A 56,125-nucleotide genomic window follows, 5' to 3' on the forward strand; every position below is an offset into this window, starting at 1 on the left:
TCGTCGGTTTGTCGGGGGATGGCGCGCGAAGCGTCCTTGCCGCGTATTCACCTCCGCAAGACCCTTGGAAAAACAGGGCTGTAGGGCTACCCGCGCCGCTGTCGGCCATTACAATGGCCGTCTTTCCACTGTCGAGCGCGCCATGGCCCTGCACCCGTACGATCTCTACGACGTCCGCTCCCTGCTCACTGAAGAGGAGCGCGCCGTACAGGACACGGTGGCGCGTTTCACCAACGAGCGCGTGATCCCGATCATCGGTGATGCGTTCGACCAGGCCCGTTTCCCGAAGGAGCTGGTGGGTGAGATCGCCGAACTGGGCCTGCTCGGTTCGTCGCTGCCGGAGAAGTACGGTTGCGCCGGCCTCAATGCGGTCAGCTACGGTCTGATCTGCCAGGAGCTCGAGCGTGGCGACAGCGGCATCCGCAGCTTCGTCAGCGTGCAGTCCTCGCTGTGCATGTACCCGATCTATGCCTACGGTTCGGAAGAGCAGCGCATGCGCTGGCTGCCGGACATGGCGGCGGGCAAGGTCATCGGCTGCTTCGGCCTGACCGAGCCGCACGGTGGTTCGGACCCGGCCAACATGAAGACCCATGCCAAGCGCGACGGCGACGACTGGGTCCTCAACGGTTCGAAGATGTGGATCACCAACGGCAACGTCGCCGACATCGCGATCGTCTGGGCGCAGACCGACGAGGGCATCCAGGGCTTCATCGTCGAGAAGGGCATGCCCGGTTTCGCCGCGCAGGAAATCAAGCACAAGATGAGCCTGCGCGCGTCGGTGACCAGCTCGCTGTTCTTCGACAACGTGCGCGTGCCCGACGGCAACCGCCTGCCCAACGTGAAGGGCCTCAAGGGTCCGCTGGGCTGCCTGACCCAGGCCCGCTACGGCATTACCTGGGGCCCGATCGGCGCGGCCATCGCCTGCCTCGACGAAGTGCTGAAGTACACCAAGGAACGCATCCTGTTCGACCGCCCGGTGGCGGCGACGCAGAGTGCGCAGATCAAGATGGCCGAGATGGCGCGCCGCATCACCCTGGCGCAGTTGCTGGTGGTGCAGCTCGGTCGCCTCAAGGACGCCGGTGCCATGCAGCCGGCGCAGGTGTCGCTGGCGAAGTGGAACAACTGCCGCATGGCCATCGACATCGCGCGCGAGTGCCGCGACCTCCTCGGCGGCGCCGGCATCACCACCGAGCATGCGGCGATCCGCCACGCGCTCAACCTGGAGTCGGTGATCACCTACGAGGGCACCGAAACCGTGCACCAGCTGGTGATCGGACGCGAGCTGACGGGCATCAGCGCGTTCTGAGCCAACGGTCGGAGAAGTCCACGTGTCTGTCTTCGACATCTCTGTCTTCGACGTCCGACTCGAAACCCCGCGCCTGATCCTGCGTCCGCCGCAGGCAGGCGACTTCGAGGCATGGGCGGCATTCCGTGCCGACGAGGAGGCGACGCGCCATATCGGCGGCGTCGAGGCGCGGCCGGTGGCGTGGCGCAGCTTCGCGGCGATGATCGGCGTGTGGCACCTCAAGGGCTTTGCCATGTTCTCGGTGATCGACAAGGCCAGCGGCGAGTGGGTAGGGCGCGTCGGGCCGTGGCAGCCGGAAGGCTGGCCAGGTACCGAGGTCGGCTGGAGCATCGTCCGCAAGCACTGGGGCAAGGGCTTCGCCCCCGAGGCCGCGGCCGCGAGCATCGACTGGGCCGTCGATCACCTGGGCTGGAGCGAGGTGATCCACACCATCGATCCACAGAATGCCAATTCCAGGGCGGTTGCTGCCAAGCTCGGCTCACGCTACCTGCGCATGGGCCGGCTGCCGGTGCCATACGATGGCAACGAGATCGAAATCTGGGGACAGTCGCGCGAGCAGTGGCTCGCCCGGCGCACACGCGAGGAGCGCACATGATCACCGTCTATGGCTATTCCTGTTCCGGCAACTGCCACAAGCTGAAGTTGCTGCTCACCCAGCTGGGCCGCGAGTTCAAGTGGGTCGAGATCGACAGCACCTGCGGCGAGACGCGCACGCCCGAATACCTGGGCAAGAATCCCAACGGCAAGGTGCCGATGGTCGAGCTCGAGGATGGCCGCATCCTCACCGAGTCGAACGCGATCCTGTGCTGGCTGGCCGACGGCACGCCGTTCTGGGCGGGCGACGCCTGGCAGCGTGCGCAGGTGCTGAGCTGGATGTTCTTCGAGCAGTACAGCCATGAGCCGTATATAGCGGTCGCCCGCTTCATTCGCGGCTGGACGACGCTGGACTCGCCGCGTCGCGCCACGCTGGCGCAGTTGCGTGAGCGCGGTCACCAGGCGCTGGCGGTGATGGAACAGCACCTTGCCGCCGGGCACGAGTGGTTCAGCGGTGAGGCCTATGGCATCGCCGACATCGCCCTGTTCGCCTACACCGTTGTCGCCGATGAAGGCGGCTTCGACGTTTCGCGTTATCCGCAGATCCGCGAATGGCTGACCCGCGTGATGAAGACGCCGGGTTTCGTCGCCATGCCGGCGCCTCCGGTCGAGGTCGCCTCGCGCCTGGCGCTGCCGGACTGATCCTGCCGCACCAACGTTCGCAAAGACATGCCTGGTCCCGCGCCCTGCGCAGGACGAAATCCGAGAACCCGAAAAAATGTCCGTACTGCCCAACCCGATCCCCGCACGCATGAAAGGCCTGAACCGGGCCGAGATCTGCGACGTCAACTTCAGCGAGTTCGTCAAAGCGTGGAGCGGCCGCGCCGAAGCTCGTCCGGCCGCGGGTGAGGCGATCCTGGAGGGCAGCGCGCTCGATGCGCGCGGATTCCGCGAACTGTTCGAGTCGCAGCTGGTCAGCCGCCACCTCGATCTGATGGCGCGCGTGCTGCGCGTGCAGAATAAGGTCTTCTACACGATCGGTTCCAGCGGCCACGAAGGCAACGCGATGGTGGCGCGCCTGACGCGCCATACCGATCCGGCGTTCCTGCATTACCGCTCCGGCGGCTTCATGGCCGAGCGCTTCCGCAAGCTGCCCGGCATGGATCCGGTGATGGATTCGGCGCTGTCGTTCGCCGCCAGCAAGGACGACCCGGCCAGCGGCGGCCGCCACAAGGTCTGGGGCAGCAAGCCGTTGTGGGTATTGCCGCAGACCTCGACCATTGCCTCGCACCTGCCCAAGGCACTGGGCACGGCAGTGGCCATTGAAGCCGGCAAGCGCCTCGGGCACGCACTGCCGATCCCGGACGACAGCATCACGATCTGCTCCTTCGGCGACGCCTCGGCCAACCACGCCACCGCGCAGACCGCGTTCAACGCCGCCGCCTGGACCGCGTACCAGAAGCTGCCGGCGCCGGTGCTGTTCGTCTGCGAGGACAACGGCATCGGCATCTCGGTGAAGACCCCGGGCGGCTGGATCGGCAACCGCTTCCGCAACATGGACGGCCTGGATTACTTCACCGCCGACGGCCTCGACCTGGCCGCCGGTTATGGCGACGTGCAGCGTGCCGTCGAGCATTGCCGCACTACGCGCCGCCCGACCTTCCTGCACCTCAAGACGACCCGCATCATGGGTCACGCCGGCACCGACTTCGAGATCGAATGGCGTTCGATCGAGGAACTGTGCGCGGTCGAGGCCACCGACCCGCTGCTGCGCTCGGCGGCCATCGCGCTGGAATCGGGCCTGATGTCGAAGGACGAAGTGCTCGACCTCTACGAGCAAACGCGTAAGAAGTGCTTCGCTGCCGCCGACGAGGCCGATCGCCGGCCCAAGCTCGACAACCTGGCCGACGTCGTCGCACCGCTGGCGCCGTACACGCCGGCCAAGGTTGCCGCCGAAGCCAAGCGCGCCGATTACGACGCGCGCCGCCTGGAAGTGTTCGGCAGCCAGGCCAAGCTGCCGGAGAACCAGCCGCCGCGTCACCTCGCGATCCAGATCAACAACGCGCTGCACGACATCTTCGCCAAGTACCCGGAGACGCTGCTGTTCGGCGAGGACGTGGCGCAGAAGGGCGGCGTCTACACGGTCACCAAGGGCCTGCAGAAGGCCTTCGGCCCGCGCCGCGTGTTCAACACGCTGCTCGACGAGACGATGATCCTGGGCATGGCCCAGGGCTTCGCCAACGTCGGCATGCTGCCGATCCCGGAGATCCAGTACCTGGCGTACTTCCACAACGCCTGCGACCAGATCCGCGGCGAAGCGGCGAGCCTGCAGTTCTTCAGCAACAACCAGTACGCCAACCCGATGGTGGTGCGCATCGCCGGCCTGGGCTACCAGCGCGGTTTCGGCGGCCACTTCCACAACGACAATTCGATCACCGCGCTGCGCGACATCCCGGGACTGGTGGTGGGGTGCCCGTCGCGCGGCGACGACGCCGCGACGATGCTGCGCACGCTGACGGCGCTGGCCAAGGTCGACGGACGCGTGAGCGTGTTCCTGGAACCGATCGCGCTGTACATGACCAAGGACCTGTACGAAGCCGGCGACGGCGCCTGGCTGACGACCTATCCCAAGCCCGATGAAGCGATGACGCTGGGCGAGGGTCGCATTTACGGCGAGGGCAACGACGACCTGGTGATCTTCAGCTACGGCAACGGCGTGCCGATGAGCCTGCGCGCGGCGCGGACCATCGAGGCGAAACACGGCTGGAAAGCACGCGTGGTCGACCTGCGCTGGCTGGTGCCGCTCAACGAGCAGTTCATCCGCGAGCAGGCGCGCAGTGCCAAGCGCCTGCTGATCGTCGACGAAGGCCGCCACAGTGCCGGCGTGGGCGAGGGCGTGCTGACGGCGATTGCCGAAGGTGGCTACGGTGCGCGTCCGTTCCAGCGCGTCGTCGGCGTCGACACCTACACGCCGCTCGCAGGTGCCGCCTTCCTGGTGATTCCGGGCGAGGACGACATCGTCGCTGCAGCGGACCGGCTCGCCTGAATGTGCGGTCTCGCCGGACTGTTGCGCGCGACTCCCGACGCCAGCGATGAGCGGCTGACCGCGCTCGCCGGCGCGATGGGCGATGCGCTGGTCCACCGCGGCCCCGACGATCGGGGTGTCTGGACCGATGCCGAGTCCGGCATCGCCCTGGCGCATCGCCGCCTGAGCATCCTCGACCTGTCGCCGCTGGGTCACCAGCCGATGGCGTCGAGCGATCATCGCTTCGTCATCGCCTACAACGGCGAGGTATACAACTTCGCCGAGCTGCGCGAGGTGCTGGTCGCGCGCGGCCATGCCTTCCGCGGCCATTCCGACACCGAGGTGCTGCTGGCCGCGGTGGTGGAGTGGGGCGTGGAGGACGCGATCGCCCGCTGCAACGGCATGTTCGCGGTGGCCTTGTGGGATCGCCAGGAGCGCTGCCTGTGGCTGGCCCGCGACCGCGTCGGCAAGAAGCCGTTGTATTACGGTTGGGCCGGCGACACGTTCGTGTTCGGTTCGGAGCTCAAGGCGCTGTGGCGCCATCCGGACTTCGACAACGGCGTCAGCCGCGATGCCTTGGCACTGTTGCTGCGCCTGGACTATATCCCGGCACCGCATGCCATCCATGAAGGTACCTTCAAGCTGATGCCGGGCACGTTGCTGCGCATCGACGCGGCGACGGTGGCGGCTGGTGCCGGCGCGCACGATCCGCAGCGCGACCAGCGTCGCTACTGGGAGCCGCGCGAGCGCATGGAAGCGGCGCTCAAGGCGCCGTTCAAGGGCGACGAGCGCGAAGCGGAGAACCGCCTCGACGAACTGCTGCGCGAGGCGGTCGGCCTGCGCATGGTTGCCGACGTCCCCGTCGGTGTGTTCCTGTCGGGCGGCACCGACTCATCGATCGTCACCGCGCTGATGCAGGCACAGAGCCGCCATCCCGTGCGCAGCTTCACCATCGGCTTCGAGCGCTCGCACCACGACGAGGCGCACCTCGCGCGCGAGGTCGCCGAGCACCTGCACACCGCGCACACCGAGTTGTACGTCAGCGGCAGCGATGCGCTGGCGGTGGTGCCTACGCTGCCGGCGATGTTCGATGAACCTTTTGCCGATGCCTCGCAGGTGCCGACGGCGCTGGTGGCGCGCTTGGCGCGCAGTGCGGTAACCGTGGCCCTTTCGGGTGACGGCGGCGATGAGCTGTTCTTCGGTTACAAGCGCTACGAGCGTGCATTGCGCAACTGGCGCTGGCAGCGGCGCGTGCCGTCGCCACTGCGCAAGGCAATGGCGCGCAGCGCGACGGGGCATGGCGAGTCCTCGCGCACCGGTGGCTTTGCCGCGCTGGCGGCGGAGATGGGCGCGGGTGGCATCGGCGACGTCTACCGCCAGCGCATCGCCCGCTGGCGCGATCCCACCTGCGCGGTGCCGGGCGCGAAGCTTCCGGCGACCTTGTACGACCAGCCCGATCCGCTGCACGGCGCCGGCACCGCGGCCGACGCGATGATGCTGGCCGACTTCAGCGTCTACCTGCCCGAGGACCTGCTGTGCAAGGTCGACCGCACCAGCATGGCGGTGAGCCTGGAGGCGAGGGCGCCGCTGTTGGACTGGCACGTGGCCGAATTCGCCTGGTCGTTGCCGCTGGCGTTCAAGCGCCACGCCAAGGGCAACAAGTACCTGCTCAAGCAGGTGCTGCGACGGTATCTGCCGGACGAAATGGTCGACCGCGGCAAGCGCGGCTTCGGTGCGCCGGTCAGCGACTGGCTGCGCGGCGACCTGCGCGAATGGGCCTCGGCGCTGCTGGACGAGCAGCGCCTGCGCGAAGAGGGCTACTTCGACGCCGCGGCCGTACATGGCATCTGGCGCAAGTTCCTCGACGGCGAGCGCAAATGGCACACGCACCTGTGGAACGTGCTGATGTTCCAGGCGTGGCACGAGCACTGGCGCGAGCAGCGGCGCGCGGTCTAGGTCCGCCGTCCCGGCCATCACCGTCATCCCGGCGAACGCCGGGATCCAGGCCGTCACCCTTCCAGTTCCGTCATCCCGGCGAAAGCCGGGATCCATCTTGCTGTTGCCTTTCCGTCAATCGCGAACGAGCAACGTCGACGTGGATCCCGGCTTTCGCCGGGATGACGGTGAAGTGGCTGATGTGGTGAGGGCCTGGGTCCCGGCGTTCGCCGGGACGACGGGTGCGTCAGCGCCCGAGGCCGCCGCGCAGCGGTAGTTCGCGCAAGACGACGTCGCCGGCTGTCATTTCAAGCGCCTCTCGTTCCAGCGGCAGCACCGCCAGCGCGACATGCCGGTCGGCGGCATCGACCGCCGAAACCAGCTTGCCCAGCGCTGAAGGGCCCGCCATCACATCGGTTCCGGCAACGAGCGCCGCGTCGGCTTCAAACAACGCCAGCCCCCGCTTGGCCTGCCCAAGGAAATGCGTGCGCGCGACGATCTCCTGGCCCGGATAGCACCCCTTCTTCACGCTGAAGGCCTGCAGGCGTTCCAGGGACAGCTGCTGCGGCGTCCAGTGGCCCGCCTCGGAGGCGGAGAGGCGTGGCAGGCCGTGTTCGAGGTCGTAGGCCTGCCAGCGCGCCACCGCCTGGCCATCGGCCGTGGCATTGGCACTGCCGGAAATGCGCAGGCTGCGCGGCCCGCCATCGCCGCCCAGGTCCATTTCCACCGTCTCGACCCCGTCGTCACCGCCGAGGGCGGAGCCTTGGGCTGTCGCCGGTGCCGCAAAGGAACCACTGACGTGCACATCCGGGCGAACTTCGATCTTCACCTTGCTGCGAAACACGAAGCGCTGCAGTGCGGCGGCCAGCTCGCCGGGATCGGCATCGGGCAGCAGCAGCCAGAGCAGCTCATCGGACAGTTTCAGCAAAGCGAACAGCGCCACCACGCGCCCTTTGGGCGTCAGCCAGCCATTCCACTGCCAGCTGCGCGGCTCCAGCAGGCCGACGTCGTTCATGAACTGTGCCTGCGCAAAAGCGACCGCATCACGCCCGCTGAGCGCGATCAGGCGATGGTCGGGCAGGGCGAAGGCGAGGCCGGCGGTGGCCTGCGGGTTGTCATGCATGGGGGGCGGGAATTAACATTCAGCGCCGTGATGATAGGCCAAACCCCACCCGTTGAAGCGCCCGAGGCAGATTCGACTCCGCAGCCCGCGCCATTGACGGATCCCAACAGGCCAAAGGAGCACGGCGGGCGCGAAGGCCCCGAACCGACCCGCTACGGCGACTGGGAAAAAAACGGCCGCTGCATCGATTTCTGACGCGTCACCACGCTTCCCCGCCACGCGGCACCTGCCGCCCAGCTCAGAGAACGCCATAGCCCATGGCTAACGATCCACGCGTCCGCGAACGCCCCCTGTCACCGCACATGCAGATTTACAGCTGGCAGGTGCAGATGGTGACCTCGATCCTGCACCGTGGCACAGGCATCGTCCTGACCCTGGGCAGCCTGCTCGTTGTGTGGGCGCTGGTGGCACTGGCTGCCGGTCCCGAATCCTGGAGCACCTTCACCGCCTGCGCGCGGTCGCCGCTGGGCTTCCTGGTCCTGTTCGGCTGGAGCTGGTCGCTGGCGTACCACCTGCTCAACGGCATCCGCCACCTGGTGCAGGACGCCGGTTACGGCTACCGCATCGAAGCGTTCGTGCGCAGCAGCTGGATCTCGGTCTTCGGCAGCCTGGTGCTGACGGTGATCATCTGGGTCCTGGCGATGATGGCCCAGCGGGGTGGCGCATGAGCATCAACAACAACCGCCTGCGCAATCCGCTCAAGACCGCGCGCGGCCTGGGCTCGGCCAAGGACGGTACCCACCACTTCGTCGTCCAGCGCGTCACCGCGATCGCGCTGGTGTTCCTGTCGATCTACGTGATCGGCCTGATCCTGTCGCTGATCGGCGACGACTACGCCAGCGTCCGCGCCACCGTCGGCCACCCGTGCAACGCGGTGCTGCTGTCGGCGTTCCTGATCGCCTCGTTCTGGCATGCCAAGCTCGGCATGCAGGTGATCATCGAGGATTACGTCCATACCCCGGGCCTTGCGATGGCATCGCAGCTCGCGGTCGTTTTCGTTTGCGTTCTCGCGGCATTGGCCAGCGTGCTCGCCGTCATCCGCATCGCGCTGGGAGCCTGATACATGGCCGCCGCTTACAAGATCCACGAACACACCTTCGACATGGTCGTCGTCGGCGCCGGTGGCGCCGGTCTGCGCGCGACCTTCGGCCTGGCCCAGAAGGGCCTGAAGACGGCCTGCATCACCAAGGTGTTCCCGACCCGTTCGCACACCGTGGCCGCACAGGGCGGCGTCGCCGCTGCGCTGGCCAACATGGGCGAGGACGACTGGCGCTACCACTTCTTCGATACCGTCAAGGGCTCGGACTGGCTGGGCGACCAGGACGCGATCGAGTACATGTGCAAGGAAGCCATCCCGGCGATCATCGAGCTGGAGCACTACGGCGTTCCGTTCTCGCGCACCGACGACGGCAAGATCTACCAGCGTCCGTTCGGCGGCATGACCACCCGTTACGGCGAAGGCCCGCCGGCGCAGCGCACCTGCGCCGCCGCCGACCGCACCGGCCACGCCATCCTGCACACGCTGTACCAGCAGTCGCTGGCGCATGACGCGCAGTTCTTCATCGAGTACTTCGCGCTCGACCTGATCATGGACGCCAACGGCGCCTGCCGCGGCGTGCTTGCGCTGGACATGGCCGAAGGCACGCTGCACCTGTTCAAGGCGCAGGGCACGGTGCTCGCCACCGGCGGCTACGGCCGCGCCTACTTCTCGGCGACCTCGGCCCACACCTGCACCGGCGACGGCGGCGGCATGGCGCTGCGCGCAGGGCTGTCGCTGCAGGACATGGAGTTCGTGCAGTTCCACCCGACCGGCATCTACGGCGCCGGCTGCCTGATCACCGAGGGTGTCCGCGGTGAAGGCGGCATCCTGCGCAACAGCAACGGCGAGCGCTTCATGGAGCGCTACGCACCGAGCGTGAAGGACCTCGCCCCGCGCGACATGGTCAGCCGCGCGATGACGATGGAAATCCGCGAAGGCCGCGGCGTCGGCGAGTTCAAGGACCACATCCTGCTCGACCTGACCCACCTCGGACCGGAAGTGATCCACGAGAAGCTGCCGGGCATCGCCGAGTCGGCGCGCATCTTCGCCAACGTCGACGTCGAGAAGCAGCCGATCCCGGTGATTCCGACCGTGCACTACAACATGGGCGGCATCCCGACCAACTACCACGGCGAAGTGGTGCAGCTGCGCAACGGCAACCCGGACGAAGTCGTCCCGGGCCTGTACGCGATCGGCGAAGCGGCCTGCGTGTCGGTTCACGGCGCCAACCGCCTGGGCTCGAACTCGCTGCTCGACCTGGTGGTGTTCGGTCGCGCCGTCGCCAACCGCGCCGCCGAGACGGTCAAGGTCGACGGCAAGCAGGCCCGCCTCGCCGGCGATGCCTGCGATTCGGCCCTGGCCCGCCTCGACAAGCTGCGCAACGCGAACGGCGGCACGCCGACGGCGGTCATCCGCGACAAGATGCAGCGCACGATGCAGGCCGACGCCGCCGTGTTCCGCACCGGCGAGACGCTGGCCGACGGCGTGCGCAAGATGCGCGAGATCCATTCGTCCTTCGGCGACGTCAAGGTCGCCGACCGTTCGCTGATCTGGAACTCGGACCTGATCGAGACCTACGAGCTGTCCAACCTGCTCGACCAGGCGCTGGTGACGATTGTTTCCGCCGAGAACCGCACCGAGTCGCGCGGCGCCCACGCCCGCGAGGACTTCCCGGACCGCGACGACGCCCACTGGCAGAAGCACACCCTGTGCTCGGTCACTGAAAGCGGCGAAACCGCCATCGACTATCGCCCGGTGCACATGTACACGTTGAGTGACGACGTGTCCGTGGTCCCGCCGAAGAAGCGCGTCTACTGATCCGGAGCGAGCAACGTGGCTGAATTCTCACTACCCAAGAACTCGCAGATCCAGAAGGGCCGCCACTGGGCGTCACCGGGCGCCAAGCAGCCGCGCACCTTCAAGGTCTACCGCTGGAACCCCGACGACGGCATGAACCCGCGCGTGGACACCTACGAGGTGGACATGGCGACGTGCGGTCCGATGGTTCTGGACGCGCTGATCAAGATCAAGAACGAGATCGACCCGACGCTGACCTTCCGCCGTTCGTGCCGCGAGGGCATCTGCGGTTCGTGCGCGATGAACATCGACGGCACCAACACGCTGGCGTGCACCAAGGCGATTGGCGACTGCGGCAAGGCCGAAGTGCCGATCTACCCCCTGCCGCACATGCCAGTGGTGAAGGACCTGGTCCCGGACCTGACCCACTTCTACGCGCAGTACGCCTCGATCAAGCCGTGGCTGCGCACGCAGAGCCCGGCACCGTCCGACCGCGAGCGCCTGCAGTCGCCGCAGGACCGCAAGAAGCTCGACGGCCTGTACGAGTGCATCCTGTGCGCGTGCTGCTCGACCAGCTGCCCGAGCTACTGGTGGAACGGCGACCGTTACCTCGGCCCGGCGATCCTGCTGCAGGCCTACCGCTGGATCATCGACTCGCGTGACGAGGACACCGGTGCGCGCCTGGACGATCTGGAAGATCCGTTCAAGCTGTACCGCTGCCACACGATCATGAACTGCGCGCGCACCTGCCCGAAGGGCTTGAATCCGGCGCAGGCGATCGGCGAGATCAAGAAGCTGATGCTGGCCCGTCGCGTCTGAGGACGCGGCCTCGTACCCGGGTGCGCTTCGCTTACCCGGGCTACCCGGCCACAGGTTCGTAGCCCGGGTAAGCGCAGCGCACCCGGGAGTTCGACCCGCACACCTCGTAGCCCGGGTAAGCGCAGCGCACCCGGGATCGCCGCGCACAGAGACGGAGCCGCGCTTGGAAGGCACCACCGAAGCCGACGAACGCGAGCTGCGCCGCCTGCGGTGGCGTTGCCGGCGTGGCATGCGCGAGCTTGATCAACTGTTCGAACGCTACCTCGATCACGCCTGGCGACAGGCCGACGAGGGCGAGCGCGTCGTTTTCCTACGGTTGCTCGAAACCGAGGACGATAAGCTCTGGCACTGGTTCATGGGCAACGACGCGCCGACCGATGCCGACCTCGCAGCGCTCGTCGCGCGCATCCGCTCCCTGCCACCTTGAGTGGCACCCGTCGCGGCTGCTTGCAGCGGCCCTGATGCTGCTCGGCGTCCTGGCTGGGCTGTCACTGATCGCCAGCGAACTTCCCCTGCCGCTGTCACTGCCATTGGCGCTGCTGGCAGCCGGGGAGGGCGTGCGCCTGGCCAGGCGTGAACGTTCGCGTCCGGTCATTGCTCTGGCCATCGCCGCCAACGGGCTGGCCACGATCGACGGCGAGACCGTCTCCGATCTGTGCATCGAATGGCGCGGCCCCTTGGCTTTCATGCGTTTTCGCGATTCCCGGGGCCGGCCGAAGCGGCTGGCTTGGTGGCCGGACACCCTGCCGGCGGCGAGCCGCCGTGAACTCAGGCTGGCCGCCCCGGTCAAAGCGGCTGCGCAGAACGCGCCTTCGATGGCACCATAGTCCGATATGTTCAAACCCATCCCCGTGGCCATCGGCCTGCGCTACCTCCGGGCCAAGCGCCGCAACGGCTTCATCTCCTTCATTTCCCTGGCCTCCATCGCCGGCATTGCGCTGGGCGTGACGGCGCTGATCACCACCCTGGCGGTGATGAGCGGCTTCCAGCGCGAAATCCGCGATCGCATGCTGCAGATGGCGGCACACGCCACGGTCAGTGCCTACGGCGAACCGCTGAGCGACTGGCAGCAGGCCGTCAAAACGGCCGTGGCCGATGCGCGCGTGGCCGGCGCAGCTCCCTACATCGAGAAGGAAGCGCTGCTGTCGGGCCTGCGCAACCAGCCGGCGATGATCCGCGCCGTGCTCCCCGAGCAGGAGGGCAAAGTCTCGGTGCTGGCCGAGAAGATGGTGCAGGGCAAGCTCGACTCGCTGCAGCGCGGCAGTTTCAACATCGTGCTGGGCAAGGAGTTGGCGCTCTGGCTAGGCGTCGGCGTCGGCGACAGCGTGGTGATGACCACCAGCGATTTCCGCAGCACGCCACTGGGCGCGGTGCCGCAGCTCAAGCGGTTCACCGTCAGCGGCATCTTCGAGGCCGGCTACAACGAGTTCGACAAGGGCCTGGCCGTCGTCAACATGCAGGACATGCAGCGCCTGCTGCGCATGGGCGACGGCGTCACCGGCGTGCGCTTGCGCCTGCACGACATGGACAAGGCCTGGGACGTGGCACGCGACCTCGCCGTGAATCTGGGCGGCCCGTACCGGGTGAGCGACTGGACCAGCGAGAACGCCAACATGTTCCGGGCGCTGAAGATGGAAAAAACCATCATGGCGATCCTGCTGTCGCTCATCATCGCGATGGGCGCCTTCAACCTGGTCAGCTCGCAGGTGATGCTGGTGACCGACAAGCAGGCCGACATCGCGATCCTGCGCACGCTCGGCCTGACGCCGCGCGGGGTGATGCACGTGTTCGTGGTGCAGGGAACGCTGATTGGCGTGATCGGTACCGTGATCGGCGTGATCGGCGGCATCGTGCTGACGCTCAACCTCGAACACATCCTCAAGGCGATTGAAGCCGTGCTCGGCGTGCAGCTGCTGCCGGAGGACGTCTACTACATCACCGGCCTGCCAACCGACCTGCAGAGCAGCGACGTGGTGATCATCGCCGCGGTCGCACTGGCGATGGCCTTCATCGCCACCATCTATCCCGCCTGGCGCGCCGCGCGCACGGCTCCGGCGGAGGCGCTGCGCTATGAGTGAGGCCATCAACCACAAGAAGCACACCGGTGAGTCGGTCCGGGCCGAGGGCCTAGCGATGACCTATGCCGAGGGCAAGATGCGCACGCCGGTGTTCGAGGGCCTGCAGCTGTCGGTGCAGTCGGGCGAGACGGTGGCGATCCTCGGCGCGTCCGGCGCCGGCAAGAGCACGCTGCTTCACCTGCTTGGCGGGCTGGACACGCCCACGGCCGGCGAAGTGTTCGTAGCCGGGCAGAAGATGAGCACGCTGTCGGATGCGGCACGCGGTGCGCTGCGCAATCGCGCGCTTGGCTTCGTCTACCAGTTCCACCACCTCCTGCCGGAATTCACCGCGCTGGAGAACGTCATGCTGCCGGTGCTGCTGGCCGGCGCGCAGGTCGCCGATGCCTCCAAGCGGGCACGTGACCTGCTGGAGTCGGTCGGCCTCGGCCACCGCCTCGAGCACAAGCCTGGCGAGCTCTCCGGCGGCGAGCGCCAGCGCGCGGCCGTCGCGCGTGCACTGGTGAACCGTCCGGCCTGCGTGCTCGGCGACGAGCCCACCGGCAACCTCGACGAGAAGACCGCGCAGACGGTGTTCGAGCTGATGCTCGCGCTCAACCGCGAACAGCGCACCAGCCTGGTGCTGGTGACCCATGACCGCCGCCTCGCGCGGCGCCTGGATCGCGTGCTGGAACTGCACGAAGGCAAGTTGCGGGAGCTCAGCCACGCCGAGGTCTGACGACAGGGAGTAGTCGATGCACGAAGCGGCAAGGACGCCGCCGTTCACCCCCACCACTGCACTGGCACTGCTGGCTGGCGTCTGCGCCTGCCTGTGGATGCCGTGGCTGTTGCCGTGGCCGGCTTCGATCGGGTTGATGCTGGCCGGCATCGCGCTGGGGTGGGATGGGCTGCGACGACGTAGCGCCGCATCGCTGCCGATGGCCTGGGCGCTGCTCGGGTTCGCCCTCGCCGGACTGCATGCGGCGCACTGGCTGGGCGTGCAGCTTCCGGCCGGGTTGGAACGCAGTGACGCGCAGGTCCGCGGCCGCGTCGTCGATCTGCCGGTGCATGAAACCGCACGCACCCGCTTCGTCTTCCGCGTCGACGATGACGCAGCCCAGCCGCTTCCGCTTCGCGGTCGCACGTTGCGCCTCGCGTGGTACGACCGCAATGCCAAGGCACGTGCTGCGCTGAGGGCAGGGCAGCACTGGCAGTTCGACGTGCGCCTGCGCGCACCGCGCGGTTTGCGCAATCCCGGCGGAATCGACAGTGAGCGCCACGCCATGGCGCAACGCATTGCCGCCACGGGTTACCTGCGGCATCCGGATGAGGCGCGACTGCTCGCTCCCGCCACGGGCCTGCAGGCGTGGCGCGAAACGATGTCCGAGCGCATCGGCGCACTCGATCAGCCGCCAGCGCGTTTCCTGCGTGCCCTGGCGCTGGGCGACACGCGTGGGCTTGATGACGTCGACTGGCACGTGCTGCGCGCCAATGGCCTGACCCATCTCATCGCCATCTCCGGGTTCCATGTCGGCCTCGTGGCCGGCTTCTTCGCGCTGCTGGTGCGGGCGTTGTGGTGGCTGTGGCCGACGGCGCTGGCGCGACGACTGCCGGCGCAGATCGCGGCGGCTGCAGCCGGGTTGTGCGGTGCCGTGCTGTACGCGGCCGCCGTCGGATTCGCGTTGCCGACGGTGCGCACTGCGCTGATGATCGCCGTGGTCGCGGGTGTGCGCGTGTTCCGGCGACCGCTGAAGCTGGCCGATTCGCTGGCGCTGGCGGCATTCGCGATGCTGCTGGTGGACCCGCTGGCGGTTCTGGGCGCCGGGTTCTGGTTGAGCTTTGCCGGGGTTGCCTGGCTGTTGTGGTGCCTGCCGCGGGGCAGCAAGCGCCCGGTGCAGGACTTCCTTTCGGCGCAGGGCGTGGCCACCGTCGGCCTGCTGCCGCTGAGTGCGGTGCTGTTCGGCCAGGCATCGCTGGCAGGGCTGCTGGCGAACCTGGTGGCGGTGCCGCTGTGGAGCCTGGTGGTCGTGCCGTTGTCGCTGCTCGGCCTGGCGCTGGAGATGCTCTCGCCCGGGGCCGGCGAATGGACATGGAAGCTGGCGTCGACGACGTTCGACCTGGCCTGGCCCTGGTTCGAGCGCCTGGCGGCGAGCCCGCTGGCGGTGTGGTGGCTGCCCGAGCCGCGCTGGTTCGCGCTGCCACTGGCGCTGGTCGGGGCATTCTGGCTGCTGCTTCCGCACGGAGTGCCGGGCAAGGTGCTGGCGTTGTTGTTGTGGCTGCCATTGCTCTGGCCAGATCGCGATCTGCCGAGCCGTGGCGAAGCCGAGCTGGTCGTCATCGACGTCGGGCAAGGCCTGTCGGTCCTGGTGCGCACGCAGCGGCACGCCCTCCTGTACGACATGGGTCCAGCGGTTCGTGATGGCTTCGATGCCGGCGAGCGGGCGGTGGTGCCGGCGTTGCAGGGGCTGGGAGTCCGCCGGCTCGATCGGCTTGTGGTCAGCCATGCCGACAACGACCACGCCGGCGGGCTGGACGCGGTAGGCCGTGTTTATGGGCTCGACAGGCTTTCGGCGCCCGACGGGGCGGCGCTGGACGGGGCGCGCCCGTGCGTGGCCGGGCAGGCCTGGGACTGGGATGGCGTCCGTTTCCGGTTCCTGCACCCGCCGCCGCACTTCCCCTATCTGCGCAACGAAGCCAGTTGCGTGCTGCGGATCGAGGCGGCTGGCGCCTCGGCTCTGCTGACCGGCGACATTGGGGAGGTGGTAGAGCGGATGCTCCTTCGGCGCGAGCCGGAGGCCCTGCGTGCCGACGTGGTCACGGTGCCCCACCACGGGAGCGACGGCTCTTCCGACCCCGGATTCGTGGCCGCCACCGGCGCACGCCACGCCCTGGTGGCCTCCGGCCACGGCAACCGCTTCGACCATCCCAGGCCCGAAATCGTGGCTCGCTGGGCCCGGGCAGGCGCCCAGGTTCATGACACCGCCCGCGCCGGCGCCCTGCGTGTGCGGCTTCAGCGCGACGGCGCGAGCGTCGAATCGCGACGTCAGGCACAGCCGCGGCTGTGGGATGCAGCACAGCGCTGGGAGAAGGGCGCGGCTGGGCTATCCTATCGACCTGATTAACTCGGCCGAGGGCCGGAGGTTGGCGTGCTGGAACTGGTCAAGGCCGGCGGTTGGCCGATGATTCCCCTGTTGTTGCTGTCGGTACTGGCCCTGACGCTGATCGTCGAGCGCGCCTGGTCGCTGCGTCGGACCGCGGTGCTCCCGCCCAACCTGGGCAAGGAAGTGCGGACCTGGGCGGGCAGCGGCAAGCTCGACCCGGCGCACATCGAGTCCCTGCGCAAGACCTCTCCGCTGGGCGAGCTGCTGGCGGCTGCCCTCGACGTCCGCCTGCGCCCGCGCGACCAGATCCGCGAGCGCATCGAGGACGTCGGCCGCCACCTGGTCCACAAGATGGAGCGCTACCTCAACACCCTCGGCACCATCGCCGCGGCCGGCCCGCTGCTGGGCCTGTTCGGCACCGTCGTGGGCATGATCCAGATGTTCCTGGGCATCCTCGACCACGGTATCGGCGACGTGAACCAGCTCGCCGGTGGCATCGGCAAGGCGCTGGTCTGCACCGCCGCCGGCATGATCGTGGCGATCCCGGCGCTGATCGCGCACCGCTGGTTCCGCGGTCGCATCGGCGAGTACATCGTCTCGATGGAGCACGAGGCCATCGCCCTGATGGACACACTCGAGACGCGCCCGGCTGGCGCCGTGCGCACGCCGCAGGCCGCCTGAGGCTCGCGTCCCGATGCGTATTCGCGACCACCGCGCCTTCGAAGACGGGCTGGAGATCAACCTGGTCCCGTTGATCGACGTGATCCTGGTGCTGATCATTTTCTTCGTCGTGACCGCGACCTTCGATGCACGCTCGGTGCTCAAGCTCGAGTTGCCGCGCGCCACTGGCGAGCCGGCCAGCGACACGTCGAAGTCGCTGATCGTGCTGGTGAATGCCGACGGTCGTTACTTCGTCGATGACCGCGAAGTGCTGCGCAGCGACGTCGAGTCGCTCAAGGCCACCATTGCGGAAGTCGCCGGCAACGACCGCGACCGCCCGGTGATGCTGCGCGCCGATGCCCGCACGCCGTACCAGGCCGTGGTCACCGTCTACGACGCACTCGGCCAGCTCGGTTTCCGCAAGGTCATGAACGCCACCGCGCCGCAGACCAACGCGCCGCACACCGACACGGGCGCCGCGGGGGCGGGCAAGTGAGCGACTCGCCGTCGCCCTGGTCGACCTACCGCCGCCTCCAGCACTTCGTAGCGCCGTACCGCGGCGTGCTGCTGATCGCGCTGCTGGGCATGCTGGTCGAAGCCGCCGCCGCCGGCGCCTTCACCTGGCTGATGAAGCCGGTGGTCGACGAGACCTTCATCAACAACAACCGCAAGCTGAGCCTGTTGTTGCCGTTGGCGATCGTCGGCATCTTCGTCGCCCGCGGCATTGCCGGCTATATCACCGACACCTTCATGGCCCGCGCCGGCCGCAGCATCGCCCGCGACCTGCGCGTGATGGTGCTGGGCAAGTACATGCGGCTGCCAGGCCTGCGTTTCGACACCGAGCCGGTTGCCTCGATGCTCACGCGCCTGGGCTCGGACAGCGACCAGGTCGCGCAGGCCGCGATCGACGCCGCCAAGGTGATGCTGCAGCAATCGCTGCAGGTCGTGGCGATGATGGGCGTGATGCTCTACTACAGCTGGCGCGTGACCCTCGCCATCCTGCTGCTGGGCCCGTTGCTGGCCTGGACGATGGACACCGTCGGCCGTCGCTATCGCCGCATCGGCCATCGCATCCAGGAGAGCGGAGCACAGTTGCTGCAGTCGGCCGACCAGGCCCTGTCGAACCACCAGGAAGTGAAGGTCTACGGTGCCCAGGGCGCCGAGCTGGAGCGTTACTCCGGCCAGGCCAACCATCACCTTCGCCTTAGCCTCAAGGTCGAGTCCACGCGCAGCATCTCTTCGGCGGTGGTGCAGCTGATGGGCGCGGTCGGCCTGGCGCTGCTGCTGTTCTTCGCCGGCCGCGAGGCCGCCAACGGTCGCCTCAGCGCAGGCGATTTCGTCAGCCTGATGACCTCGATGCTGGCGGTGATTCCGGCGTTGAAGCAGCTGACCAACGTGCAGGGCATGCTGCAACGTGGCGTGGCTTCGGCCGAACGCCTGTTCGACGTGCTCGACACGCCCGACGAGATCGACACCGGCCGGCGTCCGCTGGAGCGTTCGCAGGGACTGCTCGAGTTCCGCGACGTCACCGCGCGTTATCCGGGCCAGGCACAGCCGGCGCTGTCCGACATCAGTTTCGTCGCACGCCCGGGCACGGTCACCGCAATCGTCGGCCGATCCGGCAGTGGCAAGTCGACGCTGATCAAGCTGATCCCGCGCTTCTACGACATCGAGGCCGGGCAGATCCTGCTCGATGGCCATCCGCTGCAGGAGTACCGCCTGCAGGACTTGCGTCGCCAGATCGCCCTCGTCGGCCAGCAGGTGATGCTGTTCGACGGCACCGTGGCTGCCAACGTCGCCTACGGCGAATTGCAGACGGCTGGAGAACCGGCGCTGGAGCAGGCCGTCCGCGGCGCCAACGCCATGGAGTTCGTCGAACGCCTGCCGCAGGGCATCCACACCGAGATCGGTGCCAAGGGCGGTCGCCTGTCGGGCGGCCAGCGCCAGCGCCTGGCGATCGCGCGCGCGATGCTCAAGGACGCACCGATCCTGATCCTCGACGAAGCCACGGCCGCGCTCGACACCGAGTCCGAACGACTGGTGCAGGACGCGCTCGACCACCTGATGCCCAACCGTACCACGCTGGTCATCGCGCACCGCCTGTCGACGATCGAACATGCCGACCAGGTGCTGGTGCTCGACCAGGGCCGCATCGTCGAGCGTGGCACGCACAGCGAGCTGCTGATGCTCGGCGGCCTCTACGCCCATCTCCACCGCATGCAGTTCCGCGAGGCTGAATGAGCAAACGCTCGTCGCAAACCCCGGCTTTCTGGTACGACGACGTGCGCGTGCCCTTCGGTGCGCGCCTGCTTTCGGCGGTCTACGGTTCACTGAGCGGGTTGCGTCGCAACCTTTACCTGAAGGGTTGGCTCAAGCGCCAGCATCCGGGCGTGCCGGTGATCGTGGTCGGCAACATCACGGCCGGTGGCGCCGGCAAGACGCCGCTCACCATCGCTCTGGTCGAACGCCTGCGCGCAGAAGGCTGGAGCCCCGGCGTCGCCAGTCGCGGCTACGGTCGCGATGACGCCAGCGCGCAGATGTGGGTGGACTTCCGCAGTCCGGCCGATGTCGCCGGTGACGAGCCGGTCCTGATCGCGCAGCGCACGGGCGTGCGCATCCGTGTCGACCGCGACCGCGCCGCCGCCGCCAGGGCGCTGGCCGAGGCTGGCTGCGACCTGGTGATCTGCGATGACGGCCTGCAGCACTACAAGCTCGCGCGCGACATCGAGATCGAGGTGGTCGATGGCCGTCGCCGCTACGGCAATGGCCAGCTGCTGCCGGCCGGGCCGCTGCGCGAGCTGCCCGAGCGCGGCGCCCGTTGCGACTTCCGCGTGGTCAACGTCGGCGCCGGTGGCAATGGCAATGGCGACACCGGTTTTGGCGAATGGCCGATGCGCCTGATCGCCGATCAGGTGCAGCCGATGCTGGGCGGGCGCCCACGCCGCCTGGCGTCATTCTCGGGCCAGCGCGTGCATGCGGTGGCCGGTATCGGCGACCCCGAGCGCTTCTTCTCCATGCTGCGCGGATTCGGCATCGCGGTGGTTCCGCATGCGTTCGCCGACCATCACCGCTACAGCGCCGAGGACTTCGAGTTCGGCAGTCGCGAACTGCCGGTGCTGATGACCGAGAAAGACGCGGTCAAGTGCACCGCGTTCGCCGACGACCGCCATTTCAGCGTGCCGGTGCGTGCCGAATTGCCCGAGGCGTTCTGGGTGTCGTTCCTCGACCGGTTGACGAGCAAGGCGCGCCCGTACCGCGCCAGCGCGAACGAAGGGAAGCAGTCATGAGCGCGTCCGATTTCGTCGTCGCCATTCCGGCCCGATACGCCGCCAGCCGCCTTCCCGGCAAGCCGTTGCGGATGCTCGCCGGCGAACCGCTGGTGCTGCACGTGGCACGGCGCGCGCTGCAGGCCGGTGCGCGCGAGGTCTGGGTCGCCGCCGACGATGAACGTATTGCCGCCGCAGTCGCCGACACGAGCGGCGTACGCGTGGCGATCACCTCGCAGGACCACGCGTCCGGCACCGACCGCCTCGCCGAATGCGCCCGCATCGCCGGCTGGGGCGACGACACAGTCGTGGTCAACCTGCAGGGCGATGAACCGTTCGCGCCGGCCGCAGGCATCCGTGCCGTCGCTGCACTGATGCTGGACGGCGACACAGAAATGGCGACGCTGGCCGCACCGGTGACCGACGTCGAGACGCTGCTCGATCCCAATGCCGTCAAGCTGGTGCGTGCCGGCAACGGCAATGCCCTCTACTTCAGCCGAGCGCCGATTCCGTGGCCGCGCGACGCCTTCGCCCGTGACCGCAGCAGCATGCCGGGGCAGGGCGAGTGGCTGCGCCATATCGGCATCTACGGCTATCGCGCCGGTTTCCTGCAGCGCTTCGCGGCACTGCCGCCGGGGCGGCTGGAGCAGATCGAATCGCTGGAGCAGCTGCGCGTGCTGGAGGCCGGTTATCGCATCGCCGTCGGGATTACTCCCGAGCCGTTCCCGCCGGGCGTCGACACGCCCGAAGACCTGGCCCGTGCCGAGGCCTGGATCGCCGCCGGCCGTGGCTGAGCACTCACCCTCATCCCGGCGAAATCCCGGATCCACGTTGACTGTAATGCCTGGCCAAATCCGGCTGCTCGTCGTCTGCCTGGGCAACATCTGCCGTTCTCCGGTGGCCGAAGGCGTCCTGCGCGCCCGCATCGCGGCATCGACCCTGGCCGGCCGGGTCGAGCTTGATTCGGCCGGTACCGGCGACTGGCACGTTGGTCAACCGCCGGATCGCCGCGCGATTGCCAATGCCGCTGAGCACGGCATCGACATCTCCGGACTTCGCGCGCGCCAGCTTGCCGCCGCGGACTACCAGCGCTTCGACTGGCTGTTGTGTGCGGACCACGCCAACCTGCGCGATGTCGAGGCGCGCGCGCCGCGCGGCTCGCACGCCCGTGCGGCGCTCTTGCTGGACTGGGCGGGAGTGGATGGCGACGGCGAGGTGCCGGACCCGTATACGGGCGGGCCGGCGCAGTTCGAGCATGTCTTCCAGTTGCTGGACCGTGCGGCTGATGGGGCGATTGCGAGGTTGCGGCGCGAGTATCGGCTTTAGGCGCGCGGAACCCGGGTGCGCTTTGCTTACCCGGGCTACAGCTCAACGCGGCGAAGGCTTGTCCTGTCGCATAATTGGCCCAACTCTTGAGCCGATGCTTGTGATCGCAACGCCCGCCCTCGACACCCTTCCCGCCATGGCTCCCGACGGCCTCGCACGGCCGCAACCGGGCCGGGAGGGTGTGCGATGAGCAAAGTCGAAACGACGCCGTTCGATGGCAAGGCCTTCGTCAGGAACCTCAGCACCGCGCCGGGCGTGTACCGGATGATCGCGGCCGACGACAGCGTGCTCTACGTCGGCAAGGCCGGCGTGCTCAGGAACCGCGTTTCCAGCTACTTCAACGCCACGCCCAAGTCGGCGCGGATCATGACCATGCTGGCGCAGACCGCGCGCATGGAAGTGACGGTCACGCGCACCGAGACCGAGGCGCTGATCCTCGAGAACGAACTGATCAAGTCGCTCAAGCCGCGCTACAACGTGCTGCTGCGCGACGACAAGAGCTACCCCTATGTGCTGATGACTCAGGAAGCATGGCCGCGCATCGCCATGCATCGCGGGCCGCGCGCCATCCCCGGGCGCTATTTCGGCCCCTATGCCAGCGTCGGAGCGGTTCGCGATTCGCTCAACCTGATGCACAAGCTGTTCAAGCTGCGCAGTTGCGAGGACAGCGTGTTCCGCAACCGTTCGCGGCCGTGCCTGCAGCACCAGATCGGCCGTTGCAGCGCGCCGTGCGTCGGCATGGTGCCGGCGCGCGACTACGCCGAGAGCGTGCGCCGTGCCAGCCTGTTCCTGGAAGGGCGCAGCGACGAACTCAGCGACGACCTGGTCAAGTCGATGGAAGCGGCGAGCATCCGACTCGACTTCGAGGAGGCTGCGCGCCTGCGCGACCTGGTCGCCTCGATCCGCAGCGTGCAGGCCCGCCAGTACGTGGACGGTCGCGCCGCTGACCTGGACGTGCTGGCGATCGCCATGCAGGGCGTTGCCGCGTGCGTGCTGCTGCTCGCGTTCCGCGACGGCCGGAACCTCGGCACGCGCGCGTTCTTCCCCAAGACCAACGGCAGCGACAACCCCGAGGAAGTGCTGGCGGCCTTCGTCTCGCAGTACTACGGCGAGCAGCAGCCACCGCGCGAGATCGTGCTCGACCGCGATATCCCGGACCGGGAACTGATCGAGCAGGCGCTGTCGAGCGCCGGCGAGCGCAAGGTGCAGATCCGGTGCAACGTGCGCGGCGAACGCGCCGGCTACCTCGACATGGCCAAGCGCAACGCCGAGCTGTCCCTGGCCGGCGAGCGCACCAGCCATGCCGCCCAGCGTGCCCGCGCCGAAGCCCTGCGCGACATGCTCGGCATGGATGAGCTGCCCGTGCGCATCGAGTGCTTCGACATCAGCCACACCATGGGCGAGGCGACAGTGGCGTCCTGCGTCGTCTTCGACGCCGAGGGCCCCGTGCGCGGCCAGTACCGGCGCTACAACATCAGCGGCATCGAGCCCGGGGATGACTACGCGGCGATGCACCAGGCGATCGAACGCCGCTTCCGCCGCGCGGTGGAAGAGGGCGGCCTGATGCCCGACATCCTCCTGATCGACGGTGGCGCCGGCCAGGTCGCGCAGGCGCGCGCGGTCATGGACGAGCTGGGCGTCAAGGGCGTGGCCCTGGTGGGCGTGGCCAAGGGGCCGGCACGGCGCCCGGGCGACGAGGAGCTGCTGCTGCCCGATGGCCGCAGCGTGCACCCGGGTGCCGAGTCCCCGGCGCTGCAGCTGGTCCAGCAGGTCCGCGACGAGGCGCACCGGTTCGCCATCACCGGCCACCGCGGCCGCCGGCAGAAGGCGCGCAATACCAGCCGCCTGGAGGACATCGCCGGCATCGGGCCGCGCAGGCGCGCCAGCCTGCTGCGCCATTTCGGCGGCCTGGGCGGCCTCAAGGCGGCGGGCGTCGAGGAAATCGCGCGGGTGGATGGCATCAACGATGCCCTTGCCGAGCGTATCTATGCGACCCTGCACGGGCTGGACACACCCGACATGAACGACGCTAAGAGCGGCGCGCGGAGCGAAGGATGAAGTTGACGGTACCGACCATGCTGACCCTGCTGCGGATCCTGCTGATCCCGGTACTGGTGCTGGTGTTCTATTTGCCGTTCAAGTGGACGAACTTCGCGGCCGCTTTCATCTTCGCTTTTGCTTCCGTCACCGACTGGCTCGATGGCTGGATCGCGCGACGCTACGACCAGTACTCGGCGTTCGGCGCCTTCCTCGATCCGGTGGCCGACAAGCTGATGGTGGCGGTGGCATTGCTGCTGACGGTGCAGAAGCACCCGACGGTGTGGATGGCGTTGTGGGCGGCAGTGATCATCGGCCGCGAAATTGCGGTCTCCGCGCTGCGCGAATGGATGGCTGAACTCGGCCAGCGCGCCACGGTGAAGGTGGCCGGTATCGGCAAGATCAAGACGATCGTGCAGATGGTCGCGCTGGTGTGCCTGCTGTACCAGGAGCCTTTCGCGGGCATCAATGTGTTCATGGTCGGCGAGTGGCTGCTGGCCGCGGCGGCGTTGCTGACGTTGTGGTCCGGACTTTTGTATCTGCGGGCTGCATGGCCGGTCTTGCGCGAAGACGCGCGTTCATAGAAAATAGCGTCATCGCGAACGGTGCAGTGTTCGCTGATCGACCGGACAGTGGCACGTCCGGTGGGGTGTTGAGAGGCAATGCGGAAGTCCGGCGACAGGGACCTCCGGGGAAGCGAAAAAGTGGTTGACAGATTCGCTTCCATGCCTAAAATGTCGGTTCCTCTGCGGGAATAGCTCAGTTGGTAGAGCACGACCTTGCCAAGGTCGGGGTCGCGAGTTCGAGTCTCGTTTCCCGCTCCAAATTCGAGGGTGGCCTTACATCAGTGCCCTCAACCAAGGCCCCGCGAGCGGGGCCTTGTTGTTTCCGGCCCCCTTGCGTGAACGGGCCTGGAATATGGAAGAATCCGCATTGCGGATTCGAAAGTCACCGGCCTGGTGGCAGAGTGGTTATGCAGCGGCCTGCAAAGCCGCGTACGCCGGTTCAATTCCGACCCAGGCCTCCAAGTTCAAAGCACAAGCCCGACCGGAAGGTTGGGCTTTTTGCTTTTTGGCTTTCGCGTAAGCTAGCGCGCACCACGCATCCCAGCCCGGATGGCGGAACTGGTAGACGCATCGGACTTAAAATCCGCTGGCCGAAAGGCCGTGCCGGTTCGATTCCGGCTCCGGGCACCACCGAATCCTTTTTTGCATTACCCGGCTTGCTAAGCTCAGGCCGGGCCGGGGGGCGGCCCTTCATGAGGGGAGGGGGCAAATGGGGAAGTCAATCGGCTATCTGATCGTCCTGGTGTTCGGCGTGCTGGTGTTGCGCTCGACCGGGCTGTTCGACGGCATGTTCCAGCGCAGCAACCTGGATGAGCGCGAGAAATTCTGGAACGAAACCGTCGCGCGCGAGACGCCGAACGGATCGTCCAAAGGCCTCGTGGATGCGCTGGCGGCGCGCAACGGCATGTCGCTTGAGTGTTTCAGCTCATCCCTTCAGCCGCCCGTTGCGGACTGCATCGCCGATGACCCGGCCTCGAAGGGCGGAACGTCAGGGCATCCGGTAGCCCTGCAGCTTCGTTTCACCTTCCACGGCGAATCGCTGGCGAAATTCGAGACGAATACGCACGTCCTCCAGTAGGACACGCCGGACGGTGGCGCGGCAAATCGCCGCGCCACCGTCGGGATCAGTTCTGGCTTGGGCTGGCGGTGGTGATCTTTTCCATCGCATCGCCCACCGTGAAGCTCGCCGCCTTCGCGCGCGGCGGGAACTCCTTGAAGCTTTCCAGCATCTTGCCGACGATCGCCTGCGCCGGAACCAGCAGGAAGATGCGACGCGCCTGCCAGTCACCGTAGTAGATGCCGTCGCTACCGCCCTCGAAGGGATCCGCACGCAGGTTGTAGATGTTCGGCGCACGCAGGGTGGTGAACTGCCCCTGCCAGACACCGAGCGGCGTCTTGGGTGTGATCTCGGCGTGCTGTTCCAGGAAGCTGATCTTCCAGTGGCGGACGCGGATGGCGAGCAGGTCGCCGTCGTCGCTCCAGTACGGGAAGAACTCGCGCGGCGACTTGTCCACTTCGCCCTTGAACAGCGGCTGCAGGTCGTGTCCGTCCAGATGCACCTTGAACGAGGTGTCGCCGATCTTGCCGCCCTTGCGGACGCGGTCGACCACATCGTTGTCGCCCGCGGCGCCGCCCAGCGTGGGGAGGAAATCCTCGTGCGAGCAGATCTCGTTGATCACCGTGCCGGGCTTGATCGTGCCGGGCCAGCGAATCACGCAGGGCACGCGGAAACCGCCTTCCCAGTTGGTCGCCTTCTCGCCACGGAACGGGGTGGTGCCGCCGTCGGGCCAGGTGAAGCTTTCGGCGCCGTTGTCGGTGGTGTAGACCACGATCGTGTTTTCGGCCACGCCCAGTTCGTCGAGCAACGCCAGCAGTTCACCGACGTGACCGTCGTGCTCGACCATGCCGTCCGGGTACAGGCCATAGCCGGTCTTGCCCTGCGACTCCTTCTTCAGGTGCGTGAAGATGTGCATGCGCGTGGTGTTGAAGTAGCAGAACCACGGCGTCTTGCCGTTGTTGCGCTTGATGAAGGCCTTGGCATCGGTGAGGAATTCCTCGTCGATGGTTTCCATGCGCTTCTTCGTCATCGCGCCGGTGTTCTCGATCGTCTGCCCGCCCTTGCCGTCGGCCTTGCACTTGAGCACGCCGCGCGGACCGAACTTCTCCTTGAACCTCGGGTCCTTCGGGTAGTCCTCGTTCTCCGGCTCTTCCTCGGCATTGAGGTGATAAAGGTTGCCGAAGAATTCATCGAAGCCGTGCATCGTCGGCAGGTGTTCGTCGCGATCGCCGAGGTGGTTCTTGCCGAACTGGCCGGTGGCATAGCCCTGCGCTTTCAGGACCTGGGCGATGCAGGGATCTTTCGGGCCCAGTCCGAGTTCCGCGCCTGGCAAGCCGACCTTGGTGAGGCCGGTGCGGATCGGCGACTGTCCGGTCAGGAATGCCGCGCGTCCTGCCGTGCAGCTCTGCTGGCCGTACCAGTCGGTGAACAGCGCGCCTTCCTTGGCGATGCGGTCGATGTTGGGTGTCTTGTAACCCATCACGCCGAGGTTGTAGGCGCTGACGTTATACCAGCCTATGTCGTCGCCCATGATGAAAAGGATGTTCGGCTTCCCTTGCTCGGCCATCGTCGTCTCCCTTTGTGTCGGAAAGAACGCGCCCGACTCCACGGCGGGGCGCTCGCAAAGAGTAGGACGGCGTCGTGAGTCTCCGGTGAAATGCAACCGGTGAACGTGGGCTCAGCGCTTTCGCACGCTGTCGAGGAACTCACGCAGCAGCGCGCTGCGGTACTTGCGCCGGTGCAACACCAGGCTGAGCTGTCGCTTGAGGCCAAGGAACGGCGTGCGCAGCACGGCCAGGCGTCCCGCGGCCTGCGCATGTGCCACCGCGACCTCCGGCAACAGGGCGAGTCCAAGCCCCGCGATGACGGCCTGCTTGATCGCCTCGCTCTGGTCCAGTTCGAGTACCGTTTCGCCGGCCGGAAGCGCTGCAAGCGCGCGTTCGGTCTGGCCGCGGGTGGCCGATCCGCCTTCGCGCAGGATCCAGCGCGCACCGGCGAAATCTTCCGGGCGCAGGCGCCGCCGTTTGGCCAGCGGATGCGCGGGTGGGGCGCACACGCACAGGTTGTCGTCGCGCCAGCGCAGCAGCTCCAGGTCCGGGTGGGCGGCCGGGCCTTCGATGCAACCGATGTCGAGGCTGTAATCGAGCACGCCGGCGACGATCGCCGCGGAGTTGTCGACGCGCAGCTTCAGCGCGACCTGTGGATGGGCGGTGATGAATCCGCCGAGCAGGTCACCGACGAGATAGTTGCCGACCGTGTTGCTGGCGCCGACGCGCAGTTCGCCGGAAAGCAGGTCGTCCTCGTGCCCCGCGTGCCGGCCCAGTTCGCGCATGCGCTCGAGCAGCTCCTGCGCCAGCGGCAGCAGCTGGCGGCCGCGTGCGTTGATGTGCAAGCGGCGCTGGGTGCGGTCGAACAATGGCGAGCCCAGGACGCGCTCCAGTTCCGCCAGCGCCATGCTGGCTGCGGGCTGGGTCAGGTGCAGCTGCTCCGCCGCGGCGCGGACACTGCCGCCGGTGGCGATGGCCACGAACACTTCCAGCTGCCGGGGGCTGATGCCGATCATCAGGGAAGTTTATGCCAAGGCTAAGGAATCTCAAATTTACTGAATGATCGCCGGCGGTGACCATGACGTCCATGGCCTACGTCGCACCGCAATCCCAAACCCGATCCCGTCCCTGGCTTCCGGGCCGTTTGCCGCCATCCGCTGCGGGCCTCGCCCTGGCGGTCGCCGTCGGCTTGCTGGCCCTGGCGGCAGCGCAATTGCCGCTGCTGCAGCGCTGGCAGCTGAGCGCGCTGACCGTCGCGATCGTGATGGGCATGCTGATCGGCAACCTGGCCGGTGCGCGCCTGCCAGCCGGCATCGCGCCCGGCATCGGCCTGGCCCAGCGCCAGTTGCTGCGCGCCGGCGTGGTGCTCTACGGCCTGCGCCTGAGCTTCCAGGATGTCGCCGCGGTCGGCGTTCATGGCCTGCTGATCGACCTGATCGTCGTGGTGTCGACGCTGGGGCTGGGCACCTGGGTGGGCCGCCGCTGGTTTGGCCTGGACCGCGACACGGCCTTGCTCACCGCCGCCGGCAGCGCGATCTGCGGTGCCGCCGCCGTGTTGGCGGTGGAACGCGTGATCCGGCCCGAGGCCAGCAAGGTGGCCATCGCCGTTGCCAGCGTGGTGCTGTTCGGCACGCTGAACATCTTCCTGTACCCGCAGCTGTACCCGCACCTGGGATTGGATGCGGCGCAGTTCGGCCTGTACGCCGGGGCGACCGTGCACGAGGTGGCGCAAGTCGTGGCGGTCGGCAGCGCCATCAGCCCGGAAACGGCCGATGCCGCGGTCGTCGTCAAGCTCACCCGGGTGCTGATGCTGGTGCCGGTGCTGCTGGTGCTCGGCTGGCGCGAGGCGCGCAACGGCGGGCAGCGGGCGATGGTGATTCCGTGGTTCGCACTTGGCTTCCTCGGCGTGGTGGCCCTGAACTCGGTCGTGACCGTGCCGGCCGTCATGCGTTCGGCACTGCTCACGCTCGACACGCTCTTGCTCGCCACGGCCATGGCCGCCCTTGGCATCGAAACGCGCGTGTCGAAGCTGCGCGCGCTCGGTCCGCGACCGCTGCTGCTGGCGGCGGTGCTGTTCGGCTGGCTGTCGATTGGCGGATATGTGCTGGTGCGCTGGATGGCGTGAGGCCCGCTGGCCCTAGAATGGCCACTGGTGGCGACCGGTCCGGGCGCCGTATCACTGAGCGGGTAGGTGGATGCAGGATATTTCGCAGTCGCGCATCGCGGTCGTCGGGCTGGGCTACGTCGGCTTGCCGCTGGCGGTCGAGTTCGGACGCCAGTACGACACGCTCGGTTTTGACATCGATGCGCGTCGTGTCGAGCAGTTGGGCCGCGGCGAGGACTACAACGGCGAAACCGACCGCGGCGACCTGGCCGGGGCGACGCGGCTGCAGCTGACGTCCGACCCGCAGCGCCTGGGCGACTGCAACGTGTTCGTGGTCACCGTGCCCACGCCGGTCGACGAGCACAAGCGCCCGGATTTCTCGCCGCTGATCGCGGCCAGCCGCACGATCGGTGCGCTGCTCAAGTCCGGCGACGTGATCGTTTACGAGTCGACGGTCTATCCGGGCGCGACCGAGGAAATCTGCGTGCCCGAACTCGAGCGCGCATCCGGGCTGACCTTCAACCAGGATTTCTTCGTCGGTTACAGCCCCGAGCGCATCAACCCCGGCGACCGCAAGCGGCGCCTGGTCGATATTCCCAAGGTGACCTCCGGTTCGACGCCCGAGGCGGCGGACTTCGTCGATGCGCTCTACCGCAGCATCATCAAGGCCGGCACGCACAAGGCCTCGAGCCTGCGCGTGGCCGAAGCGTCCAAGGTGATCGAAAACACCCAGCGCGACGCCAACATCGCCCTGGTCAACGAGTTCGCACTGATCTTCCAGCGCCTGGGCATCGACACGACCGAGGTGCTGGAAGCAGCAGGCACCAAGTGGAACTTCCTGCCGTTCCGCCCGGGCCTGGTCGGCGGGCATTGCATTGGCGTGGACCCCTATTACCTGATCCAGAAAGCACAGCAGGCCGGCTACTACCCGGACATCCTGCTGGCCTGCCGCCGCATCAACGACGCGATGGGCGAACACGTCGCCGCCGACGTGGTGAAGCTGATGATCCAGCGCGGCATCGCCGTCGCCGGTGCGCGCATCCTGATCCTGGGCATCACCTTCAAGGAGAACTGCCCGGACCTGCGCAACACGCGCGTGGTCGAGCTGGCGGAGAAGTTCGGCGAGTACCGCGCCAAGGTCGACATCTACGACCCCTGGGCCGATGCCGACGAAGCGCGACGCGCCTATGGCGTCGAAATGCTGTCGGCCGCGCCGCAGGCCGGAACCTACGACGCCGTCGTGGTTGCCGTGGCGCACGAGCAGTTCCGCGAACTCGGTGCCGAGGGCGCGCGCGCGTTCGGCCGGCCGCACGCGTTGCTGTACGACATCAAGAGCCTGTACCCGCGGGACGAGATCGACGCGCGGCTGTAATCACGACAGGCCGCGCTAACGGCGGGCGCGCTATGCTCTGGCCATCGCTCTGCGCCGGTTGCCTGCACATGCGCTACTCGCTCTATATCGCCAGTGTCCTTGCAACGCTCGCGGCACTGACTGTCGGGCTATGGCACCCGGCGTGGCTGTGGGGCGCGGCCGGGTTCGGCCTGCTGGCCGCGCTCGGCACCTGGGACCTGCTGCAGACTCGCAGCGTGCTTCGGCGCAACTACCCGCTGCTGGCGCACTTCCGTTACGGCCTGGAATCCATCGGGCCGGAGATTCGGCAGTACTTCATCGAGTCCGACATCGCCGAGGTTCCGTTCTCGCGCCAGGAGCGCAGTCTGGTTTACCAGCGCGCCAAGTCGGTCAGCGATGTGCGGCCGTTCGGTTCGCAGCAGGACGTGTACGGCGTCGACTACGAGTGGATCAACCACTCGCTGGCGCCGAAGCCGCACGGTTCGCACGACTTCCGCGTCATGGTGGGCGAGGGCAGTGCATCGCAGCCGTACTCGGCCAGCGTGTTCAACATCTCGGCGATGAGTTTCGGCTCGCTGTCGGCCAACGCCATCCGCGCGCTCAACCGCGGCGCGAAGCTGGGCGGCTTCTACCACGACACCGGCGAGGGCTCGATTTCGTCGTATCACCGCGAGAATGGTGGCGACCTGGTCTGGGAAATCGGTTCGGGCTACTTCGGCTGCCGCAACGATGACGGCACCTTCAGCCCCGAGCGCTTCACGGCGTGCGCCGCCGACCCGCAGGTCAAGATGATCGAGATCAAGCTGTCGCAAGGCGCCAAGCCGGGCCACGGCGGCGTGCTGCCGGCAGCCAAGGTCACGGCCGAGATCTCGCAGTTCCGTGGCGTGCCGATGGGCGTCGACTGCGTCTCGCCGGCCGCACACAGCGCGTTCCACACGCCGCTTGGACTGCTGCAGTTCGTTGCGCACCTGCGCGAGCTGTCGGGCGGCAAGCCGGTGGGATTCAAGCTGGCGATCGGCCACCCGTGGGAGTGGTTCGGCATCGCCAAGGCCATGGTAGAGAGCGACCTGCTGCCGGACTTCATCGTCGTCGATGGTGCGGAAGGTGGCACCGGCGCAGCACCGGCCGAGTTCATCGACCACGTCGGCGTGCCGATGCACGAGGCGCTGATGCTGGTGCACAACACCCTGGTCGGATTGAACCTGCGCGGGCGCATCCGCATCGGTGCAGCGGGCCGCATCACCAGTGCGTTCGACATCGCCCGCACCATGGCGATGGGCGCGGACTGGTGCAATGCCGCGCGCGGTTTCATGTTCGCGCTGGGTTGCATCCAGTCGCAGAGCTGCCACACCGATCGTTGCCCCACCGGCGTGGCGACGCAGGACCCGCGCCGCTGGCGCAACCTCGATGTCCCCGACAAGGCCACGCGCGTGGCAGCCTTCCAGCAGAACACGCTCAAGGCGCTGCGCGACCTGCTGTGTGCGTCGGGGCTGGAGCATCCGCAGCAACTGGGGCCGGAACACATCCTGCGTCGCGTGTCGCCGATCGAGGTTCGTTCGCTCGCGGCGCTCTATACCTTCCTGCGGCCGGGCGAGCTGGTGGCGCGGATCCCGGAGCACGCGGTATTCCAGGCGTTCTGGGCGAGCGCGCGCAGCGACAGCTTCGCCGCGCCTTCGGTGGTCGAGTCGATGTGGGGCAGCAAGTCGCTCTGAGCGGCTTGCGTCGCCGCGTCAGTCCAGCAGTTCGAGCACGCGCTCCGGCGGCCGGCCAATCACGGCGCGGCCACCGTGGACCAGGATCGGTCGTTCGATCAGGCGCGGGTGCGCCACCATCGCGTCGATCAATGCCGATTCGGCGAGCGACTCGTCTTCCAGGCCCAGCGCGGCATATTCGTCCTCGCCAGTGCGGAGCAGGGCGCGCGCGGGCACGCCCAGCAGCTTGAGCAGGTCGCGCAGTTCGGCCGCCGACGGTGGGGCTTCGAGGTACGGCACCACCACCGGCTCGATGCCGTGCTCACGCAACAGCTCAAGTGCGCCACGCGATTTGGAGCAGCGCGGGTTGTGGTAGAGGCGGGTGTCGTTCATGCGTGTCATTTTCCGGCATGCCACGGCGAATACACCGATTCGCCGTTCCGCAGATAGGCGGCGGCAGAAGTGTATCGGAATACGTGGTTCGTCTCGCCGGACAGGTAGGTGACGGTGACCGCCACCTCCGGCTTCATGCTGACATCGACCATCGCCACTGCGTTCTCGTAGAGCGCCAGCGCGGACGGACCGGTGCCGTTCTTCTGCAGGAAACCCGGGGTCAGGTGGACCTTGCCGACGTCGAACGGGCGCAAGCCCAGTGTCGCGGCCAGCGACTCCTTGGTCGACTGGCGGATCGTGGTCTGCAGTCCGGAACAGGTGATCTGCAGCAATTCGGGCTTGGGACGTCCGCTGCCAGGGAGGTTGCCGGTCATCGCGTAGTTGTGGTGCACGTCGCCGGACACCAGCACCAGGGTCTTCACCGGACTTTGTGCCTTGCGCATCGCATCGGCGATGCCCCACAGGTCGCGCCAGTTGCGGTCACGGATCATGTGCTCCAGGTCGGTTGCGCGGCGGAACACGCGCAGCAGCCGGTTCGAGCCGAAGCCGAGCCTGGTCGAATCCAGCGCCGTCGCCACGGCGTAGCCCGCGTCGTCGGTGCCCCAGGCGCCCGATGCGGTTTCCGGCTTCATCATGATGTCCATCACCTTCTTCTGCAGCAGCAGCGGCGTGGACGGTGCGATGAACGCCACTGGTCCACCGCGCCACGCCAGCAGCACATTGCGCATCCACTCCAGCTGGGCATCGTCGATGGTCTGCGACTGCGGCGCCCGGGCCGGATCGTCGTGATCGATGATCCGGATATCGTCGTCGGCCGGCACCATGCGCTTGCGCGTCCTGCAGTCGGGCACGAGGAACGGCGGGTCGAACGGCAGTCGGTAATGCCAGTCCAGGCCAAGGCCGGTCTGGTAGGCGTGCCTGGGATTGCGCAGATCCTTCGGATCGCTTGGCGGCGCAGGTGGAACCGGCATCAGGCAGGCGTCGTGGATGCACTTGCGCAATGCCGGAAGTGCGTCGATCCCGTTGCGCTGAGCAGTGGCCATGGCCTGCATGCGCGGGTCCCCGGCAGCCCATCGCGACTTCGCGTTTGCGCCCTGCGCCTTGTTGCACCACCCCTGGTAGACCCAGTACGCCGCAAGTGCATCGGTCATGGTCTTTGGCCACATCCGCAGCGCGTCCTTGGGATTGTGCAGCCGCCGCGCCCAGGATGCGTCGAAGTTCCAGTCGTCGGTGACCTCGTGGTCGTCGAGCATGAGGAAGGTGGGCACGTGCGCGAGCAGTGCGCGCACGCTGCGCGAGGTGGTCCACGCCCGTTCGTACAGGTAGGCGTACTCGGCGAAGTCCGCCGCGTGCCGGCCTTCGGCAACGGTCTGGTGTCCGCGCGCGTTTGGCTGCACGACCGGAAGGTTGCCGCTGTCGAGGACGGTCGGCAGCCACTCGTCGAAGTCGGGAACGTTCCAGAGCAGGAAGTTGTGTGCCAGGTAGCGACGCCCCATCGGGTTGCGCCTGACGGCCACGCTGGCGCCGGCGTTCCAGTGCGGCACGAACGCGCGGAACGATCCGCTTTCCAGGTTCAGCTTGTCGACGGTCCGCAGGATGCTCTTGGCCTTGTCGGAGACCTTCTGGTCGTTGACCTTGCCGCCGAGCGCGCGGGTAAGCGCACTCATCAGCTCGAACGCGAGTTCGCGGCTCTCCTTGGTGCCCGTCTCCGGAAAGCGGTGGTAGATGCGACGGATGTCGGGGTACTTGCGGTACAGCTCCTCCAGCGACGCCAGGTTCTGGCGCGTGCGCTCGTATTGGCTCGCCGGCGGTTCGCGGTAGGCCTTATACCGGTGCGCGAAGCGCCCGGCCCACGCGCCGTCGACGAGCTTTCCGCGCGCGGACGCAGTCGGGTCCACGGGTCCCGGTATCCGCGAAGCGAAACGCCCCTGCACCAGCATGTCGCCGTGGTCGTCGCCGATCTCGTCGGCATAGATCTGGTCGCCGCCGAAGAACAGGAACGACGGCCATGTCTCCCTGGCCTTCGCATTCGCCCGGAGCCAGTCGCCCAGGCCGTGCAACATGTCCGGCTTCCAGTCTTTGCCGCCTTTCGTGTCGCCGGGGTACCAACGGCACGAACCCGTCGCGAAGCGAAGCCGGTCGGGGTAGGTGGCGCGCAGCGTGCGCAACGTCAGCCACTCGGTGCCAGCCAACGACGCGCACGCGCACTGCCGCTTCATGTCCGCCGAGACCGCGCCCGAAAGCTTCGGGAAGACGTCGCCGTCGAAGTCCGCTGGTGCGACGGGAATCTTGGCGGCGTGGGGCAAGGGTGCCAGCTCCACCGTGTAGTCGTGGAAGGTGTGTTCCCTGAGGCCGGTGATCTCCACCGCGGCGAAGTGCCGCCCTCCCACGCGCACCGTGGAGGCGTGGTGCGGACGCCCGGCGTCCGTGCCCGATTCCCGGCAGCGCACGCGCACCATGCACGGCGACACGGTCTCCAGCCAGATCACCGCGCGTTCGTGGTCGGCGTAGCGCACGAACGGCCCGACGCGGATGCGCGCCGGCACGGCACAGATGCGCAGCTTTCCCAGTTGCGACAGGTACGACTTGGCGATGCGCACGGGCCGCCGCGTGATGTGCTCGTGCTGCAGGAAGCGGTCCATCCGCCGCTGGATGGTTTCTTCGCGGGCCTCGGCCTCGAAAGCGGCGTCCATCTCGCGCTGGTAGTGCGGCCAGAAGCTCTTCTCGGGGTCCTTGCCGTCTCGCACCAGCGACCAGTCGAACCAGGTTCCGCCGTACTCGATCTTCGGATCGTCCGGGTCGATATACGCGCCGGCGCGGATGGCGGACACGCGATCGCGCACTTCGAACACGAACGGCCGGGCCGGATCGATGCTGCCCAGGTATGCGCGACCGGCCTGTTCCGCGGAAAACTTGCCGCGATGCGGCTGCGGACCCTGGTGGAAGACGTACTCGCCCTCGGTGATCGGCTGGCCGCGTTCGTCGACGACCAGCAGTCGCGGCGCCTCGCGGGTTTCCTCGACCGGCTTCTTCGCCGGCTGGCCAACCAGGTCCTCGAAATCCGTGGACAGGGTGAACTCCAACGACGGATCGAGCGCTTCGGGCAGCACCGACTCCCACTCGTAGGCCCGGACCGCTTCATCGGCCTCGTCGGCTGCGAACGCATTGTCTTCGTCCATGGCTTCGCCGCTGTCCCCGGCTACCATCGCGTCGGCTTCGTCGAGCGCTTCGGTGTCCTCGCTCGTCAGCCAGACCACTTCGTTGTTCTCATCGAGTGCGCTTTCGGCGGCCACAGTGTCCGCCTCGCCGGCGTCCTCGTTCCATTCGCTTTCGGTGTCGCCTGCCTCGTATTCCGACGACCACGTCGCCTCACTGCCGAGTCCTTCGGTGAACGGTGCCTCCAGGCCCAGTTTGTCGAAAGCGTCAGGGGTGCCTTTCATCGGGCTGGTCATGGCTCACCTCCGGATAATCACGCAGCACTACAAGCGACGCGCGGCGGCGAACGCGCGCGCATACAGGCCATCGCCATCCAGGATCGAACGGCCGCCGAGGTCGCCCATGGTCGGGCCGTCGGCCCGCTTGCGACTGGAAACGAAGCGGTGATGGCCCCGCGTGTCGCGCCCGACGTAGATCCCAACGTGGTCGACCTGCGGGCCGTCACCGCTGTCGGCATCGAAGAACACCAGGTCGCCGGCGGCCAGGCGGGAGTAGGGCGCGGTCGCACGCTCCGAAGGTGCGACGACGAGCACGCCAGGTGCGTGGCTCGCCATTTCGTGCGCCCGCCGCGGGATCGTGGACCTGTCCTTGCGCGGGGCTCGACTCAGCTCTATCTGCCCGGGATGCGGCCCCGACAGATTGCGACGGTAGCCGAAGACCATGCGCACGTAGCCCGAGCAGTCGAGGCAGCGGAACTGGCGCGTCTCCGGCGGGTCCGGCGCTTCGTCGACGTAGGTCCATGCGACGCCGAGGTAATCGTTGAAGTCGGACCCTTCCTCGCGGCTGTCGCCCGAGACGGGGCCGTAACTGGCATCGCCGGCGATCTGCAGCAAAGGGTCGCCGTCGCCGAGGATCGGTGCGTGGCCGGCGAGGTACTGCATCGCCAGGGCCAGGATGTCGGGCTCCGCGCGCTCGTTTGCCTCGAGAGCACGGGCCAGCCATCGCGGGTCGAAGTCCTGCTCGTCGAATGGCTGTGGGCACGTGCGCACCCAGAACGCATGCCGGACGGCATGCTCGTTCTCGCGGAAGGTGCGTAGGGGGCCACGCAGCATCACGGTGCGCGCGCCGGTGGTGAACGAGCCGAGCCACCGGCCGGTGCAGGCGTCGAACATCGCCACCTGCCGTAGCTTGGTGCCGTGTGGTCCGGTCCTGACCTTGAGGAACTCGTCGCGCATCGCTGGATGTCCTGGGTCGGCGCAAGCGGCGCTTCAGGCGTTCGGGGCTTCGTACTGGAGCCGCCCCGGGCCGTTGCACCCGTTCGAACACACCGCGCTCAGGCGGTGCGTCCCTTGCGGAGGAATGTAATGGGCGATGGTGTCGCCCGGCTCGAGCTTCGGGTGGTGCGTGTTGGGCAACGGAGCGCCGTCCGCACCCATCGGCAACAGGAAGACCGGACACGTGCCCACGTTCTCCAGCCGACGGATTCCGTATTGGCACTGCCATGGCGTGGCAATCAGCACGCGGTGATTGGTGCGCGTGCCAGGACACTCCAGTTCGAGTTGCTCGCGCACGGATTCCTCGTATATCGCCTCGTCCGCTTCGCCCGACGGGCCCGGTCCCAGGAACATGATCTCTTCGCAGTTGAGGCACTTTCCGAGATCGGAATAGGCCTTGACCAGCGCCGCGCAGCTGGCGAGGATTCCCCGAACGAGATCGCTGAGCTTGAATCCCCGTGCACCGATGAACGTCAGCTCGCCGAGCTTGTGCAACAGGGATTGTGTCGCGACGGCGACGGCCATCGATTCCTTCGCGCAGCGCTGCAGCGCTTCTGGCGACTGGTCGCAATCCTGACGACTGCGCTTCAGGGTTTCGATGAACTCCTTGACCATCTCGCGGATGCTCTCGACTGCGCGCGACATGAGCCCCATCGGAGTGGGCAGGTTGAGGGCTTCGCGCAACTTGTTGAGCTCCTGGTCGACCTTCTGCGCGAACTCACGATGCGCGCGGCGGCTACCAGGGAGGAGATTGAGCATTGCGATATAGAAGACGATCAGGATCGCGATGACGATGCCGACGACCACCACGCCCTGCACGGCCCCAACCGGCGTCAGTGCCAGGATGTTGTTCCTGATCTGGCTGTTGTAGGCCTGCAGGCGTGACGATTCCTCGGGTGGGGTTGCGATGATTGCCCCGAAGCTTCGCGCCAGCTCCTCCATTTCGGGCAGCGTGAGGCAGAGCGCGTCCATCGTTTGCGGGCCGGCGATGCCGTCTGCCACCAGGCCGGCGCTGCCCTGGAATTCCAGAACGCGCGCGCGCGTCGCGGCCCCGAACACACCGTCGATCGCGAGGTCCGGCAGATTCGACGGTGGATGGAGGTTGAGCAAGCGCTGGAGCCTGGATACCGCCGAGCCGGTGCTTCCCACGGAAAGCAGCTGCCCCGGCCCAAGCACCTTTGCTGGAGCGGGCTGGTTTCCTGCATGGGTGTTGCCCGGGACCCTAACCGGGCGATGGACTGCGTCCTCGTCTTCGTCGAAGCCTAGCTCGGACCACTCGCCTGTCGCTTCGCGTTCGAACGCTTCGTGCGTTGTCGGTGCCGGCAGCGCAGCGAGCAGGCGTGGAAGGTAAGTCACGGGTATTGCGCAGTGTGAGACGTGGTCCGCAGCCACCGGCATCACCTCCAGTCGACCGTTGACGACTGCCCGCAGCTTGCCGAACAACTCCCCGCGCACACCGGTGGTCAGCTTGTGCTTCACATCGGAGCCTTTGAGCCGGTAAGTGCCGTGGCGGTAGACCACCGTGGCGCGCAGGTCCTCACGCGATAGCAGCCACGCCTTCCAGTCGGTGAGGGGGGCGGAGTAGGTCGTGTCCAGCGCCCACACGTGCAGCGGACGCCCCAGTGCGCCCGTGCGCATCTGCGGCGACGCATGCGCGTGCGCCAGGGCGTCGAAGAAACCGTAGGCGCGCGAGTGTCCCGCCAGGATCAGGCGCTTCAACGTCGGCATGGCAGCGCTGCCCGTCATGCTGCGAACCTGTTCGAGCACTTCTTCTGCGACCTGGTTGAACACGGCGGGTTCAGCCAGCCGGTGCCATTTCTTGCCGAAGGCCATGCCATTGGCCTCCAGGCGTTCCCAATCGAGGAAGGGAACCACCAGCACGATTGGACGTCCGGACGCTTCGACCAGTTGACCGAGGCGGAACGGCGGGTCGGTGACGAATGTCGCGGGTCGGTCCTTGCGCAGCGGTCGGCACAAGTCCAGTCCGTGCGCGAACACCAGCATCTCGACCTCACGCGCGGCCTGCGCGGCCGTTGTGACCAGCACTGCGACCTTCACGCCCAGCGCCTTTGCGGTGAACGTGCGCAACTGTCCGCTTGGGGCGGTCTCTTCCTCATGCTGGCAACTGCAGCGGGCCTCGCCCTGGGGGACGTACTCGTAGTCGAGGTCCTGTAATTCCGCTTCGGTGAACGGGTCTTCACCGGCAGATTCGGATTCCTGCGCCACATCGGCTTCGAAGCGTGCTTTCAGGCCCGGAGGGTTGTACTCCCAGTGCCACGGTTCGTTGCGATAGGGGTACCAGCCGAAATCACGCGCGCGCAGCAGCATCCACTTGTAGACCGGCGAGCGGTACATGCGCACCAGGTTGGCCATCTTCGTCGGCAGGCCGGCCTTCGCGGGATTGGCGCGATCGGCACTGGTGCACTTCTCGAAGCCTCGCGTGCAGGTTTCCAGCACCAGCAGTGCGGGTACGCTCATCCGCAGATCGATCGCCAGGCCGTACATGTGCGCCGAGATACCGCGTGCCACGGCATTGGGATTGCGCTGGTTGGCGCTCAGCTTCGCCTGGTGGGAAGGACTGCGCCACGAGGACAAGATCGCAAGCTTCACCCCGTCCTTCTGTGCGGCATCGCGCATGCGCACGAACGCATCCCGCGCTTCGGCATAGAGGCGGTGGCCGGACTGCCCCGGCACGGGATGGGCGGGACGATCGCGGAAGCGGATCGTCCTCGGCACACGGCGCTCGGGCGCGATGCGGGCGATGGCCGCGAACAGTCCGCGCGCGAGCGTTGTCTGGCGCTGGACCTCCGCGGGGTCGCTGTCCCTGGCGGCGTTGCCCGGGAACTCGATGCCCGACCAGTCCTGCTGCAGCAAGCGCTGCCGGGTCGCCGCATCGGGCAATCGCTCGATGGCGGAGCGTTCGGTGTCGAGGATCCAGGCGCGCTGCTGGCCGGAGAGGGGTGCCACGGCTGGCGCAGCGGTCCCGGTTTGTTCGGAATCGTACTGCGGAGCGCTGTCAACAAAAGCCTCCTGCGCATCCCGCTCCTCGTCATCGAGATATTCCGCTTCGCCCGTGCTCGCATCGAACTGCCATTCACGTGCGTACTCGAGCCCGGTTGCGTCCTCGCCATTCAATGCCAGGTCCTCGGCGAGGGCCTGGGTGTCTCCACCTTCTGACTCGGTGTCGAGCCAGGCCAGGCTTTCTTCGGTGGGGCCGAACAATTGCGAATCCGCGGTCCGGCCCTCGGCCTCGTCCGTTGCTTCCGCGTACGGCGATTCCAGGTAAGGCGATTCCGCGTAAGGCGACTCGCCCTGGGCAGTCCATGCCAGGGCGGCCCCGAACCGGTCCGCCTCATCGACGCCTTCCGCGAAGGGTGCATCGAGGCCAAGCGGGTCGTGCGGATCGATCGGGGCTGAAGCGGACATGGCCATTTCTCCAACGGCATCGCCTACGGCAATTCGAGCATCACTTCACGGCGACCAGCCGCGCACGGTTCACGTCCACGGGCTTGGCACGCGCCTTCAGGTCCTTGCCGGTGGCGGCGGACCACTCGGTGATGACGCGGCGCGTGGCTTCGCCGAGGCCCGTGCCGGGCTGGTACAGCATGGTCACGTTGCTTTCGGTGATCACCGCGGACTCGATCGTCCTGAGCAGGAAGGAGATGTGTTCGCTCATGGACAGCAACGCGGCGGACTTGCTGTGCGCGGGCAAGCCCACCCGGCTGCCGATCATCCTCAATCGGTTCGCCGATGACGTGGACTGCGCCTTGAGATCGGCGACGACGAAGTTGTCGTTGCTCACGGTCAGCTCGACCCAGCCAAGGACCGTGGCGGCCGCCAGTTCCTCGCGATCGAGCATCTCGCCCAGGCGCCGTGATCGAAGCACGTACTGGAGTTCCTGCGCGATGCGGAAGATGCGGTCCTTGTCGGTCTCGTTGCCTGCGACCTGGTTGTTGATGTTGGAGATCGCGCGCCACAGTTCGTACAGGAGTTCTTCGAACAAGCGCACGAAGTCGGTATTGGCGGCCGTCGCCTTGACGTACTCCGCCGGGCCGTTGTCCGGCGTGCCGTGGGCCAGGTCCATTCCGAGAAGGCGCCAGTAGGCATTGCGACGCACGTATTCCGAATCGTTGCGGGCGCTGCTGGTGGATAGCCAGGGTGCGATCAGGTTTGCCGCGCCATGCAGCAGGGCTTCGGTGCTTTCCAGCCAGCGCCGTGTCTGCGGCGAGGGCACGCCCAGGCTTTCGCCGGATCGGTACTGGCTCACGACACGCCGCAGGATCTGGGTCGCTCGTGTGTTCTCGAGCACGTAGCTGTAGGCCAGGTGGTCCCAGCTGGGAATGCCTGGATCGCCGGGAGGGTTGGGCAGTGCGATGGGCGCCGGTGGCGGGATGTCCTGGAAACGCCCCAGCTTCCACAGTTCCCGGCGCGCCGGACCGGCCGTGGGACTGTACGAGTTCCAGACCTGCTCGATGTAGAGCGTCAGGTCGAGCGGATCGGCAGTCAACACGGCCGTGGTGGCGGCATTCATGTCCTTCAGTTGCGTTACGCCCGATGCGGCGTGCCCGAACTCGAAGATGTAATTGACGAGCTGGCGGATCATGACGCGGTCCTCCGCTGGTTGGTCTGCTCGTGTGTGTCGTAGAGCGTTTCGACAGGCCTGTCCGGAAGCATCTTGCGCGGCCTCTCGGAGGGCGTCCCATTCCAGTGCTTGACGGTGCGCTGCGGCGAGATCAATGCGGCCTCGAGATTGCGGAGGCGATCGTCTTCCTCCGCCGCGACCTGCGGCTCGCCCGGTCCAAGTGAACGCAGCGGCGCCATCTGGTCGGCGATGCTCTGCAACCGGTCCGAGAGGGTCTTGAACCCGTTCTCCAGGATGCATTCCGTCGCGCCGGCCTGCGCCAGGCGGACGAACAGCTCCTCCAGAACCGCGATGCGTGCTTCGAGCGCTGGGCCGCTCGCGCCTGAGTGTTTGTCGGTTGCCATGGTCAATACCCTCGTCTCATCAAGCGGCTTTCAGTTCGGTGGTCAGCCACGTTCGCGCCCGATCGATCCAGAGCGACGCGGTCGTGGGCTGTTCGGCTTCGCGCAGGCCCGCCAGCGCGACGATGCGGATACCTTCCGTGGTGCGCCAATGCGGCGAAGTCCACAGCGCCGCCGCGGCGCTTGCTTCAAGCTGCGCCAACGCTTTGGGCGAGACGCGCTGCGGATCGAGGACGTCGGTCATCGGCCGGTTCTGAAGCGCCGGGACCGGCGCCGCCAGGCACGCCGCGGCGATCTTCGGCATGGCCGCCAGCGAACGCGCGAGCAGCGGCTGCACGCTGTCGTCGGCGGCCGACGCCGGGTGGTGCGCCTGCATCGCGCGCAGCAGCTGCACCCAGGGCCCGGAGGGTCCGAAGCACAGCGTCGAGAACGCGCAGCCCAGCGCGGTCCGCAGCCATCCGATCGGATGCGGGTCGCCGATCGGCCAGCGCAGGATCGTCTCGGAATCGCCGACCACGTCGTAGAGCGCGGCGACCGAGGCGTAGCCGGTGAGCAGGAAGGCGTAGACGTCGGCGGCAATCTCGGATGCCCACGGCGTCCACATCGCCTGCAGCTGCCGGTCGTCGGCGAGCGCGTCGTTGATCGATGCGCGCATGGACGGCACCCACCCGGTGAGATGCGCGACCTGATGGCCGGTCTCGTGGAACAACGACGTCGGCCGGTAGAGGTTGTGGCGCACGATCTTGACCGCCGCCACCGGCATGATCGTGCCGGGTGCCCATAGCCGCACACCAGCGCGCAGGATCGACGCGCCGGTGCCCTTGTCCTGGTAAACCAGCACGCGCGGGACAGGCTTGTTGGCACGCTGCAGCACGGGTGCCATGCTCGCCACGGCGAGGCGGTCCAGCGTCGTCAGCGCGGCGCAAAGCAGCGGGCTGGTGCGTGAGTTGACCGCGTCGCCCAGGAAGTCGAGGGTCGTGTCCACCTGCACGTAGCGGCGGCGGAAACGCTGGACGGCTGCTTTGGCCTGGTCGACGAGGGCACGGTCGTTGCGTGCTTTCGCAATCAGTGCCGTGGTCGCCTCGCCAAGCGCGATGAGCTCCTCGACGGCCTGGTGCAGCTGCTTGCGCAGCGGTGCACCGGTTTCGCGCTCGACCGATTTCCACGCCGCCAGCGAGGCGAACTCCTCGGCATCGCGGAACGTGCGCGAAGCGGCCAGCCAATGCGCGACCTGCCGCTCCAGGTCCGCGACGACAAGGGCATGGTCCAGTGGCGCAACCTGGCTCATTTGCGGCGCCTGCCCGAAGTGACGCTGATCGAAATGGACGGCGTGCCCTGCAGTGCGTTCTTTGTGCTCACCGCAGCGGCATTCGCCGAGCCGATCGCGTCCAGTCCGGGTACCGAGGTGAGCCGGATGCGCACCGTGACACCGGGATCGGGATGCGCAGCGGCGCGCGCGAATGCTTCACTGTTGTCGCGCGACCAGTTGGCCAGGGCCGGCAACACCCAGGCATCGAGCCGCTGCCGCAGCAGTGCCATCGTGGACGGCGGCAGCGATGGCGCTGCCGGGGCGAGCTCTTCGTGGTCCTCGCTGTCCTCGCGGACGACGCGCACGTGGCCGTTCGGTGCCGCGGCAGTGGGCTGGGCGGCCGACTTGTAAAGGCTGGCCAGCGCCTGCAGGAGCGCGGCGGAGCCACGACCCTGGCGGATGCCTTCCGCGGCGGTCTGCGCATCAGCCTCGGACAGGTACAGGCCGACCGTGATCTTCGAGCGCCGAAGGTTGACGACCGTCCAGGCGCGGCTCGGTGCCAGGCGCGTGGCGGCGGCACCACCTGCAGCAGACATCGCCAACGCTCCGGCGGCACCGATGGGTTCGAGCAGGTAGAAGCGCTGGCCGACCGCGATGCGGTTGCGCGAGCGCAGGAATGCCGGTGCGATCGCCACGCCAAGGTTGGGCTCGCGCAGCAGCAGGCCGGCGGCTTGCGGAGTCAGCGGGTGCACCTGCGAGGAAGCGAAGCGTGCGCGCCCGCCGCCGTTGCCGCGATCGACGCGGATCATGCGCGGCAGCGTGGTGCCGGTGGCCGACTGATATATGTGCATGCGCGCGCGGATCGGGAAGGTCGCGCCTGCAGCGCGGAGCACCGCGCCGACGGTGGTTCCACCGAACGTCGGCAGCGCGTCGGCGATCTGGGCGGTGAGTTCCACTTCCGGCGTGCGGCTGTACTTGCGGTAGGTGCGCACGCTGCGCGGACGGCGTGCGACGAACGTGCCTCCGATCGAGGGTGCCTGGCGAAGGGCAGGGCGCACGAAGCGCTGCGGGATGTGGCTCGCCACCGACTTGCCGAACGCATTGGCGGTGGCAAGCTGCATCAGGTCCTCGTTCTCGAGCACGTAGTCCTCGCTTTCGGCGAGGCGCCGCACGGTGTCTTCGATCACCGTGGCCAGGGCGATGGGGGCGGCCTCGTCATTGCCGGCCTCGCTGGCGTCTTCGCCGGCCTCCAGCATGACCAGGCGCAGGCCGGTGTCGACGATCGCATTCGACAGCGGCCCCGACAGGCTGGGGCCGACCCAGCGCTTGATCAGCTGGCCGAGGTAACCGGCGAGGAAGCGCACGACCTTCGGCCGCCCGACCAGGTTGATGCCCACTCGCAGCGCGCCCAGCAGCGCGGGCACGAACTGCTCCACCGCCGGCGCGAGGTCTTCCTCGTCGCCGGCCTGGCGCAGGCGGTCGATCAACACGCCGCGTGCTTCGGCGAGGCGTTCGAGCTCGCGTCCGTCCGTCGTCGATTCGTCCTCGAACTCTTCGAAGGATTCGCCGACGAATTCGCCGGCAGGATCGGCGACCATCGCTTCAGCCAGCGCGGCGTCGAAGTCCTCGGCCAGCGTTTCCACATCGGTCAGATTGGCGGGGGTATTCGCGTCCTCGTAAAGGCCGCCTTCGTGTTCCGACGCTTCCGAAGTGAAGTGTGCGGCCAGCTTGCGCGCGGCAGGCTGCAATGGCGCGGGGAGCTTGCCGATCGCGATCGACAGCACGCGCTTGAGCAGGGGATTGATCAGGCCGCGAAGTTTCTTGAGGATCGGCCCGAGCACCGCACTGGCAACCTTGCCTACGGTCTTGACCGCCGACTTCGCGGTGTTGGCGACGAACTTCACCACGCTTTTCGCTTTGCGTACCAGCGAGCCGATGAACTCTTCACCCGCCGGCGTGAGTTCGCCGGACTGCGGATCGAAACGCTCCAGCATCTGGTCGAGCTGCGCTTCATCGAGCGACTCGAGATCCTGTCCCGTGAGCCCGGATTCCAGCGCTTCCAGGTACTGCTGCGCCTCGAACCTCACTGCCGACAGCTGTGCATCCGCGTAACGCTCGCGCTCGGCGCCGGACCAGGGTGCCTCGTCGCTGAAGCGGTCGGAGACCGCTTGCTCGGTCTCCTGCGCCAGGAATGCGACGGCCTCGTCGAATGCCTCGTCGCGCAGCTCGGCGAACGCTTGCGCGTACAGCCGGTCGGACTCCGATTCCGACAGCGAACCTGCGGCCGTTTCAGCGAACGGCGTCGAGCTTTCGTTGAACGACGCCATGGTTTCCTGCGCCGCCGCGACGCTGGCCACCGGCGCCGGAGCTTCGGCGAATGGGTTCTGTTCGGATTGAACAGTCCATTCGCGTTCGTAGCCTTCCTGTTCGATCGACATGACGCGCCTCCAGCAGATGGCTTCCAGGGCCAGTCGACCATGTGCGCCGTCCCCGGACGTGTCCGGATGCGTCACGTCCGCATCCGAGGGCTGTTGCGCGTTCGCCCCCATTCCATGCGCGGCTTCGTTACGGCGGCGTCGCGCAAGCGTCCGCATTGCGTCCACGCATGCCCGTTGCCCCGATCGGGCAGGAGTGCAGGGAAGTGGTGCTAGCGTGCCCGACGATTGGCGAGGCCGGCGCCCAGCACGCGTGCGGCCAGCAGCGGGTCCGGCTCTACGCCCAGTTCATCGTCCAGGCGCTGTGCAAGCAGGCGGAAGCATTGAACCGCCTGGTAACGGTTGCGCTGCACGAGGTGCGCGTCGATCAACGCTTCCGCAGCGGATTCGCGCAGCGGCTCGGCATCGACGGCGGCAGCGCCGGCCTGAATGGCCAAGCCGAACTGGCCCGATGCCGCCATGGTCCGGCAGGCCGATTCCAGCGCCTGGACGCGCAGCATGTGGAACGCGTCCTGCTCCGCGAGTACCCATTCCTCGTGCCATCCGGGCAGGATGTCGTTCGACAGCAGTGCGATTTCGTCGAGGGCCAGAGAGTCCCCGGCCAACGCACGCGCAGCGATCTGGTGTGCGAGTTCGAGATCGGACTCGGCCTGCAGCACCAGTTCATCGCCTATCGTTTCGATCCAGCCGCGCGGCACGTGCCACAGCGCACGCCGCAGGTTCGCCCGTCCCGTTTCTTCGGGCACGTCCGGCCAGAGCTGTGCCGATGCCAGACCGCGCGCGACCGGCTGCCTGCGCAGTGCGAGATAGGCCAACAGACGGCGCCCGGGCAGCGAGAGGCGGATCATCGGGTACACGCCGAGGCGCCCGACGATGGCGATTCTGTGGCTGATGTTGGTCTGAGGTTGGTCCTTCACCCTTCGCCCCGGAGGTGAGCACAACTGCCCATCCTCTTCAGGATCCCTGCATCAGTTCAAACGCGCGGGAAGGGTAGGGCCGGACACGTTGCCAGGCCCGCTGCGTGCGACATCCAGGCAACAAAAAACCCGCCCTTCGCAGGGCGGGTTGTTCGTATGCTTCGAGTTCAACAGTGCCTGGCGTGCGGTCGATACTTACCAAGGTGTTGACGAATATGGTGGGCGGTACAAGTTTCGAACTTGTGACCCCTGCCGTGTGAAAGCAGTGCTCTACCGCTGAGCTAACCGCCCGAAATGGGCGCGCAGTATACCCCAATGCCGCCCGGTGTTGGCAAGGGGGCAAGTGACATCGCGGCTGGCACGGCTTGTTCAGGGGAACAGAACGCTTTGCCAGTAAACTCCCGCGCTCTGCTCAGGGGGAGCAACATGTTCGACCTACATTGCCATCTGCTGCCGGCCATCGATGATGGTGCGGTAGACCTCGACATGGCACTGGAGATGGCGCGCATGGCAGCGGCCGACGGCATCGTCACCGTGGCCTGCACGCCGCACATCTATCCCGGCTTGTACGAGAACACGGCGGACGGCATCCGTGCCGCGATCGCCGCGTTCCAGGCCGAGCTGGACGAGCGCGGTATCGCACTGCGCCTGGTCGAAGGTGCCGACGTCCACCTGGCCCCGGACCTGCTGGAGAGCATCCGCGGCGGTCGCGTGCCGACCCTGGGCGGGTCCCGTTACCTGCTGCTGGAGCCGCCGCACCACGTCGCGCCGCCCCGCTTCGAGGAGGCGGTGTTCGACCTGATGGCGGCCGGACTGGTACCGGTTATTACCCATCCCGAGCGCCTGACCTGGGTGGAGACGCACTACGACGTGTTCGCGCGCCTTGCCGAGCGGGGGGCCTGGATGCAGATCACGGCAGGGGCGATGACCGGGCGCTACGGTCGGCGGGTCAAGTACTGGGGCGAGCGTTTCGTCGGCGAGGGGTTGTGCATGATCCTCGCGACCGACGCCCACCACCCGACTCGACGGCCGCCGTTGCTGGCCGAGGCCCGCGAGGCCGCGGCCGCCTTGGTGGGAATGGAGGAAGCGGTGCACATGGTCGACACCCGCACGCGCGGGATCGTCGATGACGTCGCACCCGAGAATTTGCCGCCGCCGTTGTTCAGGCAGGCGGGCTTCAGGCCGCAGGTTCGCGGCCCGTCCGCGTCGGCGGGCGAGGGCGTCGTCGGGCGTTTTTTGCGCTCGATCCGGGGGAAGTGAGGAAAAGTCTTAGTTCAACAGGTCCGGGGAAAACTGGGACCTGCGGCATAATTCCGATGTGCAGCCGTACGAATCCGTACGTGCTTTCGCATCCAATTTTTTGAGGACGGCACTTGTTCAGTGTTTTTCGAGTGTGGGCGCTTGTGTGCCTGATGCTGCTTAGCGCCTGCACCAGCTCGGGTGCAAACAAGGAAGAAGCAGCGACGCTGCCGGAAGGTGATCCGGTCGCGGCGGCAATGGGCCGCAGCGAATATCTTATCGGCCCTAGCGACCTGCTTGCCGTGACGGTGTTCCAGATCGAGGACCTCAATCGCGAGGTCCGGGTCAACAACGCCGGGCAGATTGCCCTCCCGCTGATCGGCGCCGTGCCCGTCGCCGGCCGCACCGTGGGCGAGATCGAACAGGACATCGCCGGCCGTTACCAGTCGCGCTACCTGCAGAACCCGCAGGTGACCGTGTTCGTGAAGGAGTTCTCGAGCCAGCGCGTGACCGTGGGCGGCGCGGTGAAGAAGCCGGGCATCTTCCCGATGACCTCGCGCCTGAGCCTGCTGCAGAGCCTGGCCCTGGCCGAAGGCTTCAGCGACGTTGCCAGCCATCGCAACGTGCTGGTGTTCCGCACCATCGGCGGGGAGCGCAAGTACGCGCGCTTCGACGTCGCCGCGATCGAGAAGGGTGAGCAGCCCGATCCGCAGATTTTTGGCGAAGACGTCATCGTGGTCGACACCTCGATGGGCCGCCAGACGCTGCGGACGTTGATCCAGCTGGCGCCGTTCATCGCGGTGTGGAGGTCCTACAATTGAACGCCGTAGTTGAGCCGATCGAGTCTTTCCGCCAGGAAAGCCGCGACGACGACGAGATCAACCTGCTCGAGTACTGGCGCATCCTGCGCGAGCGGCAGTGGTGGGTGGTGGGCACCGCGCTTGCGGTGGTGTTCCTGACGCTGGTTTTCACGCTGCTGGCGACGCCGATCTACCGCGCGGGTTCGACCCTGCAGATCGAGCGCGACACGATGAAGATCGTGGCGTTCGAAGGCCTGCAGCCGACCGAATCGCCGATGGACCGCGACTTCTACCAGACCCAGTACGAGCTTCTGAAGAGCCGCTCGCTGGCAAGGCGCGTCATCCAGGACCTGCGCCTGCCCGCGAACAAAGAGTTCGAGAAGGACATGGCCAAGGTCGACGAGGCCCTGGCCGAGAAGGCCAATGGCCAGGCCGTGGCCGCGTCCGCCAAGCAGCAGGCACGCGAAGCGGCGATGATCGAGATCGTGCTCGAGTCGCTGAGCATCGAGCCGATCCGCAACTCGCGCCTGGTCCGGGTCAACTTCGACTCGCCCGATCCGGTGCTGGCCGCGCGCGTCGCCAACGCCTACGCCGACGGCTTCATCCAGAGCAACATCGAGCGTCGCTTCGACGCGTCGTCGTTCGCCAAGAAGTACCTGGAAGAGCGCCTGGCGCAGCTCAAGGGCAAGCTGGAGGACTCCGAGAAGGAACTGGTCGCGTTCTCCGAGAGCGAGCGCATCGTCTCCGTTGGTGACGACAAGCCCTCGCTCGACGCGCAGAACCTCAGCGACCTCAATGCCGCACTCGCTGCCGCGCAGGGCTCGCGCATCAAGGCCGAGGCGATGTGGGCACAGGCCAGCATCGGCAACGGCATGGGCCTGCCGCAAGTGGTGGCGAACCAGCTGATCCAGAAGCTGCGCGAGCAGCGTTCGACGCTGATGGCCGAGTACCAGAACAACCTGGGTACGTACAAGGCCGACTACCCGAACATGGTGCAGTTGAAGAACCAGATCGACGAGGCCGACCGCCAGATCAACGTCGAAGTGGGCAACATCCGCGCCGCCATCCGTTCCGAATACGACGCTGCACTTGCGCAGGAAACGCTGCTGCGCGAGCGCATCACCGGCCTCAAGGGCGACGTGCTCGACCTGCAGAGCCGCTCGATCCAGTACAACATCCTGCGCCGCGAAGCCGAAACCAACCGCCAGCTCTATGACGCGCTGCTGCAGCGCTACAAGGAGATTGGCGTGGCCGGCGGCGTCGGTGCGAACAACGTTTCGGTCATCGACCGCGCCATCGCTCCCGAGAAGGCCAGCTCGCCGCGCAAGCTGCTGAACCTGGCCGTCGGCCTGTTGCTGGGCGGTTTCCTGGGTGTGCTGCTGGCGTTCGTCCTGCACCACCTGGACAACACGGTGCACGACCCGAAGGCGCTGGAGACCATCACCGGCCTGCCGGTCCTGGGCGCCATCCCGCGCCTGGAACAGGGCGTCACACCTGCCCAGGCGGCCGCCGACCTGCGCTCGCCGTTTGCCGAAGCCTATCGCTCCGTACGCACGGCGCTGCAATTCGCCACGGTGCACGGCTTGCCGCGCAGCCTGCTGATCACCAGTGCCAGCCCGGCCGAAGGCAAGAGCACCACGGCGCACGAACTGGCGCGCAACATCGCCCAGCTCGGCAAGCGCGTGGTGCTGGTGGATGCCGACCTGCGCAACCCGTCGGTCCACAAGGTCACGGGGCTGTCGACGGCGCGTGGTCTATCCAACCTGCTGGCCGGTGCCGGCGAACTCGCCGACGTTCTGCAGCAGCTGCCGAACGAAAAGCTGAGCGTGATCACTGCGGGCCCGCTGCCGCCGAACCCGCCGGAGCTGCTGGCCGGCGATGGCCTGGCGAAGCTGCTCGCGCAGCTGCATGAGCAGTTCGACATGGTGGTCCTCGATGGCCCGCCGGTGCTTGGCCTGGCCGATGCACCGCTGCTTGCCAACCAGGCGGAAGCCACGATGCTGGTGGCCGCCGCCGAAGACACCCGGAACGACGCCCTGCGGGTGGCGCTGGAACGCCTGCGGGCTGCGCGTGCGCGCGTGCTTGGCGCGGTGCTGACCCGCTTCGACCACAAGCGCAAGGGCGAAGGCTACGGCTACACCTACTATGCCTACGGTGGCTCGGCTGACTGAAGGGCCGCTGGCACGCCGCTTCCGCATGGGAGCAGGTTTGCTGGCGGTCGTGGCGGTAGCCTGGTTGGCCTGGCAACAGGTCCAGGTCGATGCGGAAGTCGGCGCGCCAAAGGGGCCCGACCGCCGCGTCGCCAGTGCCCGCGGCCTGGCCAACGATGCTCACGCCTTGACGTCGGTCGCCCGCGAAACCCTGGCGGAGCGTCCCATCGACGGCGGCGCGTTCCGCATGCTCGGGCTGGCTGCCGCGCTGCAGTCGAATCCCGACCGGGCCGGCGAGCTCTACCGCATCGCCGCCCGCCTGGACCCGCGCGACGACATTGCCCAGGCAATGCTGATCGACGCCTCGTTCGAGCAGGGCGCGGTGGGCGAGGGCGTAACCCACGTCGACGCACTGCTGCGCATCGCCCCCCACATGCGCGAGTCGCTGCTTGCTTCGCTGGTGCCGTACGTGGCGAACCCGCAGCTGCTGGATGCACTGGTCAAGGCACTCGCCGCGGATCCGCCGTGGCGCGGGTCGCTGGCGCCGGTGCTGCGCCACGCTGATGCCACGCAAACGGAAACGTTGCTCGCAGCGCTGACGCAGGCAGTACCGCTGACCGCGCCGGAACTGGCCGCCCGCGTTGAAGCACTGACTGCGCTCGGCGAGCCCGGGCATGCGCGCGAGATCTGGCTGCAGTCGTTGCCGGAGGCCGACCGGGCGCTCGACGGCTTGCTGTTCGATGCAGGGTTCGAGGGCATCGACAAGACCGACGGCTTCGGCTGGCGGTGGAACGAAGAGCCGGGCGTGACCATTGCATTCGATGCAATCGATCCGGCCCAGGGGCAGCAGTCCCTGCAGGTGGACTTCAGTGGTCGTGCGGTGCGGTTCGTTGGGCCGCGCCAGCGCCTCGTGCTTGCTCCGGGCAGCTATGAAATCAGCAGTGCGGTGGACGATCGCACCGGTTCACCGCGCCGCTTCGCGTGGTTCGTGCAGTGCAACTCCGGCCCGGCCCTGATCGAGCTGGATCTGCCAGCAAACAGTGACGGTCATTGGAAAACTGTTCGCGCAGACTTCGATGTACCGCCTGACTGCCAGGGTCAACAACTGACACTTCGTCACACCGGCCGCTCGATGGCCGAACGTCAGATAAGCGGTGTTTTACGGGTCGACGATGTGCAACTGAGAAAACTTCCCAACCGTGTCACATTGCCAAACCCATCACATGCCGAATAGGCTGTTGCAGTGGACACATTTTGTGTTGATCAGGGAGTTCTAGCGACATGAAGCAGATTCTGTTCGGCCTGGTTGCCGTCTTTGCATTTGGCGCGGCATCCGCGCAGACCGCGCAGCCGGCAGCCGAGGCTCAGCCGCAGGAGCAGGCAGCTCCGGCCAAGCCGGCGGCACCGGCGAAGAAGAGCAAGGCCTCCAGCTCGACGGTCCTCGCCGTCGGCGCGGGCGTGGCTGCAATTGCTGGCCTGGCAGCTGGTGGCGGCGGTGGTGGTGACAAGCCGGCGCAGGAACCGCCGAAGCCGCCGAAGCCGTCGAGCCCGTAACGGTCTCGCGATGTACTGACCAGCAGTGACGCTCAGTGTCACTGTTGGTCATGCTGGCGCAGTGTGGTCTGCGTCATGCGACGGTGGCTCTCCAATGGAGTGTTACCGTTCGCACAATTTCACGTAGAATTCACGCGTGCGCCAGGGGGTCTGGCGTGACCCAATCAAGTAGATCTGGAGTTGCAATGAAGTCGCTGATCGTTGGAATGTTTGCGTTGACCCTGGCCGGTGGTGCGCTGGCGCAGTCGCCGAAGGTGCTTGTGCGTTCTGAAGGCAGCGACGTGCAGGTTGCCGGCCGCGCTATCGAGAAGTCCAACAGCTCCGGCGCCGAAGCCGGCGACGTTGTTGACGTCAATGGCGGTGAAGCGTATGTGACCTACTCCAACGGTTGCACCCTCAAGGTGACCGGCACCTACACCGTGCAGGACACCGCACCGGCCAAGTGCCCGACCCTGGGCAAGGTCGGCGCCGACACCAACTACGCCATGGTCGGCACCGGCATCGCCGTGGCCGCTGGCGCGCTGGCCCTGGCCGGCGGTGGTGGCGGTGGTGACGACAAGCCGGAAGCGACTCCGCCGAAGCCGCCGAAGCCGTCGAGTCCGTAATCAGGGCAAGGCCGGCTTTTCGCAAACGCGGGTAGCCGGCTCGCGATTCCATTAGAAGCAGATAGATGGCAACGGGCCGCCGAGTGCGGCCCGTTTGCTGTCAACGAGGTTGAGATGCGTTTCAAAGGCGCCAAGGGGACGCCTGATACGGCCGCCGAACTTGCCGCAGCGCTGTTGCTGAGCGCCGCATTGTTGGCGGGCGGTGGATCACGTGGTGCAGGGGATCTGGTCGTGCACCTGGCTGCGTTGCCGGCGTTGCTGCTGGCTGCGATGCGCTGGCGGTGGGCGCCTGCTTCGCGGGCGCAGCGCGCCATGGCGCTGGTGTGCGTCGGCGCAATCGCCTTGGCCGCGCTGCAGTTGCTGCCCCTGCCTCCTTCGTTGTATTCGCTCTTGCCTGGTCGCGAAACCGTGCTGGCCGATCTGGCGCAGGCTGGACAGCCGCATGGCTGGCTGCCGCTGACACTGGATCGCTGGGGAACTGTTCGCGCACTGTTGGCGATGATGGTGTTTACCTCGTTCTGGGCGCTGGCGTGCACGCTTACCCACGCAGCGCGCCTGCGACTGCTCAAACTCGCGCTTGTCGTGGCGACGCTGACCGCGTTGCTCGGCTATGCGCAATCGGCCGCGGGCACCTATTCGCAACTGCGGTTCTACGACTATCACCACCCCATTGGCGCGATTGGCCTGTTTGCCAACCGCAACCACTTCGCCTGCCTGATGGCGATGCTGCTTCCGTTCGCGATCGCCCTGGGCGTACAGAGCCAGGCGCTGCGACGCGTGCCCGCTACGTTGGCTTGGTACTCCGTGGCGGCAATGCTGTTCCTTGCGGCAGCCTTGAGCTTTTCTCGCACCGGGTTGGCGCTCGCTTGCACGGCTGCGCTCGCCGGATTGTTGCTGCTCACGTCGCGCGCAGGCGTTGCTTCGAACCTGGGACGCATCCGCCGCTGGGCGCCGCTGGCGAGCATCGCCGTGGCCATTGCTGGCATTGCTGTTTACGCCTGGGATGGAATCAGCCAGCGCCTGCAGCAAGACCCGTTGCAAGACCTGCGCTGGCAGTACCTGCGCTATGGCTGGGACGCCGCACAGGCCTACCTGCCGCTTGGCAGTGGCTGGGGCAGTTTCAAGTCTGTCTATGCACCGTTCGAGCCTGTCGGTTCGATGCGGGAAGTGTTCGCGCTGCATGCCCATAACGACATTCTTGAAACGCTGATCGAAGCAGGGCTGCCTGGATTCGTCCTGTTGCTGACGCTTTTGGTCACTGTGATCTGCGTCACACGAAAAAATCTCATTGATCGCACTTTTCACGGGCCGATACTCGGTGCTGCGGCGATCGCCGCGTTCGTCCCGTTGGCGCATTCCTTCGTCGATTACCCGTTGCGTACCCATGCGGTCGCGGTGGTATTCGCGCTGGTGCTGTCCTTCCTCCTGACGAGCGCGAGTGACGCGCGATGACAGGAGATAACCCAATGCTGTTCTCGCCGATCCGGGCCGAGTACGCCGTTGAACGCGCCCAGTCGAACAAGTTCTCGGCCTTGTTTGGGCTGATGCTGCGCATCTTCGACGTTTCGGTCGTCGTTGTGGTTGGCATGGTGGCGTATTGGCTGCGCTTCGATACGGTGAGCATGCCGATGGAGTTCCAGCAGGCAATCGCACGCGGCGTACTGTTCACGATGCTGTCGATGGGTACGTTCTCGATGTATCGCAGCTGGCGCGGCATTGGTGCCGTCGGCGAAGCGTTCAAGCTGACGGGCGTGTGGACGGTCGTGTTCGTGCTCGGTGTCCTCTACGTCGCGCTGCTGAAGGTGCAGGGCGTCACCTCGCGACTCTGGTGGGGTTACTGGTTTGTTGGCACGGTGCTGGCGTCCGGCGCGGGCAGGCTCATCTGCCGCCATGCGGCCGTCTGGGTCCGCGAGCGTGGACTGGATGTGCGTACGGCCGTCGTCATCGGCTCCAACGCCGACGCGGCACATATCGTGCGCACCCTCGAACGGCAGCGCTGGGCCGGTATCGAAGTCCGTGGGTGGTTCAGTACGGCTGATGGTCTTCAGCCTGCATTGGCCGGTGTGCCGCATCTGGGTGATCTGGCCGCGTTGGCGCCGTACGTTGAGTCGCAACACATCAGTCAGGTGTGGATTGCATTGCCCGTTAGCGAACAGGCGGCAATCGATCGAATCATCACGGACCTGGACCACTCGACCGCGGACATCAAGTTCGTGCCAGACCTCTTCGGTCTGCAGCTGCTGAATCACTCCGTCGAGCAGATGGCGGGATTGCCGGTGATCAATCTGCGTGCGAGTCCGCTCGATGGTGAGGCGCGCATGGTCAAGGGGCTGGAGGATCGCGTGCTCGGCGCGTTGATCCTGGTACTGATTGCCCCTTTGCTCGCCTTGATTGCCATTGGCGTGAAGCTCAGCTCGCCGGGCCCGGTGCTGTTCAAGCAGAAGCGCCATGGCCTGGATGGCAAGACCATCAAGGTCTGGAAGTTCCGCAGCATGCGTCTCCATGCCGAGCACGCGGGGCAGGTGACCCAGGCCACCAAGCGCGATCCCCGGATCACGGCATTTGGCAGCTTCCTGCGCCGCACCAGCCTCGATGAGCTGCCGCAGTTCATCAACGTGCTACAGGGAAAGATGTCCATCGTGGGCCCGCGCCCGCATGCGGTGGAGCACAACCACCATTACAAAGTGATCGTGCAGAACTACATGCAGCGGCATCGCGTGAAGCCTGGAATCACCGGCTGGGCGCAGGTCAATGGCCTGCGCGGCGAAACGGACACGGTCGACAAAATGTCGGCGCGTGTGGAGTACGACCTGCATTACATGCAGAACTGGTCCCTGTTGCTTGATCTTCGCATCATCGCGATGACGGTCGTGAAGGGTTTCATTGGCAAGGCTGCCTACTAGGTGTTGAAGTGCAAGTAACGATCTTTGGAACTGGATACGTCGGCCTCGTCACCGGCACCTGCCTGGCCGACGTCGGCCACGACGTGGTCTGCGTCGACATCGACCAGGCCAAGGTCGACGGCCTCAACC

General features: G+C 67.0%; 47 protein-coding genes, 4 tRNA genes and 1 pseudogene. 39 read left to right on the plus strand and 13 right to left on the minus strand.

Annotated elements, in window-relative coordinates; all coding sequences use genetic code 11:
• Positions 1 to 142: 142 nt before the first annotated feature.
• The 5 genes from ACFOPO_RS17170 (at position 143) to asnB (ending at position 6,821) form a co-directional block, all read left to right on the plus strand.
• A complete protein-coding gene (locus ACFOPO_RS17170; protein WP_386704821.1) occupies positions 143 to 1,306 on the plus strand; it encodes an acyl-CoA dehydrogenase family protein in 1,164 nt (387 codons plus the stop codon).
• 37 nt (positions 1,307 to 1,343) lie between these two features.
• Positions 1,344 to 1,901 (plus strand): GNAT family N-acetyltransferase, encoded by a 558-nt coding sequence (locus ACFOPO_RS17175; RefSeq protein WP_386704890.1) that lies wholly within the window; start codon positions 1,344 to 1,346, stop codon positions 1,899 to 1,901.
• Entirely contained in the window at positions 1,898 to 2,542 is a 645-nt protein-coding gene (locus tag ACFOPO_RS17180) for a glutathione S-transferase family protein (protein WP_386704822.1), read from the plus strand. The genes ACFOPO_RS17175 and ACFOPO_RS17180 overlap by 4 nt, the downstream gene beginning before the upstream one ends.
• A gap of 76 nt (positions 2,543 to 2,618) precedes the next feature.
• Complete coding sequence (locus ACFOPO_RS17185) at positions 2,619 to 4,886, plus strand: thiamine pyrophosphate-dependent enzyme (protein ID WP_386704823.1); 2,268 nt, start codon at positions 2,619 to 2,621, stop codon at positions 4,884 to 4,886.
• Complete coding sequence (asnB, locus tag ACFOPO_RS17190; RefSeq protein WP_386704825.1) at positions 4,887 to 6,821, plus strand: asparagine synthase (glutamine-hydrolyzing); 1,935 nt, start codon at positions 4,887 to 4,889, stop codon at positions 6,819 to 6,821. It abuts the gene before it with no gap.
• 226 nt (positions 6,822 to 7,047) lie between these two features.
• On the opposite strand, the gene ACFOPO_RS17195 is transcribed toward asnB, so the two are convergent.
• Entirely contained in the window at positions 7,048 to 7,923 is an 876-nt protein-coding gene (locus tag ACFOPO_RS17195; RefSeq protein WP_386704827.1) for a YgfZ/GcvT domain-containing protein, read from the minus strand.
• A gap of 30 nt (positions 7,924 to 7,953) precedes the next feature.
• Here ACFOPO_RS17195 and ACFOPO_RS17200 point away from each other — a divergent pair, with 30 nt between their 5' ends.
• From ACFOPO_RS17200 to ACFOPO_RS17305, 22 genes and pseudogenes are all read left to right on the plus strand, one after another.
• Positions 7,954 to 8,118: a DUF1674 domain-containing protein gene (locus ACFOPO_RS17200; RefSeq protein ID WP_158731306.1), complete on the plus strand. Its 165-nt coding sequence runs from the start codon at positions 7,954 to 7,956 to the stop codon at positions 8,116 to 8,118.
• Between the two features lie 62 nt (positions 8,119 to 8,180).
• Positions 8,181 to 8,591 carry a succinate dehydrogenase, cytochrome b556 subunit gene (sdhC, locus tag ACFOPO_RS17205; RefSeq protein WP_386704829.1) on the plus strand — a complete coding sequence of 137 codons (411 nt, stop codon included), beginning with the start codon at positions 8,181 to 8,183 and terminating at the stop codon, positions 8,589 to 8,591.
• Complete coding sequence (sdhD, locus tag ACFOPO_RS17210; RefSeq protein WP_386704830.1) at positions 8,588 to 8,983, plus strand: succinate dehydrogenase, hydrophobic membrane anchor protein; 396 nt, start codon at positions 8,588 to 8,590, stop codon at positions 8,981 to 8,983. The genes sdhC and sdhD overlap by 4 nt, the downstream gene beginning before the upstream one ends.
• Positions 8,984 to 8,986: 3 nt before the next feature.
• A complete protein-coding gene (gene sdhA / locus ACFOPO_RS17215) occupies positions 8,987 to 10,780 on the plus strand; it encodes a succinate dehydrogenase flavoprotein subunit (RefSeq protein ID WP_386704831.1) in 1,794 nt (597 codons plus the stop codon).
• Between the two features lie 15 nt (positions 10,781 to 10,795).
• Positions 10,796 to 11,578 (plus strand): succinate dehydrogenase iron-sulfur subunit, encoded by a 783-nt coding sequence (locus ACFOPO_RS17220; RefSeq protein ID WP_200605439.1) that lies wholly within the window; start codon positions 10,796 to 10,798, stop codon positions 11,576 to 11,578.
• Positions 11,579 to 11,807: 229 nt separating this feature from the next.
• The gene (locus tag ACFOPO_RS17225; RefSeq protein WP_386704891.1) at positions 11,808 to 12,005 is read left to right on the plus strand and encodes a succinate dehydrogenase assembly factor 2; all 198 of its coding nucleotides are present in this window, start codon (positions 11,808 to 11,810) and stop codon (positions 12,003 to 12,005) included.
• A 34-nt stretch (positions 12,006 to 12,039) separates the two neighbouring features.
• Positions 12,040 to 12,405 (plus strand): hypothetical protein, encoded by a 366-nt coding sequence (locus ACFOPO_RS17230; protein ID WP_386704833.1) that lies wholly within the window; start codon positions 12,040 to 12,042, stop codon positions 12,403 to 12,405.
• A gap of 6 nt (positions 12,406 to 12,411) precedes the next feature.
• Positions 12,412 to 13,656, plus strand: a complete 1,245-nt coding sequence (locus ACFOPO_RS17235; protein WP_386704835.1) for a lipoprotein-releasing ABC transporter permease subunit — start codon at positions 12,412 to 12,414, stop codon at positions 13,654 to 13,656.
• Entirely contained in the window at positions 13,649 to 14,371 is a 723-nt protein-coding gene (gene lolD / locus ACFOPO_RS17240) for a lipoprotein-releasing ABC transporter ATP-binding protein LolD (RefSeq protein ID WP_386704837.1), read from the plus strand. The genes ACFOPO_RS17235 and lolD overlap by 8 nt, the downstream gene beginning before the upstream one ends.
• 16 nt (positions 14,372 to 14,387) lie before the next feature.
• Positions 14,388 to 16,831, plus strand: a pseudogene (locus ACFOPO_RS17245) (DNA internalization-related competence protein ComEC/Rec2); the annotation flags it as partial.
• A complete protein-coding gene (locus tag ACFOPO_RS17250) occupies positions 16,779 to 17,414 on the plus strand; it encodes a MotA/TolQ/ExbB proton channel family protein (protein ID WP_386704839.1) in 636 nt (211 codons plus the stop codon). The pseudogene ACFOPO_RS17245 and the gene ACFOPO_RS17250, both read left to right, overlap by 53 nt.
• A gap of 13 nt (positions 17,415 to 17,427) precedes the next feature.
• Positions 17,428 to 17,889: an ExbD/TolR family protein gene (locus tag ACFOPO_RS17255; RefSeq protein ID WP_386704841.1), complete on the plus strand. Its 462-nt coding sequence runs from the start codon at positions 17,428 to 17,430 to the stop codon at positions 17,887 to 17,889.
• Positions 17,886 to 19,634, plus strand: a complete 1,749-nt coding sequence (msbA, locus tag ACFOPO_RS17260; protein WP_386704842.1) for a lipid A export permease/ATP-binding protein MsbA — start codon at positions 17,886 to 17,888, stop codon at positions 19,632 to 19,634. The genes ACFOPO_RS17255 and msbA overlap by 4 nt, the downstream gene beginning before the upstream one ends.
• Positions 19,631 to 20,680 (plus strand): tetraacyldisaccharide 4'-kinase, encoded by a 1,050-nt coding sequence (lpxK, locus tag ACFOPO_RS17265; RefSeq protein WP_386704843.1) that lies wholly within the window; start codon positions 19,631 to 19,633, stop codon positions 20,678 to 20,680. Before msbA ends, lpxK begins: the two co-directional genes overlap by 4 nt.
• Entirely contained in the window at positions 20,677 to 21,453 is a 777-nt protein-coding gene (gene kdsB / locus ACFOPO_RS17270; RefSeq protein WP_386704844.1) for a 3-deoxy-manno-octulosonate cytidylyltransferase, read from the plus strand. Before lpxK ends, kdsB begins: the two co-directional genes overlap by 4 nt.
• 58 nt (positions 21,454 to 21,511) lie before the next feature.
• Complete coding sequence (locus ACFOPO_RS17275) at positions 21,512 to 21,985, plus strand: low molecular weight protein-tyrosine-phosphatase (RefSeq protein ID WP_386704892.1); 474 nt, start codon at positions 21,512 to 21,514, stop codon at positions 21,983 to 21,985.
• 186 nt (positions 21,986 to 22,171) lie between these two features.
• Positions 22,172 to 24,043 (plus strand): excinuclease ABC subunit UvrC, encoded by a 1,872-nt coding sequence (uvrC, locus tag ACFOPO_RS17280; RefSeq protein ID WP_386704846.1) that lies wholly within the window; start codon positions 22,172 to 22,174, stop codon positions 24,041 to 24,043.
• On the plus strand, positions 24,040 to 24,606 hold the full coding sequence (gene pgsA, locus ACFOPO_RS17285) for a CDP-diacylglycerol--glycerol-3-phosphate 3-phosphatidyltransferase (protein WP_386704847.1): 567 nt from the start codon (positions 24,040 to 24,042) through the stop codon (positions 24,604 to 24,606). Before uvrC ends, pgsA begins: the two co-directional genes overlap by 4 nt.
• 164 nt (positions 24,607 to 24,770) lie before the next feature.
• Positions 24,771 to 24,846, plus strand: a tRNA-Gly gene (locus tag ACFOPO_RS17290).
• A 129-nt stretch (positions 24,847 to 24,975) separates the two neighbouring features.
• Positions 24,976 to 25,049, plus strand: a tRNA-Cys gene (locus ACFOPO_RS17295).
• A gap of 82 nt (positions 25,050 to 25,131) precedes the next feature.
• Positions 25,132 to 25,218: transfer RNA gene (locus ACFOPO_RS17300), tRNA-Leu, on the plus strand.
• Positions 25,219 to 25,297: 79 nt separating this feature from the next.
• Positions 25,298 to 25,666: a hypothetical protein gene (locus ACFOPO_RS17305; RefSeq protein ID WP_386704849.1), complete on the plus strand. Its 369-nt coding sequence runs from the start codon at positions 25,298 to 25,300 to the stop codon at positions 25,664 to 25,666.
• 46 nt (positions 25,667 to 25,712) lie between these two features.
• Here the strand turns inward: ACFOPO_RS17305 and ACFOPO_RS17310 are convergent, their stop codons facing one another.
• Together ACFOPO_RS17310 and ACFOPO_RS17315 are read right to left on the minus strand one after the other, a co-directional pair.
• Positions 25,713 to 27,212 (minus strand): arylsulfatase, encoded by a 1,500-nt coding sequence (locus ACFOPO_RS17310; RefSeq protein ID WP_386704850.1) that lies wholly within the window; start codon positions 27,210 to 27,212, stop codon positions 25,713 to 25,715.
• A 111-nt stretch (positions 27,213 to 27,323) separates the two neighbouring features.
• Positions 27,324 to 28,208, minus strand: coding sequence for a LysR substrate-binding domain-containing protein (locus ACFOPO_RS17315; protein ID WP_386704851.1), 885 nt, complete (start codon positions 28,206 to 28,208; stop codon positions 27,324 to 27,326).
• A 71-nt stretch (positions 28,209 to 28,279) separates the two neighbouring features.
• Between ACFOPO_RS17315 and ACFOPO_RS17320 the strand changes: the two genes are divergently transcribed.
• The 3 genes from ACFOPO_RS17320 to ACFOPO_RS17330 all read left to right on the plus strand — a co-directional run bounded on the left by ACFOPO_RS17320 (position 28,280) and on the right by ACFOPO_RS17330 (position 32,359).
• A complete protein-coding gene (locus tag ACFOPO_RS17320; protein WP_386704893.1) occupies positions 28,280 to 29,317 on the plus strand; it encodes a YeiH family protein in 1,038 nt (345 codons plus the stop codon).
• A 70-nt stretch (positions 29,318 to 29,387) separates the two neighbouring features.
• A complete protein-coding gene (locus ACFOPO_RS17325) occupies positions 29,388 to 30,668 on the plus strand; it encodes a nucleotide sugar dehydrogenase (RefSeq protein WP_386704852.1) in 1,281 nt (426 codons plus the stop codon).
• Between the two features lie 32 nt (positions 30,669 to 30,700).
• The gene (locus ACFOPO_RS17330; RefSeq protein WP_386704854.1) at positions 30,701 to 32,359 is read left to right on the plus strand and encodes an FMN-binding glutamate synthase family protein; all 1,659 of its coding nucleotides are present in this window, start codon (positions 30,701 to 30,703) and stop codon (positions 32,357 to 32,359) included.
• An 18-nt stretch (positions 32,360 to 32,377) separates the two neighbouring features.
• Here ACFOPO_RS17330 and arsC read toward each other — a convergent pair whose 3' ends face one another.
• From arsC to ACFOPO_RS17380, 10 genes are all read right to left on the minus strand, one after another.
• On the minus strand, positions 32,378 to 32,731 hold the full coding sequence (arsC, locus tag ACFOPO_RS17335; RefSeq protein WP_386704856.1) for an arsenate reductase (glutaredoxin): 354 nt from the start codon (positions 32,729 to 32,731) through the stop codon (positions 32,378 to 32,380).
• Positions 32,732 to 32,736: 5 nt separating this feature from the next.
• Positions 32,737 to 36,183, minus strand: a complete 3,447-nt coding sequence (locus tag ACFOPO_RS17340; protein WP_386704858.1) for a hypothetical protein — start codon at positions 36,181 to 36,183, stop codon at positions 32,737 to 32,739.
• Positions 36,184 to 36,210: 27 nt separating this feature from the next.
• A complete protein-coding gene (locus ACFOPO_RS17345; RefSeq protein WP_386704860.1) occupies positions 36,211 to 37,122 on the minus strand; it encodes an NlpC/P60 family protein in 912 nt (303 codons plus the stop codon).
• A 33-nt stretch (positions 37,123 to 37,155) separates the two neighbouring features.
• The gene (locus ACFOPO_RS17350) at positions 37,156 to 40,587 is read right to left on the minus strand and encodes a peptidoglycan-binding protein (protein WP_386704862.1); all 3,432 of its coding nucleotides are present in this window, start codon (positions 40,585 to 40,587) and stop codon (positions 37,156 to 37,158) included.
• A 40-nt stretch (positions 40,588 to 40,627) separates the two neighbouring features.
• Complete coding sequence (locus tag ACFOPO_RS17355; protein ID WP_386704864.1) at positions 40,628 to 41,764, minus strand: hypothetical protein; 1,137 nt, start codon at positions 41,762 to 41,764, stop codon at positions 40,628 to 40,630.
• Positions 41,761 to 42,147 (minus strand): hypothetical protein, encoded by a 387-nt coding sequence (locus ACFOPO_RS17360; protein WP_386704865.1) that lies wholly within the window; start codon positions 42,145 to 42,147, stop codon positions 41,761 to 41,763. Before ACFOPO_RS17360 ends, ACFOPO_RS17355 begins: the two co-directional genes overlap by 4 nt.
• Positions 42,148 to 42,166: 19 nt before the next feature.
• A complete protein-coding gene (locus ACFOPO_RS17365) occupies positions 42,167 to 43,432 on the minus strand; it encodes a hypothetical protein (protein WP_386704867.1) in 1,266 nt (421 codons plus the stop codon).
• Positions 43,429 to 45,831, minus strand: coding sequence for a hypothetical protein (locus ACFOPO_RS17370; RefSeq protein WP_386704869.1), 2,403 nt, complete (start codon positions 45,829 to 45,831; stop codon positions 43,429 to 43,431). The genes ACFOPO_RS17365 and ACFOPO_RS17370 overlap by 4 nt, the downstream gene beginning before the upstream one ends.
• A 209-nt stretch (positions 45,832 to 46,040) precedes the next feature.
• Positions 46,041 to 46,745, minus strand: coding sequence for a BTAD domain-containing putative transcriptional regulator (locus ACFOPO_RS17375; protein WP_386704871.1), 705 nt, complete (start codon positions 46,743 to 46,745; stop codon positions 46,041 to 46,043).
• Between the two features lie 216 nt (positions 46,746 to 46,961).
• A tRNA-Val gene (locus tag ACFOPO_RS17380) sits at positions 46,962 to 47,036 on the minus strand.
• Positions 47,037 to 47,171: 135 nt separating this feature from the next.
• On the opposite strand from ACFOPO_RS17380, the gene ACFOPO_RS17385 reads away from it, so the two are divergent.
• The 9 genes from ACFOPO_RS17385 to ACFOPO_RS17425 form a co-directional block, all read left to right on the plus strand.
• Positions 47,172 to 48,005 carry a tyrosine-protein phosphatase gene (locus tag ACFOPO_RS17385; RefSeq protein ID WP_386704873.1) on the plus strand — a complete coding sequence of 278 codons (834 nt, stop codon included), beginning with the start codon at positions 47,172 to 47,174 and terminating at the stop codon, positions 48,003 to 48,005.
• Between the two features lie 152 nt (positions 48,006 to 48,157).
• On the plus strand, positions 48,158 to 48,805 hold the full coding sequence (locus ACFOPO_RS17390) for a polysaccharide biosynthesis/export family protein (protein WP_386704875.1): 648 nt from the start codon (positions 48,158 to 48,160) through the stop codon (positions 48,803 to 48,805).
• Entirely contained in the window at positions 48,802 to 50,955 is a 2,154-nt protein-coding gene (locus tag ACFOPO_RS17395; protein WP_386704876.1) for a GumC family protein, read from the plus strand. The genes ACFOPO_RS17390 and ACFOPO_RS17395 overlap by 4 nt, the downstream gene beginning before the upstream one ends.
• A 37-nt stretch (positions 50,956 to 50,992) precedes the next feature.
• A complete protein-coding gene (locus ACFOPO_RS17400) occupies positions 50,993 to 52,168 on the plus strand; it encodes a tetratricopeptide repeat protein (protein WP_386704878.1) in 1,176 nt (391 codons plus the stop codon).
• 47 nt (positions 52,169 to 52,215) lie between these two features.
• Positions 52,216 to 52,488, plus strand: a complete 273-nt coding sequence (locus ACFOPO_RS17405) for a hypothetical protein (RefSeq protein WP_386704879.1) — start codon at positions 52,216 to 52,218, stop codon at positions 52,486 to 52,488.
• 185 nt (positions 52,489 to 52,673) lie between these two features.
• Positions 52,674 to 53,093: a hypothetical protein gene (locus ACFOPO_RS17410; protein WP_386704881.1), complete on the plus strand. Its 420-nt coding sequence runs from the start codon at positions 52,674 to 52,676 to the stop codon at positions 53,091 to 53,093.
• Between the two features lie 114 nt (positions 53,094 to 53,207).
• Positions 53,208 to 54,545, plus strand: a complete 1,338-nt coding sequence (locus ACFOPO_RS17415) for an O-antigen ligase family protein (RefSeq protein ID WP_386704883.1) — start codon at positions 53,208 to 53,210, stop codon at positions 54,543 to 54,545.
• A 14-nt stretch (positions 54,546 to 54,559) separates the two neighbouring features.
• Entirely contained in the window at positions 54,560 to 55,996 is a 1,437-nt protein-coding gene (locus ACFOPO_RS17420) for an undecaprenyl-phosphate glucose phosphotransferase (protein ID WP_386704885.1), read from the plus strand.
• Positions 55,997 to 56,004: 8 nt separating this feature from the next.
• On the plus strand, positions 56,005 to 56,125 hold a 121-nt coding region (locus ACFOPO_RS17425; RefSeq protein WP_386704895.1), incomplete at its 3' end, for a hypothetical protein.

Origin of the sequence: Lysobacter sp. GCM10012299, from assembly GCF_042649405.1 — a bacterium.
Taxonomy (GTDB): Bacteria; Pseudomonadota; Gammaproteobacteria; order Xanthomonadales; family Xanthomonadaceae; genus Lysobacter_J.

Coding starts and splice junctions, on each gene's coding strand:
- ACFOPO_RS17170 (WP_386704821.1), top strand. CDS start 143: ATGGCCCTGCACCCGTACGATCTCTACGACGTCCGCTCCCTGCTCACT.
- ACFOPO_RS17180 (WP_386704822.1), top strand. CDS start 1,898: ATGATCACCGTCTATGGCTATTCCTGTTCCGGCAACTGCCACAAGCTG.
- ACFOPO_RS17185 (WP_386704823.1), top strand. CDS start 2,619: ATGTCCGTACTGCCCAACCCGATCCCCGCACGCATGAAAGGCCTGAAC.
- asnB (WP_386704825.1), top strand. CDS start 4,887: ATGTGCGGTCTCGCCGGACTGTTGCGCGCGACTCCCGACGCCAGCGAT.
- ACFOPO_RS17195 (WP_386704827.1), bottom strand. CDS start 7,923: ATGCATGACAACCCGCAGGCCACCGCCGGCCTCGCCTTCGCCCTGCCC.
- ACFOPO_RS17200 (WP_158731306.1), top strand. CDS start 7,954: ATGATAGGCCAAACCCCACCCGTTGAAGCGCCCGAGGCAGATTCGACT.
- sdhC (WP_386704829.1), top strand. CDS start 8,181: ATGGCTAACGATCCACGCGTCCGCGAACGCCCCCTGTCACCGCACATG.
- sdhD (WP_386704830.1), top strand. CDS start 8,588: ATGAGCATCAACAACAACCGCCTGCGCAATCCGCTCAAGACCGCGCGC.
- sdhA (WP_386704831.1), top strand. CDS start 8,987: ATGGCCGCCGCTTACAAGATCCACGAACACACCTTCGACATGGTCGTC.
- ACFOPO_RS17225 (WP_386704891.1), top strand. CDS start 11,808: ATGCGCGAGCTTGATCAACTGTTCGAACGCTACCTCGATCACGCCTGG.
- ACFOPO_RS17230 (WP_386704833.1), top strand. CDS start 12,040: ATGCTGCTCGGCGTCCTGGCTGGGCTGTCACTGATCGCCAGCGAACTT.
- ACFOPO_RS17235 (WP_386704835.1), top strand. CDS start 12,412: ATGTTCAAACCCATCCCCGTGGCCATCGGCCTGCGCTACCTCCGGGCC.
- lolD (WP_386704837.1), top strand. CDS start 13,649: ATGAGTGAGGCCATCAACCACAAGAAGCACACCGGTGAGTCGGTCCGG.
- ACFOPO_RS17255 (WP_386704841.1), top strand. CDS start 17,428: ATGCGTATTCGCGACCACCGCGCCTTCGAAGACGGGCTGGAGATCAAC.
- lpxK (WP_386704843.1), top strand. CDS start 19,631: ATGAGCAAACGCTCGTCGCAAACCCCGGCTTTCTGGTACGACGACGTG.
- kdsB (WP_386704844.1), top strand. CDS start 20,677: ATGAGCGCGTCCGATTTCGTCGTCGCCATTCCGGCCCGATACGCCGCC.
- uvrC (WP_386704846.1), top strand. CDS start 22,172: ATGAGCAAAGTCGAAACGACGCCGTTCGATGGCAAGGCCTTCGTCAGG.
- pgsA (WP_386704847.1), top strand. CDS start 24,040: ATGAAGTTGACGGTACCGACCATGCTGACCCTGCTGCGGATCCTGCTG.
- ACFOPO_RS17305 (WP_386704849.1), top strand. CDS start 25,298: ATGGGGAAGTCAATCGGCTATCTGATCGTCCTGGTGTTCGGCGTGCTG.
- ACFOPO_RS17310 (WP_386704850.1), bottom strand. CDS start 27,212: ATGGCCGAGCAAGGGAAGCCGAACATCCTTTTCATCATGGGCGACGAC.
- ACFOPO_RS17315 (WP_386704851.1), bottom strand. CDS start 28,208: ATGATCGGCATCAGCCCCCGGCAGCTGGAAGTGTTCGTGGCCATCGCC.
- ACFOPO_RS17320 (WP_386704893.1), top strand. CDS start 28,280: ATGGCCTACGTCGCACCGCAATCCCAAACCCGATCCCGTCCCTGGCTT.
- ACFOPO_RS17325 (WP_386704852.1), top strand. CDS start 29,388: ATGCAGGATATTTCGCAGTCGCGCATCGCGGTCGTCGGGCTGGGCTAC.
- ACFOPO_RS17330 (WP_386704854.1), top strand. CDS start 30,701: ATGCTCTGGCCATCGCTCTGCGCCGGTTGCCTGCACATGCGCTACTCG.
- arsC (WP_386704856.1), bottom strand. CDS start 32,731: ATGAACGACACCCGCCTCTACCACAACCCGCGCTGCTCCAAATCGCGT.
- ACFOPO_RS17340 (WP_386704858.1), bottom strand. CDS start 36,183: ATGACCAGCCCGATGAAAGGCACCCCTGACGCTTTCGACAAACTGGGC.
- ACFOPO_RS17345 (WP_386704860.1), bottom strand. CDS start 37,122: ATGCGCGACGAGTTCCTCAAGGTCAGGACCGGACCACACGGCACCAAG.
- ACFOPO_RS17350 (WP_386704862.1), bottom strand. CDS start 40,587: ATGTCCGCTTCAGCCCCGATCGATCCGCACGACCCGCTTGGCCTCGAT.
- ACFOPO_RS17355 (WP_386704864.1), bottom strand. CDS start 41,764: ATGATCCGCCAGCTCGTCAATTACATCTTCGAGTTCGGGCACGCCGCA.
- ACFOPO_RS17360 (WP_386704865.1), bottom strand. CDS start 42,147: ATGGCAACCGACAAACACTCAGGCGCGAGCGGCCCAGCGCTCGAAGCA.
- ACFOPO_RS17365 (WP_386704867.1), bottom strand. CDS start 43,432: ATGAGCCAGGTTGCGCCACTGGACCATGCCCTTGTCGTCGCGGACCTG.
- ACFOPO_RS17370 (WP_386704869.1), bottom strand. CDS start 45,831: ATGTCGATCGAACAGGAAGGCTACGAACGCGAATGGACTGTTCAATCC.
- ACFOPO_RS17385 (WP_386704873.1), top strand. CDS start 47,172: ATGTTCGACCTACATTGCCATCTGCTGCCGGCCATCGATGATGGTGCG.
- ACFOPO_RS17390 (WP_386704875.1), top strand. CDS start 48,158: ATGCTGCTTAGCGCCTGCACCAGCTCGGGTGCAAACAAGGAAGAAGCA.
- ACFOPO_RS17405 (WP_386704879.1), top strand. CDS start 52,216: ATGAAGCAGATTCTGTTCGGCCTGGTTGCCGTCTTTGCATTTGGCGCG.
- ACFOPO_RS17410 (WP_386704881.1), top strand. CDS start 52,674: ATGAAGTCGCTGATCGTTGGAATGTTTGCGTTGACCCTGGCCGGTGGT.
- ACFOPO_RS17415 (WP_386704883.1), top strand. CDS start 53,208: ATGCGTTTCAAAGGCGCCAAGGGGACGCCTGATACGGCCGCCGAACTT.
- ACFOPO_RS17420 (WP_386704885.1), top strand. CDS start 54,560: ATGCTGTTCTCGCCGATCCGGGCCGAGTACGCCGTTGAACGCGCCCAG.